The organism is Neochlamydia sp. AcF95 (genome assembly GCF_018342455.1).
Classification (GTDB): Bacteria; Chlamydiota; Chlamydiia; order Chlamydiales; family Parachlamydiaceae; genus Neochlamydia.
The window spans coordinates 1-57671 of the sequence record NZ_JAEMUC010000050.1; the positions used below are offsets into that span (position 1 = coordinate 1).

Genomic DNA, 57671 nt, shown 5'->3' on the forward strand with positions numbered 1-57671 from the left:
AATTTTTGGATTTCTACTTTTTTAGCTTACCATTAAAAGGAAATTTACATTTTTTCTTTTTAAAATTGATGCAATGATGGAGTTTTTTAGGGTAAATCAGGTTGGACTATTTATAGTGGTTTAAATTTCTTATCATTCACCTATACTTAAAAAAAGTAATCAATGGTCGGAGCAAGAGTCGAAGACTTACTTAAGTTTGCTGCTACGATCTTCTTAAAATTAGCCCAAAAGGTTTCAATAGGGTTTAAATCTGGAGAATAAGGCGGTAGAAATAAAATCTCACACTCTGCCTTTTTGATAAGCTCATGAGTGGCTTGCGATTTATGGAAGGTAGCATTATCCATAATCAGAACTTGCCCCACTTTAAGTTCGGGTATCAATATTTTTTCTAGCCAAAAGTTAAACAAAAGAGAATGACAAGTATCTGTATAACAAAAAGGAGCTAAAATTTTAGACTTGCATTTAGCTGCTATAAAGCTTTCTCTAGCAAATGAACGACCTGCTATAGCACCATAAATCTTTTCTCCTATTAGTGATCTTGCGTGTTAGCGCTGTAAGTAAGCATTTATCCCGCTTTCATCTATGTAAACTCTATTTTCTTCCGGAATGTTTTCTAGCTTTTGTCTAAACTCCTCTCGCTTATTCTCCTCTCTTTCCTTGTAGAAGGGTGTCTTTTTTTTAAAGTGATTTTCAGTCTTTTACAGGCATAAAAAACTGCAGCTATTGTCACTCCGAATGCCTCAGCTATTTCCCTAAGATAGGCATCAGGAGTTTGTTTTATATATAATTTTAGCTTTTCACTATCAATTTTACTGGGGCTCTGCCGCCTTTTTTTAGGAGCTAGACAACCTTGTTTTTCCCGCTTAATCCAGTTTGTTAAGGTGCGAACTGTTACGCCAAACACCTCACTAGCTGTGACCATGGAGCCGCCATTCTCTATATAATTCAAAGCTTTTTTTCTTAAATCGTGTGAATATACCATGCTAATCGATTATACATACATCCTAAGAAAAATAGAATTTATATACCTATATATCCTGGCTAATTGCACTTAAATTTTTAAGATTATAAGCTTTAAGAAAAACTATTTTTTTTAAGGCAAATTTTTCTTCATGGCTTTTTATGAAGGATCTGTTTTTTTAAGAGTAAGTGTTAGTATATAGGGCTGCCTATAGCCTTTTAATTAGCTTCTTACACAATCATATTTAATAAAATAGCTCCTTTTTAAGGAAAAAAAGAGCTCGGAGAAAAAGTAATTCCCTTTCTAGGCTCTAGACAAGGATTTTCTTTAAATAACATTAAAAAGCTATTATTTTAAATATTTAATTGTTCTCGCAGCCAAATAGCCATCTCAGCATTTTTTCCTACCCAGTCATCCCTTTGCTTACGTATTTTTGCTAGATGTAATTCAACTGTTTGCGGATTTAATAAAAAACCAGCCTCTAGATCCCTATTTTCTTTCCCATACACACGATCAAGTATAATTTGCCCATACAAAGGGGTAAAGTGAGAGACCTCGAAAAAACGTCTATTAGAGTTACCTATTGATAAATCTTCTTGATTAAAAGCGCAGAAGCCGGAGAAATCGTAGATAGGGTAAATAGCACTTAGCTGGCGTTTCAAATTTTCTAAAGCTTTCCAACAATTACCTTGATAAAGCGCTTCCCAATAGTAAACATGGGCTGGACTAAACACTACTTTCAAATCAATATTGTTTTCCTGACACCTCCGCACAAGCTTTCTAAACATAGCCACTTTTTTATCATCAATTTCATAATTATTGAAGATTAACCTCTTCTCTTCTTTCAAAAATTGCACAGGGTTTTCGACGATTATTGGATTAAGAAGGATGAAATCATTTTCATCAATCTTAACATAATAGCCAGCCACCTCTTCTAGCTTTTTAGGATTTACATTGTGTTTAAAAGTAGACCAACTAAATTTAATAGTTTTTCGTGACAATAAGCACTGGGCCCAGTCAGAAAAAGAGAGAGAAGCCCTTCTCAATCGATCTTCCCTATACTCTGCTACAGGTTCCAGATTGCTTGCAAATGCGAAAAAGTCTAAACAAAGAAAAACTGCTTTCAGATCAGGTTGGTTATGTAAAGCATGTTCAAAATAGCCAAAGATCTCATCAAAGCGAGCTCCTGAGAATGCAGCTTTATAAGCTTGCCCTCCAACTAATTGATTATAATAGGTCAATGGAAAACCTGCACGTACCCGTGAGGATCCTAACATGATTGCTGTGGGCTTTTTAGCTATAATCTTAGCTGCCTTATCAAACCTTTCCTGTGTACTCTCTAATTTTTTATCATTAAATCCAACAATTAGAGGAGACTTAAAGTAATCAAAAGGGTCTATTAAATAGTTAAAGGAGACAATAGAAACAAGAGCAAATAGGCTAGAAATAAAAAAAGTAATAATAAAGAGACAAGGATTTTTATCAGACATATTAAAATTGATAATAAAGAAATTCTGTGACTGCATTCAAATCTATCAGGCAAATAATAAAAAGCGCACTTAAGCCTAATCCCGCTAAAATAGGATATCTTATAAAACGTTCTTTCCACCACATGCTATTGGGAAGTAATAAGATAGCTAACAGGCAGGCTAAAATTTTTAGCAAATCATAGAGGCGTACATTGGAAAAATGAAGCCTTTCAAAAGCCACTCCATAAGCTTTCAAAAAAGCTAAGCTATATTCATATTTCTCAGGAAGGATTATTCCATTGTAGCCAAACAATCCCTTTAATATCATCCAAGCTCTAGGTAAATCAGGGGAGCGGAAGATAGCAAAAGCCACTACGACGCAAAAAAAAGTAAGCAGCTGTCCTAAAAGAGGTGATAAATTAACATTAAGCTTGCGCCATAAATGATTAATCATAAGAAAAAAACCGTGGCAGAGGCCCCATACTACAAAGGTCCAATTAGCTCCATGCCAAGCCCCACCAAGGAGCATAGTAATTAGCAGATTAGCTAATTTACGGGTTTCTCCATATCTGTTACCTCCTAAAGGTATATATAAATAATCTCTCAAAAAATTAGAGAGCGAGATATGCCACCGGCGCCAAAAATCAATCATTGAGGTGGCTTGATAAGGAGAGTTAAAATTAAGCGGCAATTGAATATTAAAGTAGAGCCCTAATCCAACAGCCATATCTGAATAGCCGGAGAAATCAAAATAAAGCTCTATAGAATAAGCTAAGGCCCCTATCCAGGCTTGTAAAAAAGGGATTAAAGTTTGATTTTGATCAAAAACCGGGGTGACATATCCATACATGGCATCAGCAATGAGGACTTTTTTGGCTAATCCTATGACGAATAAAAATGTTCCTTGGGCAAAATTGTAACTAGACCATTGATAGTTGGCAGGGTTGTCAAATTGTGTAATCATTTCTTTATGGTGTAAGACTGGACCTGCGATTAAATGAGGAAAAACTGTTACGAATAGGCTGTAAGAGCGCCACCCTCCCGGAACGGCCCTCGCTTGATAAACATCTACAAGATAGGCTATTTGAGTAAATGTAAAAAAAGAGATTCCTAGGGGTAGAATGATATCTAATAATTTTACCTCAGAAGATAAAAAATAGTTAGCACTGCTAATAAAAAAATTAAGATATTTAAAATAAAGTAAAAGAGCCAGATTGAATGCTAAGCTTAATAATAGATAAAGCTTTTTTAATTGGCTTGTAGAAGCATTATATATCTGATTGCCTGCTATATAATTAAAAAAAATAGATGCACATAATAAAGGAACAAACCGCACATCCCAGTAAGCATAAAAGATTAAAGAACTGATTAGCAAAAATAGCTGAGCACCTTTTTTGAGGTGAAAATAGCAGCAAACAAAAAATATTGCTACCACGATAGGAAGATAGATAAAGATGAAAAAATAAGAATTAAATAACATTTTCACTCATTTTTATTTTCAATAATCTCTCTAATATTCTGTCTTTTCAAGATCTTCGAAGTGAATTTTTTCATTCTCCCATAATTTCTGCACAAATCGACGATGTACCCAGGACAAAGTCTCATAGTCCTCTATATTGACTTTCTTACGAGAAATGCTCTCATGATGAACTCCTACTGCAAAGGGAGTATATAAACAGTGCAGCCCTTTTGCACGCACTTTAACTGCTAGGGCAGTATCACTAAAAGCTACAGGAAACCATATCTCATCAAATCCGTCCACTTCAAGAAAGGTCTTCTTTTTAATCATGCAGCAAGCAGCTGTAACGGCTGCTGATACTCTTAAAAAATTAGTTTTCCTAAGATGGTGAAATTTTTCAAGCCTCTCTTCATGGTGCCAAGATTTCATAAAAGCGGCTCCTGAGGCTTCAATGATCACACCTCCATGCTGCAATAAGCCATTAGGATAATTTAGACGGCAACCGACTAATCCAATTCCAGGCTGTTCGATCCACCGGCACATCTCTATTAAACCGTCGGCATCTAAGTCTACATCATTGTTAAGGAAAAGGATATTTTCTATATCTTTAGCTATTTTAGTTTCTCTAACCGCCCTATTGTTTAAACGTGAATAATTAAAGGGCTCCTCTATTCGAATAACTTCTACCCCTAACTCCTTCAATCTCTCTGCTATAGAAAAGTCTTGGCTATTATTATCAATGGCAGTCATTTTCACGCGGACATTTTTTTGCTTCATGATATGGCTGACAGCAGATAAGGTGAGACGACAATGATCTTTATAAAGCATGATTACATGCACTTCAGGAATGCTAAGAAGTTGAGGGATGGCCCTTACGCTAGATTTGGAATAGCCGGGCGTCCAATGCCAGTTTAATTTTTTACTTTTTGAATAATTTTCAAAAGATTTAAGAATATTTTTTAACGCAGGCAAAGTTGAATAATGGGTCTCTTGCTTAATTTTATTTTCTTCTCTAATTGCATAGAGAGGCAAAGGCACTTTATGAAATAAAGCCCCGGCTGCATCTAATCTTAAAGGTAAGTCAAAAGTGTATATTCCCTCACTTTCTTTAAGCAATCCTCCAATTTTTTCCCAAAGCTTTTTAGGAATAAGTAAAGTATGTCCTAAATCATCATTAAATATGTAGGGAAAACAAGGCTGTTGCGGCTTAAGTGTACGAGTCTTTGGAAGGGGCATGCAGCGACTATTGATCTGATATTCATCACAAAACAATACAGTAAAATCTTTTGCAGCCATAAAATTAAGAGTTTGCTCATAGCGATAGAGTAGATCAGGCCTCATCCAATCCCCTACCGGCAAGATAAACAAGTAATTGCCCTCAGAGAAGCTAGCTAAAGCATTCATCACATCACTTGCCAGAAGATTTTTTTCAAAATTAAATACCTTTAAGCTGACCAACTCGTTAGGAATAAAATGCTTGAGTAATTTTTCTATTTCGCTCTGCGACTCTTTGGAAATAGCTAATAAAATTTCTTTATAGGGAGCTGTTAGGTCTAAAGCTGCTTTAAGGGTTTGCTTAAGATACTTTTTGGGGCAGTGGGTCGCATCAATTAAGATAGAGTAATAAAATCTGTTATTGTCTGGAAGGAGAGCATGCAAGCCTTGCACAGTTTCTTTTAATCTATTCCATTTAATGGATTGATTATCCTCAAGCTCTATATTTTCCTCTAAATGTTTAGTGAATTTTTCTATATATAAAAAATGCTGCTTAAAATAAGAGAGTAAATAAGAAGAAAAGCATTTTTTTTGAAAACCGCGTAATAAATATCTCGCGGAGACACCTAAGTATTTAGCAGAAATCCTACCCAATCTTTTCACTTTATTCATCATACAAGCTCACAACGACCCTTTTCGTACTGGGAGGGTATTTTTAATATATCACTTACCAATAGAAACATTGAGTAAACAATACCACTTGTTAAAGAAATAAGAAAAGGATTAGTAAACCCAGAGAGAAGCCATACACCAAAAAGACCTAAAAAGGACAGCTTTAATCGATTAAAGGGCGGCGCAAATAGTTTGTAAGCTATAATGCCTACCGGCATCATCAAAATAATAAAGCCTAAGATTCCAAATTGCATCAGAAAAGCAATCCATTGAACTTCATAAGAATGGTGCAAATCACCCCCTCTTACTAACTTTTCCACATATCCTCCAAGACCTTTCCCCAATAAAGGATAAATATCGAGCTCTTCCATTAGGGCGTTAATCTGATCTACGCGCACTTGGTCAGACATCTGGTTATCATAGCTAAAAAAACGCTCATAAATAAGAATTTGTACTTTTTCTATTCCTATCCAGCTTAATCCTAAAATAGCGACTAGAATGGTTAAAATCGTCATTCTGAAAAATCCTTTAAAGCTTAAGGTAAAGGCGTATAAAATTATACTTATTCCCACCACCCCATAGAGGAAGCGTGAAAAGCTAAGAAAAATCGCAGGCAAAGTAATTAGCAGAAATAATCCCTTAAAGCTTTTACTTAATCCTAAGTTTAATCGATGACCTTGTAATACGAAAAGCAGTAAAAAAGGAGTGATAATATCTACTGAGGTTTGCAAACGGGATAAGTTACCTTGAAGCATGGCCATGCTCATATAACGAATCCCTAAAAGTTCTAATAAATGAAACATGTCTATAATTTTCAAAACATGGAGAATGACTATGGCCACTTTAATGGCTGAGTAGGCAAAATTAGAATAGATAATCGCTTTTAAAATTTTTTCTTTAGTAGTTAAATCTTCGTGCACCAGATTCAACGTCATGATGACAGTCGCAATGGTGATGGAAAAAATTTTAAATTGATCGAAGCCGCTATTTAACCATTCATTTTTTTGCCAATGACCAATAAACATCCAAATCAACAAAAAACTTAAGGAAATGCAAGCAAAACAGATGAGGCGCAGTTGATGCATTGTCAAACGCACTCTAAAAAAGCTATAAAAAATCATTAAACAAAAACACCCAAGGAATAACCCACTTTTAGGGGTCATCATTCCATGGTTACCGTCTGAGGGAAACGTTAAGCCTATGACGAGCATGGCAAAATAGGGCCATACCCAAAAAGAAAATTTTAATAAATTGGCATTTGCTAGCATACTTGCTCTCTATAAGCATTGTTTAATGTGAATAAGGTATTTTTAAGGGTGAGAAGCTGCTTTCCCCTATCACCCTAAGAAAAAATCCGCTAGGTTTCGCACCCATCCCTGCTTAAAAAATCCATGACAATAAACTGTTTTTTTTCTCTTCATCCAAGGAAGCTGAGCAAGCTTTGAGAAATCTTTTAGAACCTTTTGCTGCGAAAGGCTTAGCAACTTCTGATAACGCTGATAAAAAATTAAAGCCTGTTGAAATTTTTTTTCATCGGTCTGGCGCCATTTATGCAATTTTTTTTTCATATTATAGAAATTAAAAAATTTTTGCGCACCTAATGTATTTGTGGAATGTTGCCTGTAGTAAAGAGTAGCCTCATTAATGACCCCTATTTGGCCGAATGCCGAGGCGGTTAAAGCTAACCACCAATCATGCATAAAAGCTTCATGAGGGATGGGCCTGGCCATTTCATTCAGGAGACGATTGATCATTATCGTGCACCCAGTCACTACATTTTGAGTTAATAATCTATTTAAGCTAGAAGAATGATGGGACTTAAGATGAGTATAATGCCAAAAAGAGGGGTCCAACAGATGTAAATTTTCATCTACCACAGTGAGGTCACTATGGACTAGCAAAGGAAGTTCCCCATACTGATTTTCCATGGCTAGCATGCAAGAAAGAGATTTTTCAACTTTATTAGGCTTCCATACATCATCTTGGTCAGAAAACATGAGATAAGAAGAGGTTGAAGCTTTCATCAACTGAGAAAAATTAGCTTTCACGCCTTGACGCTTTCTACCTTGGAAAAAGGTTATCCTATCAGGAAACTTGGAAAGATAGCTTTTAATAATTAAGGGGGTATTATCTATAGAAGCATCATCTCGAATTAAAAGATGAATAGCAGGATAGGTTTGATTTAACAAAGACTCTATTTGCTCTGCTAAGTACCTTTCTCCATTATAAGTGGCCAGCAGGATATCAACCTTGCGATGGTTAGAAAAGCTAGGTTTTGATTCCATTATTCCGCCTTACCCACCATCTTTCTATTAAATTCCAAGGATGGCATTTTTGAAGCTGATAATAAAATATTTTGGCAAGATCATAAGCAAAATAATTTTTAAGAGGATTATTCATTAAATGCTCAATAATTTCTTCAAGAGGGACTACAGCTTTTTCCCAGACAAGCTGCTCCCTTAGTTCTTTAAGCTTGCTTTTTATTCTTAGCGTTTCAGCTGAATTATCTATTAGCTGGCTTATCGCTAAAACTAAAGCCTGAATATCTTGTGCAGGTACCACTTTGCCAATTTTATTTTTCAAGACGAGTTCTGCAAAGACATCACCCTCAGTAGTAATCAGGGGCAAGCCTGCCCAAATATAATCTAAGAGCCTGGTGCGAAAGGAATATTGAGTTTCCAAATGCTCAAAATGTGTGGATACCCCAATATCTGCATCCAAAAGAAAATTTTCACGTTCTTCATAAGGTATCCATTGTTCATTAAAGAAAACAAACTGATCTTTAATTTTTAAGTCTTCCGCTAGCTTAATTGCTTTATTAGCCATACTCATGATAGGAATGCTGGCATTAGGATGCCTGATGCCCATAAAAACCAGCTTTATATCGCTTCTTTGCTTAGATAGCTCCTTAACCGCACGAATAAGAGTCAAAGGATCAAACCAGTTCCAAATACCTCCTCCCCATAAGAGAAGCTTATCTGAAGCTTTAATGTTAAATTTTTCGCGAAAACCGCTGTTAGATTGAATAGCAGGGCGGGAAGGAATCCCAAAAGGGGCGATGCCTACTAGTTTATGTAACGTTTCATCTTGATCATAAATGGTAGGGGAAATTTTTCTTAAACTTAATAAAGCACCTATCCATAGATCTCTTTGCCGATGATTGGCGCAAATCACCGCATCAGCCATGCGTAGATTAAAATTAATAGTATGGATAATCGCACGATTAAGATGTTTTCTTACTTTAAGTGCTGAGGGCTTGAAAATTTCTAAATGCTCTAAGGGTTCAGGGTCGTAGGCATCATAGATAAGAGGAATTTTATGACGCTTAGCATGGAGGGCAAGGTTTGGGTCGATAGTTTGAGTGATGATAACATCTATCTTTTTAAACTGGATGGGACCTGTGCTTATCGTAAAGTTGGTAGAGACTTGATCAGTTTGATTAGGAACACGTAGCGTCACTTGATGGCTTTTAGCAAGTGCGTGCGCAAATTCCCAATAACGAATGGCCGGTCCCGCCATTGATTTTCCCAAGGTATCTAAACAATTTAAAAGTATTCTTACCATTTAACTCGTCAGGTTTCCTTGAATTTTTTGTTCATAGGCTTTTATACATCTTTCTATAGAACCGACCTCAATCTGTCGCCCATTCTCTAAATAAATTCCTTTATTACAGATTTCTAACAAAGAATGAATATTATGGCTGACAAAAATAATTGTTCTGCCACTCAATGCCAGCTCACGCATTTTTTTTATACATTTAGCTTGAAAAGGGGCATCGCCTACCGCTAATACTTCATCTAGGACCAATACCTGAGGATCTAAATAAGCGGCTATGGAAAATCCTAAGCGCGTGTACATCCCACTTGAATAGCGCTTGACGGGCGTATCTAAAAATTTTTCAATCTCTGCAAATTCCACAATTTCATCAAATTTTCGAGCAATTTCCCGTTTACTCATTCCTAATATAGCACCATTTAAAAAGACATTTTCTCTTCCTGTCAATTCAGGATGAAAGCCTGTGCCTACTTCCAGTAGGCTGGAGATCTTTCCTCGAAGAAAAATTTCACCGTCAGAAGGCATGATGATGCGTGAGAGCAACTTTAGCAAGGTAGACTTTCCTGCACCATTGCGGCCAATAATTCCAAATCGGTCACCTTCTTCTATGGCTAGTGAAATATCTCTCAAGGCCCAAAATTCTTCTGTTTGCTTTTCTTCTGCAGCTGCTGCTCGGCATTTATGGCCCCTCATTCTCTTCCAAAAACGACGTCCGTGCGTAGCCAATGTTTCTACCAGTGTCGTTTGCCCTAAGGGGGGTTGATCATGAAATATCGTATACTTTTTCGAAACATTTTTTACTTCAACGATATTTAAATTACCCATTTACAACCTATCCACAAAAGAGCGTTCCATTTTACGAAAATAAAGAAAACCGGTAATTACTAAAATAAGCGTAACAACAGCAGAAGTAGCGATGGAATAAACCAAATGAGGGTAGGTAAAGCCAAAAAGAGACCACCTGAACCCATCTATAATTCCTACCATAGGATTCAAGCAGTATAGCCAGATCCATTGGCTAGAAATCTCGCTGCTGCTATAACCTACAGGAGAAATAAACATGCCAATTTGGACAACAAAAGGAATTAAAAACCTACAATCTTTAAATTTTACTGTCAAAGCGGAAAGCCAAAGAGATCCTCCTTCACTTAATAGCAAAGCAAGCATAATAAAGATAGGTAAACCCATCAATGTGGCAAAATTTAAAGGCTGAACAATAAAACAAAAAAAGAATAACAAAATCATGCCTATGAGAAAGTCTGCAAAATGTACAGCAATTTGTGCGGTAGGTATGATGATACGAGGAAAATAAATTTTAGAGATTAGATTGGCATGATGGAGAATACTCGTTGAGCCCTCTACTAGAGCATTAGAACATAATTGCCAAGGAAGCAAACCGGCTAAGACAAAAGAAGCATAGTTGATATTTCCCGAGGAGAGATGGGCGATTTTCCCAAACACCAGCGCAAAAATTCCCATATTGATGAGAGGGCGAATGACTGCCCAAGCTATTCCAAAAAAAGCTTCCTTGTAGCGCACTAAAATATCGCGCCATGCAAAAAAATATAAAAGTTCCCGATAGTCGATTAAATCTTTAAGATATTGGGTCTGTCTTATATGAGGATTGATTCTCAATAAAAAAGGCTTCGTAGGCTTGTTCATAAATCAAAACGACAATATTAAAAGGCATAAAAAAGGTTATTTTAGACGCTTCGCTTGTTTTAATACAGTACTTTTAACAAGAGCCTCTCTGCTCTTATCTCTCGCTCTAATTCTTTAAAATCCACCGAAGGGCTCTTTGATATCCTGGGATGGTGGGTGGCCTGAAATGGTAACCTGCTAAGCTTCTTCCAGATTAAGAAGTAGTTTTATAAGCAACGCTATTTGCACAAGGTGCTTTAAAAATTTTTATCCTCGCCATTTTTTAGCAAGGATAGAAAATTCTTCTACTGAAAAACTAGACCTATTTATTATCTGAATCTCAATTGAGTTCTCAGTACTTGTACCTTCTCCAAGTTTTTAAATAATTCAAAACATTTTCAAAAACAGGAAAAAAGTCTTCAAGTGACTGATCATGAAAATCTCTAGAATTTTCAGAAACAATGCATATATTTTTCTTCTCAAATTTTCTTCGAGTGATTTTTTCCACCTTTCCTGAGAGGTTGACACGGATCGAAGCAAATTCACTGTTTTTTTGGTAATGGTCTTCTATTTTTTTTAAAAGAGACTTAACAAAATGATTAATAAGAATCTCTTTTTCTTTAGGGGAAAAAGTTAAATTAATATCATAGCCGCACTCGCGCGCCGTAGCTTGAAGCGCTTTTTTTTCAAAAGCAGGTTTAATAAAGTCTTGTTTTATTTCTTCCAGGATTGAATTCATAGTTTATCTTTATTTTATAGACCAAAGATTGATTATATATAAATAGGATTATACATCCATATTAAATTATCTACCTATCAAATAGTTTTTTTCCACCAAATTTTCTATCGGATAAATATAGGCAGGGAAAACAAAAAGGTAGGAAATAGAAGGATTATTATCTTAATAAGCTATCGGCTTAAGTTTTATTCAATAAATTTTATACTTATAAAATCTCTACATTCAGGCGATAAATTTTTTTTGGGGGGGGGGGCGCAAATTAATCTTATTTTTCTAAGAACTTTTTATAATCAAATAAACTCCATTTATTAATTATTGTTTTATATAAAAGATTTATTGTTTTAAATTATTTATATTATTATAATAATATTAACTTTAACTTCACAAAAGAGTTTAATATGAATTCTACCAATGTTGTTTCCTATACAATGGCAGGCATAGCAGGCGTATTATTGTTTTATCCCATTACTCCTACTCTGTATTCTTGTGGAAGGCAAATTTTTAGACGGACAGGGTGTAGCCTCTGGAGTGGAGTGCCAGATTGTGTAAAAGATAAAATTTGGAAGCCCCTTAATGCAGGCATGAATGAGAGTATTGTTGTTTTTGAGAACATAAGCGTTAAAACTATAGATTACGCGTGCCAGCGTTCAAGCTTAAAAACTAAATTCTTTAGCACTGACAAAGGAAAGGAGCTGGTAGGTTGTGTGTTAGTTGCTCCTATTATCGAAGAATTGGTTTTTAGGTGCATGCCTCATCTTATCATACAAGTCGGACTTCCTCACTTCAATCGGTTTTTAGATAAAAAATTTAATGTTATGTTGGATACCCCCCTAACAGAGTTAGTGGGTGTATGTTTTTCCACCTATGCATTTACAATGGCTCACAATGATGCTCAGCTTGCAGCACAATTGAGATTATTAGCAGTGGGAGCGACATGTGGGCTTGTACAATGGAAATGGGGCTTAGGGCCTGCCATCTTTACCCACGCGGTTTATAATGGGTGTACTTATATTTTCAGGCAGCGCAATTAAATAGCTGATACTAAAATCCTAGTTTATTAATCTCCTTGTAAGCAAGGTGGCGAAAAGTATTTTTTCCTTAATTCAACCTTGGCATCTCTATAAAAATTTTCCTCTGTAAGATAGAAGATATCGATGATTTCAAAAAAAGCTTAGCCGAAAACTCAGAGCAAGGGGATGTAATTACTGGAACAGGAGGAATAAGGAAAGCTCACTTGAAATCAACTCCTAAAGGAAAAAAGGGTGGATTTAGAGTAGGCTATTTAAATATAGAAGATCGAGTGATTCTTTTCTCATTGTTCATTTATTCAAAAAATGAGCAAGAAAATTTATCTCAAGAAGAGAAAGTGGAGTTAAAACAAATAGCTAAAGCAATCAAAAAAAGAATAAAAATGAGTAAGTTATTTAAAGGGCTTGAAGAAGTTCTAGCACTCATACTAAGAAAGGTTACGCTTAAAGTCGGGGCTTATCGAAATCCCTGAGCCTCCAAATAAATATAAAACTATCGATATTAAGAGAATCAGAGAGAAAAATCCTTATTCCCAAGGAATTTTTGCAAAAGCCTTAAATGTAAACGTAAAGACAGTTCAATCTTGGGAATCTAGAACCCATGTTCCAAGCCCTGCAGCGCTGCGACTTTTAGAAACTGTAGACAAAGGTTTTTATGCTCCTCAAATTTTTAAGCCTCTATACTTGTAATAGTTTCATGGTCGTTTTTCCCATTAAAAGCCGAGCCTGCTTTCCAGAATGCCTAGATTAACCAAGTAGGTTTTTGAAAATCCTCGGTTTCCTCCAACATTGAGATGTTCGGGTAGACTATATTAATTAGCGAAAATTTTTCTATTACTTAAATTGGCTCTATGGTTATCTAAATTTTATTTTTCTGAGGATACTATGATCAAGCGGCATGACATCCCTCCATGATTTAAGAAAAAAAGCTTTAAATTATATAGAGAATGGCGGCTCAATGGCTACAGCTCGTGAGGTGTTTGGCGTAACAGCTCGCCCATTAACAAACTGGATTAATAGGAGAAAAAAATTTATAGTGCTATAGAGCAGGTCGCCCTCTTGCTAAAGAAAGCTCTATAGCAGCTAAATCCAAGTCTCAAATTTTAGCTACTTTTTGTTATACAGGTACTTGTAATTCCCTTTCATTTCACTTTTGGCTAGGAAAATATTGATGCCAGAGCTTAAAGCAGGTCAGCTTGTAATTAATGAATACTTGCCCACATTTTCTCTAAGCCTTCTTTTAACTCTATTTTTGGATGCCAGTTAAGAGTTTGACTAATTAGCTTTGGAGATAAAACGCTAAAAGTAGGCTCACAGCTATTATTGCACAAGTTAACCTTAATTTTTCTTTTAGAGATTGCTTCTATAGTGTCTAAAACTTCTTTTAAAGAAGTTCCTTGGCCGGAGCCCACATTAAAGACTTGCATCAAAGCTTTTTCAGGAGGATTTTTAATGATTAAATGAAAAGCGTGAGAAAGATCATCTAGATGAATGTAATCTCTTATGCTATAAAGAGAATCAATAATATTTAAAGTGGAATTATCTATTAATTTGGAAAAAATGACCCCAATGAGCCCATTTGTACGCGTAGAAGGAAGAAGAGCACCATAAGGGTTACTTATCCGCAATACAGTCCCCCGAATTCCATACTTTCTGCAAAATAAAGCTAAATAATTTTCTACCGCTAGTTTATTAATACTATAGCTACTCCAAGGATAGGGAGGATCTGACTCCTGATGAGAAACTAAAGAGCTCTTTTGATACATATTTCCTCCACTACTTGCAAAAATAATATGACCCTGGGGATTAGCTTGGGCATAGGCTTCAAAAAGGGTAAGAGAAGATAAAAGATTATGAGAAATATCAGAAAAAATATCTTTATCAGAGGTCCATGGATTGTTTACCCAAGCTAAATGGATCAAAACGTCGGCCTGTTGGACAAAATTATTGATATCTACAGGATTGTTTAGATTTCCTATAAACTGCTGCGGGGAAGGGATGGTAGAAATAGATTGACGAACAAAGCGTTTATGAGGGAGAGGAAGAAACTTGCAGAGATAATTTCCTATAAAACCTGTACTGCCCGTAATTGCAATCATAGGCGCTCATTTAAAATAATTGATTTTATAGGTCGTTCATTAAAGATTTATCTTTTAACGATAGTTCTTCTTTAATTTTCGAGATAGTCATTTCTAATGAAAATTTCTCATTAAAGGTTCTGTGGGCATTGAGCGCTAATTGACGTGTTCGCAAAGGATGATTAATAGCTTCCACTAAAGCCTTTTCTAAAGCTTGGGCACTAAAAGAGCGACATAAGTAGCCGGAATAATTATGTACAATAGCTTCCGAACATCCATTCACATCGGTAGAAATAATAGGAACACCTAAAGACATAGCCTGTAAAAGAGATAAGGGCAAACACTCTACCGCAGAAGATTGAACAAATAGGTCTGCTTTCTTGTAAAAGGAATCCAATTGGTGGATCTCGATACAAGAGATAAGATGAATGCGTTCTTGTAGATTAGCGCTAAGAATCTTTAAAATGATGTCTTGATTATAGCTATCTAAAGAGGAGGGTAAGCCTACTAGGGTCAGAATCACATCCTGGGGTATTAACTCTTTTTTTATACAGGCAATAAAGGCATCGACAAGTAAATGAAAACCCTTCCTAGGAGTGCTAAAGCCTATAGAAAGAAGATTTTTGATAGGTTTATGAGAAGCTAAAGATACACTGCTCTCTTTCACCCCACTCCAATATAACACTTTTCCTGAAACATCTAAAATACTGTTCCAAATATTTTTCGTGCTTTCCGATCCAAACCAAAAATTGAATCTTTTTTTATGATTAACCCTCTTTAATAAGTGAAAAGCTAGGTTGGTTTTAAGATAAATAGTAGGAGAAAAAGATTCATGGATATACCAATGAATCTTTTTAAAAGGAGCAAACAGTAAAAGGGGTAACACAAGAACAGAGCTGGCTGCACTGTTAACAATAACAGTGGAGGAAGCCCTTAGGTTTAAATAAAGAGTGACCCAAATGAGTGCCCCCAGACGCTTCCATTTTCCGATAGGTTCATCCCACTTTAAGCAGCCTGCAGGAGCTATATAAAGAGGAATATTTAATTTTTTATATTCATTTTTCAAAGAACCTTCATGCATGGAGATGACAGAAACTTTGTAGCCTTGGCCTTTAAGAGAGGTAGCAAGATCTAAAACTAACTTAGATCCCCCTCCCCCCGGCGCTAAATCATGGGTAATAAGGGTAAACTTTTCAGATTTTCCAACATAATGAGAAGAATTGCTTTTAAAATCTACCGACGGGCTATCAGAGCTGGCGATTTTAGGAGTATAAATAAACTGAGCCAAAATGCTTCCCAAATTTATCGCATTTTTGGCTTTGAGAAATGCTTTAGATCCATTATAAGGCGAAGGAGCATTTTTATTTAAAGGAGCGACACGGCTTACACCCACAAAATAATTGAGATAAAGCTCTTCGCGCTCTTTATGGCTAAGCTCGATCTCCTCCTGGGATACTTTCTCCTCTATATAACGGTAATAATAAAGATTTTCATTTAAAAAGCTGATCTCATAATTTATAAGAGAGCGAACAATATAATCCAAACTGCCTTGATATTTATAATCTCTATAAGCACCTAAGCGTGTGTGAAGTTCACGTGAAAAAAACATATTGCCATAGGTCATGGCAAGATTAAAAGTCATAAAAGCTTCTTCAATATGTTCAAGGTGGATAATTTCAAACATTTTTTCTTCGTAAATTCTTTTTTGAGAAGCATCAAAGCAATGTCGCCGGCTATCTTGATCTACTAGATCTACGCGCGTAAAGATAAAATGCGTTTGAGAAGCGATAGCTTTGTCTACCAGCCTTTCTATCCTATTAGGCGCAAAATAGTCTTGAGGAGAGAGAAAAGTTAAATAATCTCCTTGAGCAATTCCTAAACCTCTGTTGATAGCTTCAGCAAGAGTTTGAAAATTTTCTTGAAGGTAAATGCATTTATATTTTGTAGATTTTATAAAATCTTGAATGATAAAAGAGGAAGGAAGAGTAAAATGGGTGTCTAGAAGAATAACCTCCAGAGAAGCATACGTCTGTTCAGCTACAGAGTTTAAGGCAGCCTCTAAGTAGTCGCAATGGCTGCAAATAGGCATAATTAAAGACACCAAAGGAGCTTTCATAGAGTCAATTTATTTAAACTTTACAATGTATTCATCCCGGACAAGCATCTGTTTTATCAGCTTGCCATGTTCGTGTCAACGGGTGACGCTATTTTCTCCTTCTCCTGTTGCGAATAATTTTTTAAAGCCTTCCCTTATTTGGATCCTCTTTAGTTATAACCCATATTCATCCCATTTTTTTATAAGCCTTTGGATATGAATAATTTATAAATTTTAAATTTAAAAATTAACTTTTATAATTCCTTAGCAATCAGTAACTTAAATTTCAAGTGAGGCATGAGGATTATAATTATTAAAATTTTTAATTAAGTCATCATGCTCTAGATTATATCCTTTTTCTATCTCCAACACAGATTCTATAGGCTGGCCCCACTTTAGCCGACGAGCAAGCTTAGTGTTGATTAAAAAGCTTTTATCTCGACACCAATAATGATTAATTCTAAAAATGTTAACACTGTTTTTTGCTGTAAAAGCTCCATGAACAAGCTCTTTGTTTTCATTCACAGCAAATTTATTGGCAGAGTAGATAAAACTATGAGGATCCATGATATCTACCACATAGGCAGGCTTAACAATAGATTTAACATGCAAATCACCATCTACCGCTCCTCTAAAAGTCAATAGATCGGTCAATTTTTGCCCTTCTGGAATATAATCTACGTTACTTGTTCCATACATTACCCAATTGACTACCACACCTGCAAATTCTTCATAATTTTTTAAAGCTTTTCTCAAATTTTTGTAAGGCAGTGTAAAAAGGAATTCATCGGTATCAATGATGGCACACCATTTAGATTCCTTGGTGATTTTTTTCAAGCAATGCATGTAAGCTTGAGTTTGAATGCTATTCCATTCGATAACGTTTTGGCTACCATAATTCCATTCTATTACCTCAACAAAGCCTTCCTTTTCATATTTATCTAGATAAGTTTTCCATACCTTGATAGGTCCATTATTGTATAAATAAAAATGTTGGATACCTTGATGCTTATGAAATTCGATCCATTCAGGCATATAAGGAAGATCATCTTCCATAAAAATTGCACAACTGGATAATTCATATTTGTAGCCGGCATTTAAAGTCTGTAAGATGAAGAACAACCCACAGAGAATTAAAAAACGCTTCATAAGTTTCTGATTTCCTCGCCTTTTCTTACTACTACTGTAAATCCATTGCCTACTTTATCATCGATGTCTTGGACAGCTACTACCTCCCAGCCATAATGCTTGCATATGTCTAGCATATCTTGAGTTATCCAAACTGACCAATGATGATGATCATCATTTTCAGGAGCAGTTAAATGTTCATGACGATAGATAATTTCCTCTAAGGAAGTGCGCGGTCTATTTTTATCGAAGGTCCGCTCTTTATGAGGAATAATCATATAGATATATCCTCCTGGCTTTACCACGCGCAGCCATTCCTTGATAGCTTTTATAGGATCAAAAAAATGCTCAATAACATGAGAATTGATCACAAAGTCAAACACATTATCCTTAAAAGGAAGATTATCTCCACTAGCCACTATATCGACTTTCAAAGCATGCCCTGCTGCCTTTTCCTCTGCTCTTTTGAAGGGTGTAGAAAGCTCATCACTATAATCGACATTAAGAGTTTTCAATCCGAAAGGATTATGGGCAGAACCTCCAATTTCAATCCCTCTTAGTCCATCTAGTAATTTGTGAGCTAAAGCGCTTTCTTGGAAAGCATTTCTTCTATGAAAGATATGATTGAATCCACCAGCTCTTACAATTTCTTTAGAAGGAAGCACAAGTAAAGATCGAACAGTATTAGATCTAAAGCCTATGAATAAGGTAACCCAACAGACAGCCACTAAAAATACTATCCATTTCACATGCTGCATAATTATTTCCTTTATGAGTACAAGTTATAAGGGTTAAAGCACTTTATATTTTCTATAAAAAACTTGTCTACTGAATTTCTTAAGTTTAAAAACCCTAATTTCTTGGCAGGATAAAAAAATCTATAGATATCTAAGAGAGGGGTGTTTTTGATTTGCTGGAAAGTTGTGCTTACTTATATTTTCAAGTTTTAACTTTTGTCAGCTATAAGCATTTGGCTAGCTTCTAACCATCGAGGATTTTACCTTCTTTAGTTGTACCTCATAAAAACACAAAAAGAAGGCTGCTTAAACCGAAGAGCTGTACTCCTACTTGGTATCCTATCGCTTTAAGCATTATTAGGTAACGTAAAAGCAAGCCTTAGAACATCTCTGGCAGGGAATATAGCAAGCTATAAAAAATTGACTATGAAAAGTTTTAAGATGCTTGGCATATTAAAGATTAAATATCTAATCCTTTAGAGTAATGACTAGTAAAAGAGTGACAATCGCTCTATTAAAAAAGTCGTTTGAAGGATTTTTTATGACTTTTACATTTTATAACTTCGATTGTTTGTAATAAGCCCACCTGCCAGGATATTTTAATAAAATCAAGAAAAGTATAATCATTCAGCAATTCCCTCTTTCATCTTAGGGGAAGCCTCTTTTCCTCATGCTAGCTTTTCACAATTTTATCGGCTAACTTGCTACCTTAAAAAAGAAATTAAGTTTAGATATATAGTTGAAAAGAAAAGAATTTATCTAAAAAAAATATAGCGCTATTTCCTTGACGAAATAAAGAAAGCTCATTTAAAAGTCTAAGTTTGTTTTTCTAATAAAACTATTTGTGATTTACCCCTCTCTTTTAAGGAATAAAATTATCCAAATTTCCTCCCCTATAGACTATGATTGTTCCCGCCCATCATTCACTGCAATGCTTCTTTAAATCAGGTGAGCAGCGAGATGGCAAGAATTGAAAGGGAAGTCTATCACTTAAGAGGACTCATAGGAGCTTTTGATGAGACGATGCAGGAAAGTGCTGCTCTGACAACGGTTGTGATGGATGCCTATTTACAAGAGCTAAAGAGATTAGAGCCCAACTCCTTTTAAATTTTTCTACCTAAGTATTAATAGTAGTTATAAAGCAATCAAAAATTTAGAGAATTTATATGCAAGCAATTCCCAGCTTAGGCCTGGCGCCTCATATTTTTTATCAAGCGCCCCCACTAAAAACAGAAGGTAGTGTGAGCGTGTTATCTGCTTCTCCAGCTATCGAGGAAGGCAAAGACTGTCATTCTTCATCTCCTTTTAATACCTCTATATTCTCAACCAAAGGCACGCCTGAGGAAAAGCTTTTAATGCAGCGCCTGACAGCCTATTTAGGTAGAGAAAAAGATTTGTTAGGAGAAACTCTAGCTTACCTTCAAGCTGAAAGTTCTCTTTATACTTCCGAGGAAAAAAGTAAACTAGCTAAGCTTTTGCCTACTCTGAAGCTACCTTGGTTTATAGTCACAGAAGAGCAAAGAAAGGAAATAGTAGCACAAGGGATAAGCGTAGCTTCATATCCACGTTTACAACCTTTTCATAAAGTCTTAGCTGCTATTGTAGATACTATAGCCTCAATTACAACCTCCTCCTGTAAAGATAAGCTAAAAATCTTAGAGACCTATTATACTAACTTTATAACTCAGCTCCTTGAGGCTTCTAGCTTAAAAGAGCGAGAAGCTTTGCTAGCCTTGAAAGCCCAAGTCTGTGGGGATTCCGTGGGTTTTCTTCTCCTTGATATAAACAAAGCGCGCGCTATGCTTTCTATCGATGAGTTAGGCCTGCCTTACCGCACCAATACCCATGGCAGGCATGCTGTCGCTTCTTTAGAAGGCTTACACTGTAAAGCTAATCCTACTGCTGCTGTGGTCTCTGATTATCTAAACCCTGCTTGGGAATATGCGGCTACTTCTTTAACTCAAGCTTTTTCTCCCACCTCTTTAATTGCCGCCCCTACCTCTTTCCTTAAAATCTCCAACGTCTTAACCTTCAACTGGCAAGCCTCTTTGGATCAGGAGGCCAAAAAAGCTTTTAAACAGCAATTATGGCAGGGCAAAACCTCTCAGCAAATCTTCAAAGATCAGCCTGAGCTTAAAGAAAAGTTATGTAAGGTTGCTTATCTGGAAGCCCGTACAGTACAGGTAGGCTATACCATTGGGCATGCTAATGAAAGTACACGCCCTCAAGCTATTTTGTTAGCTGACCTTATTAGCGTTTTAGAAATGTTTGATTTATTGTGTGATGAACGCTTACTGACGGCAGAAGAGGTTATTGAAAGCTGGCCCTTTCTTTTAAAAGAAGTGCATAAGTCTTATCCTTCTAATCCTCACGAGCTTTTCCGCGCGTATAAAAACTGGATGGAGCAGCTGCCTGAAGAGCAGCTTTTAAGCGAATTTTCTTCTAAGGGAGAGTTTAGCCTAAAATCTGAAGAGCAAGGCTTACGTGCTTTTCATGAAGATTATTTGAAAAGTAAAGAAGAAAATAACTTTTGGCAGCTTTTAGCCCTGTTAAAGTTACATCCTAAGCTAGCTTCAAAAGCTTCTTTAGCCTCTTTAATTGATCTACCCTTAGCTTTGCGCTGGATCACTAAGCTTTTTCCAGGAAAGTCTATAGGAGAGCTTTTTTGCCTTATCCCTCCTTTACTAAGAAAAATTGATAAAGAAGCGTTTAGCAGTCTAGTCATCGCTAGCCTTCTTATTCTCCCTAATGATGGTAAGGCCGATAACTACATTATAGAGCTTATTTGGAAAGATCAAGAGATAGAAAGCTTAAGGCTGGCCTGCATTGATAATGACCGCGCTTTTGAGCCTGCTATTATTCCAGCAAAACAAGGACATGGCATTCATTTAAAATGCCTGCCTTTATTGCTTAAAGGATGCATGAGCCAACCGATCGCTAATTCAGTTAAAGAATTCATTTTGAATTTAAACCCCCGTGATTTTCTGCTACAATGGATCCAACAATTAGACCAAAGAAACCAGCAGTACCAAAGGCTTATTCATCAAAAAAATTTAACTCAAGAAGACTTTCTAGATGAAGCAGCCGATCAAAAGCTAGATATTCCCCTTTCACTGCCTAAAGGATTATTGTCTACGTTTTTTACAAAATTGCAACTCCTACAGGATAAGCTTAAACAAGATCATGTGAATCACTATGACCTTTTTCAAGCTTTAGAGCCAACTGCTTTTGCCTGCTATCAAGTATTAATGCAAAGACATGCTAATCCTTTAGATGCGCTGCTAGCCCTACATCGTCAACGCACAAGCGTAGAAGCTCTTTTAGAGCCTATCACTTTAACTGCAACGGATGCTCTCCCCTTTTTGGTGCCATTAGAAGAAGAAGCTAGCAACTTTCTAGCAGCCCTTAACTGGTCAGCCCCTATTCCTACCTTGCTTGATCCCCTGAAGATAGTCAGTGCTCTCTCCTTCTGCCCTTCTCTTCCTCTTTCTTTGATGCAAAAGCAGAATTTTTTGCTAATTGCTATTCAACTAGGCAAAGCCTCATTAGTTAAGTTGGCCCTGCAATTAGGAGCTAAAGCTAACTATGCCGATGAAGCTGGACAAACAGCTTTGCATAAACTGATGCGCATCTATGATTCACCTCACTTAGATGAAAAGCAAGTATTTTCCATTGCTGATCTTTTGCTAGCCCAGGAAGATACTGACCCTAATGCTGTCGATGATCAGCATTCTCCCCCTCTTTTTCCCCTCATTAATCGTGCTATCCATGCCCCCACCCGCTTTTCTTTTTTATTAGCCAAGCTGGTTAGCAAGGGAGCAAATTTAGAATACCCTGATCACTTTCATCAAGGAAGGACGCCCTTAGAAAAAGCCATTGCCGATAACAACTTATTGGTATTTATCGAGCTAGCTAAAAAAGGAGCAGGCGTTAAAACGCATCCGGCTAGAATTTTAGAATTTGCCAAAATGCATGCGCAAAACTCTGAGCTTGGAAAGGCTTTGCATCTTTTAGAAGCTCAATTGCCAGCCTTTGCTTACCTGCGCTCTCTTGCACTATTTACCCTACCACGTACTGGCCAAGGCTTTGAATGGGAAGGAGTAGACTCAGGCCGAGCCAAATTACACCCCCTAGTCATGCAACAGCTCCCATTAAATGCAGCCTTAGATTTTATTAAGCTTCCTCGCACCCATGGACGCAGTGCAGTCGTAGCAGTAAGTTATCTACATCGCAAATTGCATTTTAAACCTCACCCTGAGATGGCAGGTAGGGAATATGCAGTAGGAAGTCTACACCGTGTTCTCATTGGACATGGCACGCCGGAAACCGAACTATTTAAATGCTATAATGCCCGTCGTAACGCTTACCCTCTATTGGTTTCGGAAACAAGTGAAGGACAAAACTTAGATGACGCCTTAAAAGCAGGCAATACGTTAGCTAATTTAGACTTACATCGTGTGCATAATATGATGCTCCTAGCTATGCTAGTTAACCCAGAAGATGGCAAGCCTGACAACTACATATTGCAATCTTTTATCAATCATCAAGGTGAGCAAAAAGAACAGCTAGTTTGTGTCGATAATGATCACGCTTTGATTCCTTCTTTTTCAACAGAAGGAAAGTTGCAAGTCAAATGCATCCTATTTTGCTTAAACCAAATGCAAGAAGCTCTTCATCCTAAAACGAGAGAACGCTTTTTGCAAATTGATCCATTAGAAATATTACGCACTTGGTTAGCAAACTTGGACATCCAACAGCAGCGCTATACTAAACTCTTTACCGAAGAAGAGCGCGAATTTGCCTATGCTTACCATAAGCAAAACCCTGTAATTTCTATTCTCTTGCCACCTAGGACGGTAGCCAAAATTTATCAAAAGCTTGCCCGCCTGCAAAGGGCTTTAAATAATAATCTTGATTTGACTCCTTTAGAGCTTTTAATCCGCTTAGACCCTCCTTTAGGAAAATATTACGAGCATCTTTTACAAGATACCAGCGTCCCCATCTATAGCCGTTTTTTAAAAGGGCCCGGGCAATTTTACGAAAAAAGCCTGTATGGCTTAGTAACCTCAAGTACCAGTCACTCGCTTTTAAAATCCAGTAATATGCCTACTAAAGATCTCGTTAAGCATGAAGAACGCTATATCCCTAAAGAAGCATTAAAAGAGCTGCAGACTTTAATGAGTCAAAGCCATCCTAGCTATCTCCGTGCCGTTGCTGCATCCATACAAAAAGGAAATATTGCACCTTTTCACGAGCTTTTGACTGACGACTTGCGTGAAAATGCCCTTGCCTTTATAGATATTTCTCAGCAAAAGCAAGAACTTGCTCTACTAAAAGCCATGGCCTCCTGCTCTTTTGAAACTTTATCCTTAAATCACTGCCAATCTTTAACGGAGGCCCTATTAAAACACCTAATCGTAGCTTCTGCTGCCCTTAATAAGCTAGATGCTAGCCATTGCTCCTCTTTAAAGTCTTTTTCTTTCCCCGAATTATCTTGTTTAACTCATCTTAACCTCTCTAGCTGCCCTCATTTTTATAAGCTTAGCTTAAAAGCCCCTAAGCTACGTTTTCTTATTTTAAAAAATAATCAAGCTTTGACCTCGCTACAGTTAGACGCCCCTCTTTTGGAGGAACTTGAGCTAGAAGGATGCTTACGCCTTTCGGCAAAGCAAATTCAAGCTTTAGTTAAAAGCTGTCCCAATCTCAAGCGGATAACTTTGGCTGGCTGTGATCTTTCTTCTTTGCCTTATGCTGAGCTTATCTTCCAGCAGCCTTTACTTATTCGCTATAACTTAGAAAATTTCTCTTCTCAAGTCATGGAGCAGCTTCAAGGCCTACTTAATAATTCTCTTAATAAATGGTGTTCTAAAAGACAAAGACTACTATACGAGGAGCTTAAGGCTTTACTAGATGGGCTTAAAATAAATAAATCCCTAGGGCACCTAAGTCTTAAAGGAGGGGCAATAGATAATGAAGGCAGTATCGCTTTAGCTAAAGCCTTAAAAGCTAATACTTCGCTTACTAAACTACGCCTTTCAGGCGATCAGATAAGGAAGGAAGGTGCTAGCGCTTTAGGGAAAGTCCTCAAAACAAATACATCGCTCACTGTATTAAACCTTAAGGGTAATGAGCTAGGATTTGAAGGGGTTAGTGCTTTAGCTAAAGCCCTTGAAACCAATCATTCGCTTACGACACTAGATCTTTACCATGATGAGATAGCCTATGAAGTTGCTAGCCCTTTAGCTAGAGCCGAAGCCGATAGGGCTTTAGCTAAAGCCGAAGGCGCTAGCGCTTTAGCTAAAGCCCTGGAAACCAATACTTCGCTTACTACACTTAATCTTTACAACCATGAGATAGGCAATGAAGGCGCTAGCGCTTTAGCTAAAGCCCTTGAAACGAATACCTCGCTCACTCAGTTAAACCTTAGATCTAATAGGATAGGCTATGATGGCTTTAGCGCTTTAGCTAAAGCCCTTGAAACGAATACCTCGCTCACTGAACTAAATCTAGGCGGGAAGAATTTCATAAATTATGAAGCTATTAGGGCTTTAGCTAAAGCCTTAGAAACCAATACTTCGCTTACTTCTCTGGGCATATCTTTGAATATTGAGAGCAAAAGCCCTCATATAACTTTTATCCTTGAATCATTAAAAAAAAATCAAACGCAACGACAACTATTGGAAGAGCAAAAATCTCAAGCAGCTTCTTTGGCAAAAAAATTGAATTCTAGCCACGAGAAGAAAGCTCTTAAGCCCGAGGTAAATTATTTACCTCAAGCTAATCATACTCTTTCTATAGAGAATTTCCTACCAGATGAAAAAAGGGTTTTGACTCCTCTTTCTGCTGATTCTATTATCCTGCTTGCTTCGCAGCTATGGAATGTGCTCAACAGCTATTTTGCATCAAACGACTTTCAAGAAGCAGATGAGGAAATCAAGCGAACGACAGCTCATTTTCAAATTCAGTTATTAGATCTTCAGCATTGCGATTATTCTCTATTTAGCCAACAAAAGCTTCAGCAAGCTCAAAGTTATTTGATCAATATTTCCTCTTACCTAGCTCATAAAAAGATAATTTCACCCGCTTATTTGCTTACGGGAGAAGAAGAAAATGAGGAAAGAGAAGCCTCATTCTAATCGAGACAAAGTCCATTTAACAAAAACACCTTTTTTGTACCTTAAATAAGCTGTTTAAAACCTTTAAGCAATAGAAGCAACGAAATCATCAGCTAAAAAAGACTTAAAAAAGATAATTTTAGAAGTATATTGATAATTTTTATAACCTCAAAGTAAGGAAAAACTTCTTGAATTAATCAAGTTGATTATAACTTTTTAAGCTTAGCATATTTAGCGACAATGCTTCTTTCGCGATTATCTTTAGAAAAAAAGATTTTGTAGGTAAGCCCTAGAGAACTTTGATAAACCTCACGGATGATCCCTATCCCAAACTCTTGATGAAAGATAGCAGCTCCTACTTCATAGTGATCAAACGGCTGATCCGCGCCTTCATTTATGCTTGGTTCGCGCTTTTCTTCCGGATAGTCTTTAGGTCTAAAAGTTGGAAGTGGCGATTGATGAATACGTTCTAAGTATTCTCTGGGCACCTCACGCATAAAACGACTAGGGAGCTGGTGCCGGGCCATGCCCCACATATATCTATATTGGGAGTGTGTTAAATATAAACATTCTTTGGCACGCGTCATTCCTACATAAAAAAGACGTCGTTCTTCTTCTAAAGCCTCAAGCTTATCTTTAGAATTAACATGGGGAAATAAATCCTCTTCTATTCCCACTAAAAAAACGACTTTAAATTCCAATCCTTTTCCATTGTGAATGGTCATTAAGCTGACGCGATCTTTCTTGGTATCGGCCTCGTCTAGGCTAGACTTTAAGGTAAGCTCTTCTAAGAAAGCCCTTAAAGTCGCATCGACAGCGGTTTGTTCCCATTCAATTGCTTTGGTAATCAAAGCATCTAAATTCCCTTTACGATCTTCGAAGGACTCAGGATCCTCAGCTAAATATTGAAGATAGTCGGTCTCATCTATGGCAGCCCGCACTAATTCTTGTAAGGAAGCTGATTTAGCCACTTGGCGCAAGTGATGGATAATCCCTAAATATTGCTTTAAAGCTTCTTTTTGCTTAGCAGCTAACTTAATAGGATGCTGTAAAACTTTATCTTCAGCAATGGCTTCGCAATAAGCTAAAATTGATAATTGCTCTTTCGAGGCTGCCAGGCGAATTTTTTCTAAAGTAGCTGCTCCTATTCCTCGGCGAGGTATATTGAGGCTCCTTAAAAAGGAGATGTAATCGGTCCCTGAATAAACCATACGCAGGAAAGATAAAATATCTTTAATTTCGCGTCTTTGATAAAAAGATAGCCCCCCTACAATTACGTAAGGGATCTGGCGATATAGAAAATAATCTTCAAAAGCCCGTGATTGATTATTGGTGCGATAAAACACTACTATTTCATTATAGGGAATGCCTTGCTCACGATGCTGGCGAATTTTATCGGCTACAAAATCCGCTTCATCACGCTCAGTATCGCTAGCATAAAACTTTATTTTTTCTCCTTTACCTAAATCACTCCACAGCTGTTTTTCATAGCGATTGGCGTTATGAGCAATTACAGCATTCGCCGCTTCTAAAATATTGCTATGACTACGATAGTTTTGTTGTAGGCGAAAGATCTGAGCGCCAGGATAATCTTTTTCAAAATTTAAAATATTATTAATATTGGCTCCCCGCCAGGAATAGATAGATTGATCCGGGTCCCCTACTACAAATAAATTACCATGCTTTTGCACTAAATAATTTAAAATTTTATATTGAGCTTCATTGGTATCTTGATACTCATCAATAGATAAAAATGTCCATCGCTCCTGGTACTGTTCACGCTTATCAGGATGTTCTTGAAAAAGCCTTACTACCAAAAAAAGAAGATCATCAAAATCTACGGCGTTGTAATGTTTTAACTTAGTTTGATAGAGAGAATAAACACGAGCAAGATATTCCTCGGCCGGTGAAGACATATAACTGACTTTAATATCTTCAGGCTTTTGCAAAGCATTTTTAGCTTTTGAAATCATTCCTCGAAAGATCTTAGTATCCATCTTTTTATCTTTGATTTCCAATTCTGCTAAACAGGCTTGAAGCACTTTATGGATGTCTTCTTCATCATAAATGGTAAAATCACGCTCATATCCTAAAGCTTGGATAGATTCACGTAAAATTCTGGCTCCTAAGCTATGAAAAGTACATAGAAGAGGAGCTTGCCTTCCTACTAAGATGCGAATACGCTCGCGCATTTCTTCAGCAGCTTTATTAGTAAAAGTTAAACCTAGGATTTGAGAAGTGGGGACTCCCATTTCAATTAAAGACGCTATACGCGAAGTAACAACCCGTGTTTTTCCCGAGCCTGCTCCTGCTAATACCAGGATAGGGCCTTCGATAGCATTCACTGCCCCAAGTTGCTCTTCATTTAGCTGAGATAATAAAGTCATAAGAAGTTAAGTCTTAAACAAGGTAAAGAATAGGAATTTTATAAGTATAAATCATTTATTTCTAGAGATCATCTTAAAATTTGCTTTTTAAGCAAAAATTTTCAAGATTTTTTTTAGTCGTATGATTTTTTTGCTCATAATATTTTTTAATTTTTTTCTCCTCCTTAAGTTTTTTTGCAGATATCTTGAAATAGAAGCGCTAGTGATGTAAATATAGCGGGTAACCAAAGGCTTTCTACATATGCAACGTCGCGAATGCAATGGAATATCATGGCTTGAATTTGAACTTTTAGCACCTTTTAAAAATCTTACTCATGGCGTTCTTTTACGCCATGGGGGATATAGTGCAGATTTGTTTGCAAGTTTAAATATGGGCTTTAGTTTGCAAAGCATTTCCGAAAATAAAAATGTTAAGCTTAATCGCGAAAAAGTAAAAAAGGTTTTTGCTTTTAAAAACCTTTACGATTGCCAATTGGAACACGCCGATAAAATTGTAGAAATTACTCATAAAAATAAAGTTTTAAGGCCTACCTGTGACGCTTTATCAACTGTATTGCATGATACAGTGTTGATGATTACCCATGCAGATTGCCAAGCTACAATTTTTTACGATCCTGTTCAACAAGCTATCGCCAATGTCCATGCGGGTTGGAAGGGAAATGTACAAAATATTTATGGCAAAACTGTAAATTTCATGAAGCACCATTATGGATCCTTCCCAGATAATTTACATGTCTGTATTTCTCCTAGCTTAGGGCCTTACGATGCTGAATTTATTCATTATCGTCAGGAATTGCCTCCCCCCTTTTGGGAGTTTCAAATAAGTCCCTGCTATTTTGATCTATGGACGATTGCTAAAAATCAACTTTTGCAAGCAGGCGTCTTAGAGCATCATATCCAGATTGCACAAATAAGTAACTTTTCTCATCCGGAAGATTATTTTTCTTATCGTCGTGAGAAGATTACAGGCCGCCATGGAACGTTTGTAGCCATAAAGTCCTCCTAGGCTTTTAAAATTAAGATGAATGGTAGCTAGGGATTGAGTAGCAGGATATGTTTATTTAATTTGATACTCAGCCATCTTATTTCTTATCTTGGGCGGCCTTGCAATGTCTGTCGCCGGCAGTTCTCTGTCTAAGAAATTATACCTTCTAAAGAAAATACGTCTACATAGCCAAAAAAAATTAACCTTTTTCCAAGCCGACTCTCTCCCTAAACACAAGCTTTTTATTAAGTGTATGACTACATAGAGAGTTGCTCAAAAGCGTATTATAAAATTCCCCAAAAAATATCTTTAGCTCGTAGGCAAGTTACCTCTCTTATTCCATTATCCCTAAGTAAGCGTATCCAGTAAGAAGAGAAGCATGATTAAAGCCTTCTTTAGCTTTTTGGATAAGATTATGAAAATAGAAGGTCTTAATGTTTAAAAAATTATAAGATTAGCTGCAGTTTTTCTCACAAAATTTTTGGGGCTCTAATTCCACTGTTTCTATCAATAGGGCCGAGGTAACAATAGGCCATAACCTGCCAAAAGTTTTGTGGTTTTTATATAAAGCTAGCAAAGATTTTTTTATACTCTTTAAAAGTCTGGATTTATCGATGCCCTCATGCTCAAAATGGTGATAAACGGCTTGATAGCAATCTTCCTTTAAACTTAGAGCCTTTTGCTGAAGTTCTCGTGCTCTTGTTTTTACTCGTTTATTCTTTAAACCATATTTCCGTGCTAAGCTTTCGATAGGCACAGGACATTTGCTAAAAATAGTGCGTATAGATTGACGAAAAAAGATTAAAACTTTTCTATTTTGGCTAGCTTGAAGTAAAGGTTCAATGATATGCTGATAAACAGGAAGGTTTCCTTGGGCAGCTATAAAGACTATTTCTTCTAATCCTATTGAATCTAAATACCCAGAAGGGATGCAATCCTTAGTGGATTTTAATCTTCCTTTTGCATCGAATTTAAAATATTCGACATTCAGATAGCGAGGAGTATTTTTTTCTTCTACGAAAAAACGAATGAGCAAACGCAAAGGTTCTGCATATGCTCTATTTATCCTCGACAACTTGCTTTTCCTATGGGTATGCCAGACAATGTTTTCTAAAGAAGTAGCAAGATTTTCTATGATTGCATATCTTCCTTTAGGATCTATATACTTAAATTTGGGAGTGGCAAGAACCCAGAAAAATTCTTCCGACCTTAAAAGCTTGCTATATTCGAAACATAGCCTATTAGGACCTACTACAAAAAGAACTTTTTCATATTTTTGAGAAGTATGGGGTTTAAAGATTTCGAAAACTTTATAAAGATTAGGTAATTGAGTGGTTTCATGACCTTTAAGGGAGTTCCCTAGTTCAAATAAATGTTCCTGGTTTTTCTTATCCATAAAATAAAAAGGTTGATTAGCTTTGATAAGCTTACAGCCTTGCTGCAGCTCTTCACGCCATTGCACATGCTTTAAATCAAACCTTTCTAAAAGAAAGCAACCCTCTTTAATTAAAGTCTTCTCTAATAAAACTAAATCAGCTTCTATATTTTCCTTTTGATAATGAGGAAGGCTGAGGATAAGACTTTTCAGGCCCCCATGAAACAATTCAATCCCAAATTTTCCCTGTACTTTTGCTTGATGGATTCTCTTTATAAATTTTAACAGCAATTTTTGCTCTTCAGCTGCAAGTTGCGGGGTTTGCGGGCTTGGCTCTTTGCAAATTACCTTTTGAAAAATGTGAAAAGGAAGCTCTCCTCCCGTCATTCCTTCTAATGCAATAATTTTCACAGATCTTTTTAAAGATTTAAAAGAAGATTTATCATAAAAAGGCTTACCTTTTTTATCATAAATCTCAGAAAAATTAGCCTGAAGAAAGATATTTAATTTCTGGCTTTTTTCTGAACGCACCAATTTTATTAAAGGATAAGTAGCTTGGTAAAATAGCTGGATTTGCTCTCTTGCATTATTGACTAAAGAAAGATCAGCATGGTTTTTGCTATTCGCAAAGCGAGCCTTTAAATACTCTTGATAAGTGCTATCAAGGAGGCGGTAGCGAAATTTTTCAAGCTCTTGATAAATGGTATGAGTAGCTCTTATAGACGCACCAAGCCTTTTTTCAAAAAAAGCATTACCCACTAAAATGTTGGCAAAAAAATAGATCAAGCGAAGAATCCTACCTCTCCAGCCTGCAGAAGGACAGTAAAGCTTATTTCCCCATAAAGAAGGTACTAGATTAATAATTTCTTGATTAGAATGCGCAGCTGCATAAATATTTTGAAAGTTATGGGAAATTAACTCTAACGACTGTTCCGGTAATTTAGGTGCGCTCACACAAATTATTTCCATCTTTTAAAACGGCATCAATAAGGTTGCTTCTGTTTTTAAAAAGCACGCCCCTATTCATGAATAAATGAGAATTTGATCCTATTCATTGAGGTATTCAAAAACGCGCTTAGGAGCAGAGAGGCTATCTTTGTACTCTTTTTCGGCTTCTTTCTCTATAAGAGCAATTTCTTTGCTTTTATTATAAGTTTCTATACGATTGCACCACTGATCATTCTGTTTATCTTTAACATCGAAGTCATAATAATAAACCATCCCATTTTCAAGTGCCATCCAACCTACATATTTTGGATCTCCGTATATTCCCCAAAAACTTTGGAAGTCCACACGAATCAAAAGATTTTCAGCAGAAAAATTAGGCGCTAGACGAGAAGAAGTTTGGGGATTGGATTTTAGATTCTGTAAAAGCTCTTCTACCACATCCACGAGTTGAGCTCGTGCTTGGTAGAGCTCTAAAATATTTTGGGTACGAAAATTTAAGCAAAGGCGATGAACACTGTCGGTGCTGTTATAATAAGCCCAGGCATCATCTAAATACCAGCGATGCTGATGGGCTAAACGGGTTGCTTGACGTATGGCTGCCCGCGTAAAAGCATCTGAACTATAATCTTTACTTATAGGTGACTGAGCTTGCGAGCGTTGAGGACCTTTACAAGCAGCTAGAGCAGTTAATAAAAGGCAGAGGGTCAAAAAAATTCTCATAAATAAACCAAGCTAATTTCTTAAAATACGCATATTATTTGTTTAAAAGATATTTGAAAAGAAAAACATGCTGTTCATCTTGCATCTTCTCTTAAGTTGCCTCAATAGATAGTTTAATATAATTTATTTACTTACCTTACTGCTTCTAAGCCGTTTTTGTGGCCCAATAATTTAGATACCATTTCACGAACTGAGGAATTCCTTCCTCAAGCGTGGTTTTAGGCAAAAATCCTAATATCTGTTGGCTCACCTGTATATCAGCATAAGTTTCTAAGACATCCCCAGGCTGCATAGGTACAAATATCTTTTCAGCTTTTTTGCCTACACTTTCCTCAATGATTTCTACCATTTTTAAAAGATCTACCGGCTGATGATTACCTAGATTAAAAATTTCATTTTTGCCCTTCCGATCTATCGAAGATTCAATACCTTGTACAATATCATCTATATAGGTAAAGTCTCTTCTCATCTTGCCATGGTTAAAAATGTGGATAGGTTTTCCCTCAAGGATAGACTTAGTGAATTGGAAGTAAGCCATATCGGGGCGCCCCCAAGGGCCATATACAGTAAAAAAGCGTAATCCTGTAATAGGGATTTGATATAAATGGTAATAAGTAGAAGCCATGAGTTCGTTAGCTTTTTTTGTTACCCCATATAGGCTAGCCTGATGATCCGTTCGATCCTCTATAGAGAAGGGTATCTTTTGGTTTAATCCATAAACTGAAGAAGAGGAAGCATATACTAATTGAAGGCCTGGAAATTGACGGCAAGTTTCTAAAACATTTAGGAAGCCTTCAATGTTTGCCTTCACATAAGCTTGAGGATTCTCTAAAGAGTAACGCACTCCTGCTTGTGCCGCTAAATGAACAAGATGGCTAATTTGATGGTGGGCAATTAGCTCGTATAAAAAGTTAGCATCAGTGATGTCCCCTTCAAGCAAAGCAATCCCCTGTTTTTCTACCTCCTTAGCCCGTGCTCTTTTGAGCAAGGGGTCATAATAATCATTAAAATTATCTACACCAATAACATGATCTCCGCGCTTTTTCAACGCTTTAGCCAAGTGAAAGCCTATGAAGCCAGCAGCGCCAGTAATTAAAACATGTTTCATCAAAATCTCTTGTTAGATCATAATTAGAAAAGAGCAAATAGCGAATAAAATTTTTGCAATCCCCGCATTTTATAGCAGATCCCAATTGTATGGCAAATCCTTCCCCTTCTATCATCGCAGCCTTCGACTTCGACGGAACTTTAACATACCGCGATTCTTTTTTACCCTTTTTAAATTTTGTAGTCGGTTCGACGCTTAAAAGGAAAAACCTTTGTTTAGAAAGCTTTCATTTTTTCCAATATCTTTTAGGATATCTCTCTCGTCAACAGCTTAAAGAAGCTTTGCTTACTCGTTTTTTAAAGGGAAAAGGACGCCGGGAGATGAAGATGTATGCCGAGAGATATGCTAAAGAATTTTTACCTACACTCCTTCGTCCTCAGGCTATAGATAGAATCCGTTGGCATAAAAATCAAGGACATCGTTGTGTTTTAATAAGTGCTAATCTCGATATTTACTTAAAACCCTGGGGGCAAGCGGTAGGCTTTGATAATATCATTGCTTCGCGTGTAGCTTTTTCACCTCAAGGTTATCTCACAGGATGCTTACAAGGGTTAAATTGCCGAGGAGCAGAAAAGGTTCGCCGTTTAATAGAGGAAGAAGGGCCTACGAAAAACTATATTTTGTATGCTTATGGTGACAGCCAGGGAGATCGGGAGCTATTACAGTGCGCTAACTTTTCTTTTTATCGTCGATTAAATTAAATTTTGTAAGATGACAATGGCAAATTCTTCTAATAAAGATCTGATGGAAAGTAATTTTGAAGGCTTAATTCCCGGGCCTGCTGAAAGTGATCAATCCTTTGCTAAGAGGGTAGCCTACTGCTTGAATTTAAACAGCCAGATTACCCACGGGCTGCCTCAAGAATTCCCCTTTACGGTAGAAGAATCTTGCTTTTCCGCCGATATTTTAAAAGAAGGGTGCCAAGAAATCCAGAAGCTCTATGATATATTTCCTACGTGGGTGCCTCTTTTCTTTAGTAATTACAAATTATTTCCCTGGCATGGCGGATGCGCATGGATTTTTCAACAGAAAGATGATGATCCGGCTCATCCTCTTCTGCAGCTAAGAAAGAATTTACAAAATTCTACCCATTATGGGAAATTTTATACCCGTAAAGAATTAATAGCTCATGAATTGTCGCACGTAGGGCGGATGATGTTCGAAGAGCCTATCTTCGAAGAAATTTTAGCTTACCGCTCTGCCCCATCACGCTTTAGAAGGTTTTTTGGGCCCATCATTCAAACCTCCCGCGAAAGCCTAATTTTTGTTTTTCTTCTTATTTTAGTGGTTGCTTTAGATATCGTAGCCCTTGAACAGGAAAGTAAAACTTTCTTCTATCTTTTTAAATTAGGGCAATTATCCATTATAAGCTCGATTCTATATGCTTTAATACGTTTATGTTTTCGGCAGTACCAATTTAAAGTAGCCCTTAAAAAGTTGCGACAGCTAGCCTTAAATAAAAACGCTGCCGATGCTATTATTTATCGACTTACCGATGCAGAAATTATTCATTTTAGCCGTTTATCTCCCCAAGAAATTTATGCTTATGCTTTTGAAAGAAAAGGTAACTCGCTACGTTGGAAACTTATCTACAAAGCTTATCTAAGCAAACACCGCCTTTCTGATCATTATGATGGCTGTATTTATCACAATACCCCTCCCACTCAGCGCTCTTTTAAAGATTTTATTCACTGGATGTGGAAAAGTAAGCCTAGAAGATGGCCTGAAAGCATTCCTTTAGACCAGCTTGCCAAACCTCTTACCCAGCTCAATGATGATCAGCTTAAGCTTACCTTTGTTAATCATGCTACTATACTGATTCAGTGGGGAAATATCAATATACTTACCGATCCAATTTGGTCTAAACGTTGCAGTCCATTCTCGTGGGTAGGACCTAAAAGAGCGCACTCACCGGGTATACGCTTTGAAGATTTACCTCCCATTCATCTCGTGCTTCTAAGTCATAATCACTACGATCACATGGATATACCTACTCTGCGCCGAATACAAGCCCAGCATCATCCTAAATTTATCACCGGACTAGGTAATAAGAATTATCTCAAGAAAAAAGGCTTGAAAGAGATCTATGAACTTGATTGGTGGGAAACAATCGAAGCAAACAGCCTTGAGATTATCTTTACCCCTGCTAGACATTTTAGCATGCGAAATCCCTTTAATAAAAATAAGACGCTCTGGGGAGGCTTTATCATAAGGAAAAATCTAGAGTTAATTTATTTTGCAGGAGATACAGGCTATGCCCAGGTTTTTGAGAAAATTAAAGCTAGATTTGGCTCTCCTCGGATTTCTTTATTGCCTATTGGAGCCTATAAACCTCGTTGGTTTATGGAGCCTTTTCATATGTCTCCTTCTGATGCCGTCAAAGCGCATATAGATTTAGCCTCTAAAAAAAGTATGGCTATACATTTTGGAACCTTTCGGCTTTCCGATGAAGCCATTGATGATCCGGAGAAACAGCTTAAATTGGCCTTAAAATTTTATCGTCTTGCTGAAGAAGACTTTCTCGTGCTCAAGCCTGGCAAAACCTATCAAGGATAAATATGTATCATTCCCCTATCGGCATCCTTCTTGTCAATTTAGGTACCCCTGATTCTCCTCAACCCAAAGATGTGTATAAATATTTGGTTGAATTTCTAACCGATGAGAGGGTAATAGACCTTCCGTGGCTAAAACGGCAGCTACTTGTAAGAGGCCTCATCATTCCTGCACGCTACAAACAATCGGCTAAATCCTATCAAAACATTTGGACAGCTGAGGGATCACCTTTGATGGTATATGGAAAAAGAGTAAGAGATGCCTTACAAAAAGCTTTAGGTAATATATTTTATGTAGAGCTGGCGATGCGCTATCGAAATCCTTCCTTAGAAAAAGGACTTTTGCTGCTTTTAAACAAAGGAATTAAACAGCTGATTATCCTCCCTCTATTTCCTCAATATGCTTCAGCATCTACGGGATCGGTTTATCAAAAGTGCATGGAAATTTTGAAAAACCAGATATCTTTACCTAAAATTACATTTATTAACTCCTTTGCTGACCACCCTGCTGTCATCCAGGCCTTTTGCCATGTTGCCCTTAAGAATAACTTGGAAGAATACGATCATTTCTTATTCAGTTTTCATGGTCTTCCTCAGAGGCAAGTGATAAAAGCTGATAAAAATAATTACTGTTTAAAGTCGCAAAGCTGCTGCCAACAGGCTTGCCAAGAAAATGCTGATTGTTACTCGGCCCAATGTCATCTTACGGCCCATGCAATCATAAAACAACTCCATCTGCCTACTGAAAAGACTAGCTTAGCCTTTCAGTCACGCCTAGGCAAAGATCCATGGTTAGAACCTTTTACCCCTCATGTGATCAAGCAGCTTGCAAGGCAAAATAAAAAGAAAATTTTGGTATTTTGTCCCTCATTTGTGTGTGATTGCCTAGAAACAACCTTTGAAATTGGTGTGGAATATGCGGAAGAATTTAAGAAAATGGGAGGGGAACGCTTAGATATTGTTCAAGGGCTTAATGATGAAACTATATGGATAAAAGCTCTTGAAAAAATTGTAAGGGAAAACAGCTCGCCATTTTAAAATACTTTTCCATGATAAACCTTGCTGGGGTAAGAAGCCATGCTTACTTTTTTTGCAACAAAGCGATGAGCGCGGAGGCTGTGAGAGCAACTATTAAATGCAACTCTCTAGAAAATTAAAAAATAGGAGTTTTAAAGCTATAGTTAATAAAGGTTAATAATTTTTCAATGCTAGGTACTTTGGAAAACTTTGCCTATCCTTTAAAAAAAGCCAATCTCTCACAGCTATCCTTGCTAGTTAATAAGTATGGCTTTTTAAATACATGATTGCGCAACAACAAAAGCCTATCGAAGCAGCATGCTATTCTTCTTTTTTTCTTCTTTTTAACGTAGATAATGGAGAAGATTCTGCTGGATAGAGAATCTCTTTTTCCTCTTTTGGGCTTTTATCACTCCTCGACTTTCTTTTCTTAGACTCTAAGTGGGTAGTTTCTTCCATTGAAATCTCAGGCGTTGCTTGCCTTTTTTCTTCTTTTATTTCTTCCACTGCGCCATTAGCAATTAATTCTCCTTCAATATCAAAGAAATCAATCACTGTATTACCAATCAGCAATTGCCGTCCGTTAGGAGAAAAATTTAAATTGTCATTACAAGGCAGAGATATAAAATAGAGAGGGGTCTCTTTCCGCCCTATCCTCTCCCTGTTACCCCTCCAGAGAGCGCACCATTCAGAATTGCCAGCGACTATCCACCGTCCATCTGGAGAATAAGCTATTTTATTAAAACTTTCCCCTATCTCTTCCGCCTCATATTTATACACCTTGTCGGTAGGTAAGTGATAAACATCAAAGCCAGGTTTTTGCGAAGGTTCTTCCGCAAAGCTTATGGCAAGTGATTCTCCATCCGGAGAATATGCTAAGCAGAGGATCGGCTTGGGTGGAATTGTTAAGATCCTCTGGTTTTCCTCAAGTTCGTCAAGTTCGCATATGCCAAGCTGACCAAGCTCCAACAAAAAAGCCCCTGTTTTTTTATCAGGAGATAAAGCAAAGGGGCCAATAAAGTTAAAGGAGGAGTCATGACCGCATGCTGCATAATGCCGCGTAACTGCTGCGGCTGATGTGTCCAGACTCCAAAAATAAGCCCTATTTACGCCCGGCTCCATGACAACCATCGAATTATCACCGTTAGGCAAAAAACCTATCTTCTTAGCAGGAGTCCTAACTCTACCCATAAAAGTGGTGAGATATTTTCCCGTATTCATATCCCATAGGCGGATATCACAATCCAACGATCCTGTAGCCACTAACCAGCCATGATCATCCTGCAACCGAAAGAAGAAAGCTGCGCTGCAAACTTCTTTAAGGTGACCCTTCAAGGAAGATTTACATAGCCACTTGTTTGATTCCAGTTTCCATAAGCGAGCTGTACAGTCAGCAGAAGTAGTAGCTAGCCAATTTCCATCCTCAGAAAAAGTTATACTGGTAATAAGACCTGTATGGCCCTCAAGGATTTGGTGGCGCTTTCCATTAAAAGCATTCCATACATGAGCGGTATTGTCCTTAGCGCTACTTACAATCCATTGGCTATCAGGAGAAAATACCGCTTTTCCACTCCCTTCTACATCATCAAATTCGATAAATTTCACAAAACGCTTACCTTCTACATTTACGTGATAAGCAGCTTGGTTCCCATACATGGAATGCGTATATTTACCATGGGACAAAGGCGGCAAAAAAAGAAATTTTTTAAGAACCAAGGGATGCCATAATAAGGGATCGGAGGCTAATTGCCTCCATTGTCTGGACACTTGCCGGCTAAATGCTAAATCTTTAACAGGTAAGTAAGAAAAGATTTCTATCCATACTTCGTCAGGTATCTTAGAAATAGCCCAAGAGTCTACATGGTGCAAAAATTCTCCAGTAGGTGGAGAAAGGAGTGAAGAGATATTATTAACCATAATAAAAACCTTTGAGTAAAAATTAAACTTTATGATAAATTTTAATTATATTATAAACAATAAAAAACATTTTCTCTTTATTTTTATTTAAATTCAATCTTTATTTAAAAAACAACTAAGAACTAAAAAAACGTTTTTTTGCTTTTTGAGGGCCCGGGGGGCGTTGTTGCGTAAATGCTAAGAAGAGTAGGCAATAAGATTGCTCTTTAACAGCTAAGAGCTATAAAATTTAATTTGCTAAAGCAAAACTACAGGCAAGCTATGAAAAAAAGCTTAACTACCGCATACGTAATGGGTCCGAGTATAACAAAGCTTTAGAACAAAGAGGAAGCATAACTTTATGGTTTTCGGATGAAACCATTAAAGGATGGAGAGAAAATAAAAGCACGGGTAAGAAAGGACCCCCAAGAATTTACTCTGCTGACGCTGTCCTATGCATGTTGATGATTAGAGCTGTTTATCATCTATCCTTCCTAACCTATTCTAAGGATTTCTTTTGTCTTTGATTACTTTGCTGGCTTTGGGATTGCCTGTTCCTTGCTATACCCGCATCTGTAGACGCGCTAAAGAGCTTGGACAAGAGCTTAAAAATTTAAGCCTTAAAGCGTCCAACAGACATAGCCTTTGACTTCAGGGGTAAAGGTCTATAGCGAAGGAGAGTAGAAAGTGCGCCAGCATGGCAACGCAAAGCGGAGGGCGAAGATTTGGAGGAGATTTTCGCTCTAGAAAACTGCCCTATCAGCGAGCGGAATTATATGCTAAATTTTTGGCGATGAATAAGATGACAGCACTTGGAATGCCCCAAGGGCAGTGGGCGCTAGCTTCTAGATAAAGGCTGCGCCTTAAACAGACAGCTATTAGTTCATTTACGCAACAAGGCCGTCTGAATAGTTACCATTCAACATTCTTAGCTATTTATTTTGGATTGAAAAGCTCCCTTAAAATACCAGCGTCTTGCTGAAGAAACTGGATTTTTAAATCAATTTAGAAAAATTAATCCGTTATTTTTATTTAAAAGTTTTAAATTCTTTTAAAGAGATAGTAAGAATATATAAAGCTGGTAATACGACTAAGGTTAACAAAGTGGAACTAATAAGACCCCCAATGACCACAGTGGCCAAAGGTTTCTGCACTTCAGCTCCTGCCCCTTGTGCTAATGCCATAGGCAAAAATCCTAATGCTGCTACTAGGGCTGTCACGACAACTGGACGAAAGCGTGCTATGGAGCCCTTCACGATTGCTTCCTTAGCTGAAGCTTCCTTTAAGATCCGTTGATTGATGCAATTTATAAGAACTAAACTGTTTAATATGGCAATACCCGAAAGGGCAATAAATCCGATCGCTGCTGAAATGGAAAAGAGTATGCCTTGCCACCATAAAGCTACGATGCCGCCAGTAAAAGCTAGGGGAATAGCACTAAAAACTAAAAAGGCTTGCCGAATCGAATGGAAGGCTACATAAAGCAGGATAAAAATTAAAAGAAAGGCTGCTGGTACCACTATCAATAAACGCTCTTTAGCAGCTATTAAATTTTCAAATTGTCCTCCCCAGGCTATCCAATAGCCAGCAGGGATTTTAACTTCTTCACCCATCTTCTTTTTGGCTAACTTTACAAAAGTAGACATATCAGCGCCCCTTATATTAGCCTGAATTATTACTACCCTTTTTCCATTTTCTCTTCTAATTTGGTTTAAACCTGTCGTTACGTCTAAATTAGCCACTTCACCTAAGGGAATATAAGGAAAATCAATTTTTTTATTCGCTTTACGGGTAGCAAGCGGCAAACGTATCGGCAGCCTTGATAAGGCTAGCAAGTCATTTCTTAGCTTTTCAGGCAATCTAACAATAATATCATACCGCCGATCTCCTTCAAAAAGAGTTCCTGCTTTTCCACCCCCAATTGCCACTCCCACCATTTCTACAACCTCTTTTATATTCAGATGATAACGGCTTAAAATATTTCTATTTATATTAATTTCTAAAGTAGGTAGCCCATCAGTTTTATCTACCGTAACATCGGCCGCTCCTGGTAATTGTTGCATGACTTGAGCAATAGCCTCTGCAGTTTTCTTTAACACCTTATAGTCATCCCCATAGACTTTCACTGCTAAATCACTTCTTACCCCTGCTATTAGCTCATTAAAGCGCATTTCCACAGGTTGTGTAAATTCATAAATATTGCCAGGGAGCTTTTTTAGGCTAGTCTCTATAGCTTTTACAAGATTTTCTTTAGTTCGTTTAGCATCTGGCCATTCATAACGAGGTTTAAGGATAACAAAAGTATCTGAGGCATAGGGAGGCATCGGATCTGATGCCATTTCAGCTGTACCTGTTTTTGAATAAACAAAAGCCACTTCATCAAATTTATTAAGTGCTTTTTCTATTTGTAGCTGCATGGAAGTAGCTTGAGTTAAGGAAGTGCTAGGAATTCTTGAAACCTGAATGGCTAAATCCTGTTCATCTAAAGTGGGAATAAACTCTTGCCCAAGAAAGCTAAACAAAATTAGGGCTGCTGCCACCATAAAGATAGCAACTGTAGCCACTAGGTAAGGAAAACTAAGGATCCTCCAAAGAAGGCACTCATAAACTTTTTTAGCTTTGGAAATAAAGAAATTTTCTCTTTCGCGTATGGTGTTGGTGATCCAAATAGCTACCATAGCAGGTATAAATGTCAAAGATAAAGCAAAAGCGCTTAACAAAGCAAAAAGCACTGTTAAAGCCATAGGATGAAACATCTTTCCCTCTACCCCGGATAAAGTCAGTATAGGAAGATAGACTGCGATAATAATCGCTTGCCCGTAAACAGAGGGTTGTATCATTTCTTTGCTAGCTTGCCTCACTTCTTCTAAACGCTCTTCTATCTGCAAGTTTTTTCCCTGCGCCTTTTGCTTTTCTCCTAAACGCCTTAAACAATTCTCCACAATGATAACAGCTCCATCGATAATCAGCCCAAAATCAAGTGCGCCTAAGCTCATTAAATTACCGCTAATTTTAGCTTGAACCATTCCTATAGCGGTTATCAACATAGAAATAGGAATCACTAAGGCAGTGATCAAAGCTGCACGAAAATTTCCTAGAAAAACGAATAATATGACGATAACTAAAAGAGCACCTTCTATCAAATTCCTAGCTACAGTCTGAATAGTTGTATCTATTAATTTACTTCTATTTAATACAGGCTGGGCAATAATCCCGAGAGGTAAGGTTGTATTGATCCATTGTAATTTTTCCTTTACCGCTTCTGCTACGCTACGGCTATTTTCGCCGATTAGCATCAGTGCTGTGCCGATCACTACTTCTTTACCATCTTTACTAGCACTACCACTACGTAGCTCTTTTCCTATGCTTATCTCTGCCACATCATGAATGAAAATCGGCATGTTTTCACGCATGGCAACCACGATATTTCCAATATTTTCTTGATTTTCTATTCTTCCATCAGCTTTAACAATCAAGGATTCTCCCCCGCGTTCAATGTAACCAGCTCCTCCATTAAGGTTGTTTTCTTCAATAGCGGTAAGTAAATCTTGTAAGCTGATATTAAAAGCCATCATTTTCTCAGGACTTGGCTCCACATGATATTGGCGAATGAAGCCGCCTTGTGCATCAACACCGGCTATCCCTTCAACAGCCTTAATTTGAGGGGTGATTATCCAATCTTGAACAGTACGCAAGTAAGAAGCTAATTCCACATCAGTTTTAAGTACTTGCCCCTCAGGCGTTAAATAACTTCCATCTGCATGCCACCCTAGGCCTGCCTCCGGCTGCTTAGATAGTCTCATTTCAGGACTGTAATCCACTGACCACATAAATATTTCACTCAAACCTGTGGAGATAGGTCCCATTTTAGATTCAGCCTCAGCTGGTAAAATATTCCGAACATCCATTAGCTTTTCATTGATTTGCTGCCTAGCAAAGTAGATATTTACCTGATCGTTGAATATAGCTGTTATCTGAGAAAATCCATTGCGTGAAAGAGAGCGTGTACTCTCAAGTCCTGGAATACCGCTTAGAGCAGCTTCTATAGGAAAAGTCACTCTTTTTTCTACCTCCATAGGTGTCAGCCCTATAGCCAGGGTATTAATTTGCACCTGATTGTTGGTAATATCGGGTACAGCATCCATAGGAAGATTTTTTAAAGCAGATATACCCAAAAGCATGGCGCAAGCAGTAGCTGCGAGGATGAGATAACGATAAGTAATAGAAAAATTTAGGATTTTTTCAATCATTTTTAATAGCCTTCTTTCCATCTTCTGCTTTTAAAATAAAAGCATGCGTAGCTGCATAGGGAGTGCCTTGCTTTATTCCTGAAAGAATTTCTACATAAGTGTGATCAGCTCTTCCTATCTCTACTTCGCATTTTTCAAATCCTTGGGAATGGGCGATAAAAAGAAATGTTTTTCCTTCAATAACTTGAACAGCTTCTTTAAGCACAGCTATAGGCACTTCCACCTCTTCGGCTATAACTTCTACTCGAACATAAGAGCCTGGATACCATTTTCTAGATGGATTAGCTAGCAAAGCTATAGCTGTTCCACTACGGGTCTGTTTATCAAGGATAGGGCTAAGATAGATAATTTCTGCTACATCAGAAAATTTTTCTTCATTTAGAAGAGCCACCTGCACTTTATCCCCTAGCTTAAGGTAAGGAAGATCTTGCGCATATACTCCTATCTGTACCCATACAGTGTCTAGATCAGCAATTTTAAAAGCTTCTTGATCTGCATTTAGCAATGAACCTATATTGATAATTTTGCTAGTTATCACGCCATTTAAGGAAGACTTAATCTGATAGCTGAATAAGTCATAGTTCTCTTCTTGGGTCAGTTGTTTTACATCTTTTTTGCTCATTCCTAAGAGATAGAGTTGCTGCTCTGCCAGCTCTTGTTTAATGCTAGCCTCTTCAGCGATTAAAAGTGCTTGAAGATAGGCTTGTTCAGATGTTACTTTCTTTTCTTTAAGAATAGCTTCAGCCTCAAAAGTTTGTTGCGCTAAGGAAGAACGCTTCAGCAAGGTAAGATAAGCAGCTTTAAAAGCCGCCATTGGCCGGCTTTGTAATACAGCTAATGTTTCTCCTTTGCTTACATAATCTCCAACATTTTTGCTTATATCGCTCACTACCCCCGAAACTCTAGCTACAATGATGGCTTGCTGTTGCTCATTGATGACAATCTGAGCTGGCGCCCCAAAGGTTTTTTGCAATATGCTAGGAGAAGCTTTTAATGTCTCGATTTGTGCTTCTATAATCTGTTCATTACTTAAAAAGATAAAGTTGGAAGATTCAGGTTTAAATTCCTGGCTTGCTGCCAAATAGTGTTGAAAAGCTAATCCTATATATAAAAAAATTTTTTTCTTCATTTACGTCTCCTTAAGTCAGACCTTTTAGCGCCCCTGCGTATCTGCATAGCCCACCCTTACCAATCGATAGAGCTCTATTTTTCTTTGATGATAATCCACTAAAGCATGCATATACTTGTCATGCACATCAAGAAGAGTACGCTGGGCCTCTAGAAGTTCAAGGTAATCATTTTTTCCTTGCAAGTATTCCTGTTTGGCACCTTCAAAAGTCGCTAAAGCTATAGGCAAAACATCATTATTATATAATAGGCCCTCTTGGTAAGCAGTGAGAAGTTGTGCATACTCAGCTTCTAATTGCAGGCGCGCTTGCAAGTTGTCTTTATTTCTTTTGTTATAAAGCTGCTTTAATAAATGCTTGGCTTTAGAAATGTTGCCCTGATTTCTATCCCATATCGGAATAGCCATGGAAAATCCAAGCAATAGTCCTTCTCCGTCCTCAGCAGAGCTGACATATCCTGCGGTAACTACAAGGTTAGGAATACGTTGCGCTTTTTCACTCGCAATCAGGAGGTCAGCATTTGCTATCTGTAGATCCCATTGCTTCGTTGCAATATTATCATTTTGCTCAGCAATGAAGGCAGCAAGATCCTCGACTAAAGTAATTTCTAAAAGATTATAATCAACAGAAGTAAAGTCTGGACGGCTATCTCCCCAAATCAGAGCAAGCTTTTTTTTAGAATTTTCAAAATTATTGCGAGCTTTTTCTAAAGCTAGATGAGCGGTTAATACCGATAACTTAGCTTTCTTTCCTTTTAAGGAAGATATTTTTCCTCCTTCAACTTTTGCCGAAGTGGAAAAAAAAACCTCTTGGGCACTTAGTTGGAGTTCTTGAGCAAAGCGCAAATACTCTTGCGCAGCAGCCACTTCAATAAAAGCTTTCTTTACCTGGCAACTTACCTCTAACCTTGTAACTTCTATTTCTTTGAAGGCTAATGAGGTTTGGAGCCCAGCAGTCTGTTTTCGAAGATGTCTTTTACCCCCTAATTCAATGGATTGGGATAAATTGCAAGAAAATCCTCGATCTCTCGCTCTTTTTTTCTCTTTCCCAATTAAATTAGCTTTATCAATTTCTACGGAAGCTAAGGGATTTGGTAGAAAGCTTGCCTGATATTCCTCCGATTGCCTAACTTTCCATGCGGTCTCAACGATGGCTACGGCAGGAGAATAAATTAAAGCTCGCTGGGTAGCCTCATCTAAAGTTAGTAATCTTGCTTCCATTAGCCAAGGCCAGAGGTAAAAGTAAAGCGCTAAACTTAATTTTGGGAACTTAGACAATCTCATAGGGATTTACAAGAGTATGTGTTAATATTTTCCGCTGACGTGATTACCTGCTATAGGATTTTTGAAGAAAACCTTCAAGTAAAAAATAAGACTAATTTTTTTGTTTTAAATAAAACTGACAGAAATAATTCTTTTATTATTTACTACAATTAATATAAAATATCTAATTGTTAGAAAAATAAATAACTTAATTATGGATAATAACATAGAAATGAATATTCCTAACTATCATTCTAAAAATCCTTTAATGGCTCAAGAAGCCGTAGCCCCTAAAATTTATAGTAGTATTTCTTCTTCTTGCTCATCTAAAACCCATGAGTGCGCCCTAGCATCTTTTAAAATGCGTATTTCATCTTTCATTAAAGTATTAAAAAGAAATATTACCCTTGGAGGGGAAGTTTTTGTATCAATCCTAAAAGAAGGTCTTACTAAACTCTTACAGTTAATATCTGACCTAGCTCACCGCCTTCTGCATATAAGGCGACGATCCTATCATGGACTTTTAGAAAGCGTAGCAACCATAGAGAATTCACAAACAGATTGGAGTCTTAACCTAGCGCTGCTGAAGGATTCCTATAAAAAAACACAGGATCCCCAGTTAAAGAAACAAATTGAGTTCATGGCGACCAATTATTTGGAAAAATCTGCCCCTATTTATCTTAACATGATGAAATTATTGCAAAGAAAAATTGGAATATTATTCCAGGTGGGACCCTATACGAATTATCATTACCATCGCATGGGATTTCGGCAAAATACAGAATTAGGAGCTGAAATTAATAAAAATTTAGCATTTACTCGTAAGAGCCCTCTCATTCTTACCGATACTACCGAGGTTACTCAATTTTTTCCTTTAAACTTCTATGTGATTGATAATGCAATGCCCGAAGCTAAATGGGAAAACACAATTACTCAAGCCCTACATGCACATTTTTCAAAGTTTGCCAAGGAACCACGCAAAGCTTTTTCCCAAACGATGAATGTTAGCTTACTAGTGGATTTAACTCCTTCTTTGGAAGACTTAGCCAAAACTAATGGAGAAAGAGAAAAGGAAAAAGCTTTTGAAAAGCAATTGAATTTACTACGTACAAGCCTTAATCGCTCATTTGATAGGTCAATTGAAGAATTTAGAAAGCAGCATCCTGAATTTAGTAAAATTTCTACAGGTAAATTTAAAAAATTGTTGAAAAAAAATAGCACCTGCATTTGCAGGTTAAAGCTTGACGAAATTGCAGGCATCAAAGTTTTACCTCTCTTTTCTAGCTTACAAGGTAAAAAAATTCTTCAAAAGCACCCTGCCTTTTTAGATTTTATTGAGCAAACCGGCTTGTATATCGGCGCTATTAACATGCGTGCACATATTCTTAATGGCTTTAATATTAGACCGGATATTAAATACCCTATTAAAGGTCCTGATGCTAAAGGTTTTCCTAGCAAAGATGTTTATTTTCCTGATAGGCTTGATTTCACTAAGCTAGCACTCTTTGAAAGATTCTTAGAAAAAATTTCCTCTCCAAAAATGCATGCCCACTCTCCTCATCTAGCTATTTTAGGCGAATCTACCTTACATCTTTTAAGGGGTCTACTTAATGAAATCAGGGACAAGCAATGGAAAGAGTTGCAAAAACATCCAATAAAACGTGAAATCATTCAAACCTCCTTGTTTAAAATAAAAGAACATCTGGCCACAGCAGAACTTTTTATGAACGATTATAGGAAGTATGCACAGGAAATTGAGCTGATTCATTGCGAAATTGCTAACCTTTTAACGCTTACAGCTCCTTTTGAAGAAAAGGCATTCCCTACTATTTTGCCAAAGCAGTTAGCAAACATTCCAGAAGAACTGCGTCCCTTGATAAAGGCAGGCTTAGGTAAGACGGCAGTCAACGTATTCGCTGGAATCAATGCGGCCTTATCAAAACTGAACCCTCACCCTACCCGAGTATTTAGTACAGGCTTTTATTATGAGCAAGCAAGCTTTATAGGCAACGACCAGCGTATTGAGAACGCTTTACAAGATACAAGCTTAAAGCAAATTGATCTATACGCTTGTCAATTTAATCCTAATATTGAAATTGATGCCAAACATACCCACTATGCGGTAAGGGATATCAAAGCAGATATCCGACAAATACTAGCGCAAAAAAACGAAAATAAGCAACTTACGGTAGCGGTCGATTGCACAATCGATTATATCAATTCTCCTAAAGCCCGCGATTTGCTTACCACCTTCCAGGAGGAAATAAAAGAGGGTAAGTTAAACTTTGTCTTTTTCCGTAGTGGGCAGAAATTTGATATGTTTGGAATGGATAACTACTATGGGTCCCCATTTTACATGGTTAATAATGGAAAAGCTCCCTGGGATGCCTTTGATTCCTTAACTGAAGACATTGCCCATAAAACCGATAAACTAAGTCTTCAATGGTTCTCTCTTGCTTATAAGTATACTACTGAGCAAATGGATAGTTATCGAGCGGCTATTTTTAAGAATACTAGGGAAATCCTTGATCATGTTCCCCCGCTTCTTCAGCCCTTAAGCAAGAAAAGTAGCCAGAAGATACGCATTAGCACCGCAGATCCAGAGATGGAATGTTCCTTTATCGATATAAAACTTATAGGGAAAGGTCATGCCATAAAAAGTAGGGCTATTATGGGGCTTTTCTATAAAAAATGCCTAAAGAAAGGGATAAAGGTACATTCTCGAGCTAGCTTTGGATTTTATCACCCTAATTGCATCATTATCGCCGTTAATGCAGAAGAAGGCTCTAGTACTATAAGAATAAATCCAGGATTAAATCCCGAAGAAAACCAAATAATTATAGGATTTATTAAAGAGCTGGTCAATGATGCTCGCCTTTAAAGTTTATCGCTAGCCACTCTCCTTATAAAGTTGCCAGCCTCATATGAAGAGGTGCATTTATAGTGCTTAAGAAAAGCTAAGTCTGCACACTCAAGCTCTAAAAACTGCGTTTTTAGTTAAAGAGAGACTTTGCTAGGCTAAGCGATTGCATAAGGAGTAGCTAAGGAGTCTATTACTTCTACCTGTTTTTGAGGAAAAATAACACACACACCCTCTATGCAATGCACAAGAAAATTAAAAGCCTTAAGCAGAATGCTTAGAAAGAGGCAAAAAGAGAAGAAATTGCTAAAACAGCTTTTCCTCCTTTAGTAGGGAGGATTTACCAGTAGGTAATCATGGCTTTTATTCTGTAAATAGCTGCCTGTATAATGATTGCATACTATTCAACATATGATTAAGTAAACACAAACTCTAAAAATTGTTTTATTTATCGCGAATCAATTGATAATTCGCGTGACCGCTTACGTTTTTTATAATCACAGGTAAAATGATTTAAAACGCCTTATAAGATTATTACTTAAATAGGGAGGCTAAAACACTGCTTCAATTCAAGAGGGAATGCTCTCCAGCAGGTTTCCATCCAGGTTAAGATCTATTCCTGCGGGCAACTGCTTTAAACTTGCAGGCAAAACAGCTAGCTGGTTGTTGCTTAGGCAAAGTAGCCGCAGCTGCGAAAGAAGTCCTATCGTAGGAGGAAGGATAGCCAGTTTGTTGCAACCTAAGAAAAGCTCTTTTAGCTGAGAGAGGTTTCCTATTTCCTCAGGAAGCATGGTAAGCTGGTTATCGTTTAAGTACAGCTCTTGCAGCTTAGAAAGTTGCCCGATTGTTGAGGGAAGAGTAGTTAGTTTGTTGCCGCCTAAGAAAAGCTCTTGCAGCTGAGAGAGGTTTCCTATTTCCGCGGGAAGAATGGTAAGTTGATTATCGTTTAAATACAACCCTCGCAGCTTAGAAAGTTGCCCGATGGCTGCAGGAAGGGTAATTAGCTTGTTACCGCCTAAGAAAAGTTCTTGGAGCTCAGAGAGCTGGCCTATCTTTGCAGGAAGTGAGGTGAGATGGTTGCCGTTCAAGCAAAGCTCTTTTAGATTAAAAAGCTCTCCTATTTTTGCCGTAAGGGTAAATAAGCGATTATCGTTTAATTTAAGCTGATGTAGCTTAGACAATCGGCCTATCTCGGAAGGCAAAGAAGTCAATTCGCTTCCTGTTAGCTCAAATTTCTTAATATTTTTGCCATACCTTTTAATCCAACCTGCTAAAAGCTTTTCTTTCTTTTTTAAGGGCAGATTTTTGATGTCTGGTCGGTTTAAATATTTTTTATAGCCCGGCAATCTAGACTCTATTAAAAGACGATTAATGTTTAAAAGAAGTAAAGTATAATTAGCCAGGGTAAAATATTTTCTTTCTTCGATTTGGCCTCTAAATTCCGCTGGAGCAAGAGATTTAGCTAGAGCGAAGGTTTGCCTAAAAATTTCATTTACCTTTGCTTGTATAGAAAGCCCAGCTGGGAGCTTGTAAAGTTTATCTAAAAGGTTAGCCTGCTCGGTAGCTTTTCGTTGAGGAAAGTGCATTTTACCTATTTGCTTATAAAGAGAGGGTATAACTTCATTAGCTAGCAGGTGTTGCCATCTTGTACAAACGCCAAATAAGGAAGGGCTAGCGCAATCTTTTAAAATGTGGACTTGTATTTCATCAGGGAGAAGTTCGAGAGTCATAGAAATTGGGCTCATAGGGGGTCCTATTATTAAATTGCATATCTATTTTTGTGCTTTTTATGAGATTAAACATATCTATATAGAAGCAAAAAAGCAAACAAATTTTAGAAACAGGACGGGCAAGAAAAGCTCCCCAATTTAGGTAAATATTCTCATTAGCAATTGTTACAACTACATCTATCCAGAGAGAAAAAATGGTCCTGCTCTTTCCTCACCTTCTTCTCTTTTATATCCTAGTATAGGCCTTCTAATAAAACAACTCAAGAGCCATTAGGGCAATTAAAAAGAGATAATAAGGCTCTGTTTGTTAGCTAAAGGTATGTTGCAGGCAACCGAATGCCGATCAACCCAAATAAAAAGAAAGAAAAATCTACTGAATTTTAAAATTTTTAGCCAAGAGGAAGCTAGATAATCAGCTATCCAGCCATTTTGGAGAGTAACAAGAACTTTTAACGAATAGAGGATTTAAAAAATCAATCACCTGATATTTTAGTTTCCAGAAAATTTATTTATGGCTTTTAGTTTGTTGATGACTAAGCTAGGAGTCAATAACTGAGGAAAAATAAAAGGCTCTTGCCCCTGCTGATAAAGCACATACAAGGGTACACTATGGCGTCCGAATTTTTGCAGCTCTTCCGTGATGGCGGCATCTTTTTTTGTCCAGTCCGCTTTCATTCGTACTACGCCCTGCTCGCTAAATTGATTATGAACGTCCGCCCCTCCCAATATCATATGATTAGCTTGGCATATTAAACACCACTTAGCTGTAAAATCAACAAAAACAGGAATACCTTGGGAGGTTAACTCTGCAAGCCGGTGGGGAGAAAACTCTTCCCATATAGCCTCTTGCTCAACTATAGCAGGAGAAGAAGAGGTAGAGTGGGAGGCAACCTTAGAAGCATAAAGTAAAGCGTATAGAGCAGCCAGCAGCCATAAAAGAGCGAGGGTTACAGCAATCCTGTAGCTTAATTTGGAATGAAGAGGGGTCGCCCAGCGCCCGTAAATCCAACAAGCTATACTTACCATAAAAAAGGCCCCTAAGAGCAGGATAAGAGCTAATGCATTTGTTTGAGCTGCAAAGACCCACATTAACCATAACACGGAAGCAAGCATGATAAAACCCATGCATTGTTTAAAGGTTTCCATCCATTTTCCCGGCTTAGGTAAAAAACGCAGAAAAGAGGGGTAAGCAGATAGGATAAGATAAGGAGACGCCATTCCCATTCCTAAGGAAGTGAAAATCAAAAAAGACAGGTAGAAAGGTAAAGTCATGGCAAAACCCACTGCTGTACCTAAAAAGGGGCCCGTGCAAGGGGTAGCTATGAGCGTGGCTAGTACCCCGCTTAAAAAGGAAGCGCCCCTTCCCTTTTTTATCCCTTGATGCTGCAACTGCCCCGCAAAAGAGCCCACTTTAGTTCCCATTTCAAACACACCAAATAAGCTTAAACCAAAAATGAATAGGACCGCTGACAACAAAGCGACAAAAGCAGGTTCCTGCAGCTGAAATCCCCAGCCTACAGCATGGCCATAAGCCTTTAAAATCAAAAGAGCTGCAGACAATATCCAAAAGGAAACTAGAACGCCTGCACTAAACATCAAACCATGCTGCAAGGTCAACTGGCGGCTTTGTCCGGACATTTTAACGAAGCTTAAAATTTTAAAAGAGATTACCGGTAAAACGCAAGGCATTAAATTTAAAAGCATTCCACCCAAAAAAGCTAATATCAAAGCCATGCCCAATCCCCCTTCATAATCGCTAGGTGTGGAGGGCAACGTAATATCTAAGGGGCGAGGAAAAGTCTCCTTAAAAGCCCACGCAGAATTTTTTTTATTGAAGTCTTGGATAGGTACGGCTACCTCGATAGCTTCCGTCACAATTCTTTCGGCCTGCTGAATGGTTAAGACTAAAACACCTTTAAGGAAAGTTGTAGGCAACGATGAATCTTTCTCTTTAAACACAAGGGAGTAAGAAGAAAAAGAAGGCTTTTGCAAGGATACAGAAGGCTCTAAATGGTAGTCTATGCTTTGTCCTTCTTCGGGAAAGAAATAAATATTTATAATTTTCTCTCCATGCTTTAAAGGAGATGGCAGGGTGAGCTCTATCAAATCATTGACACGCTTGGCCGTAAAATTCCCATTAGTTTTGGGCAACAAACGGCGCGCTTGTTCGAAAACAGCAGTTAAAGACTTATCGATGACTGGGGAAAAAGAAGTAGGGGTAAGGTTCATCTGCACGTTAGTTTCTCCTGGCAAACAGGCAGAGTCTGAACAAGCTAAGTATTTAATAGTCGCTTTAAACTTATAAATCTCAGAATGGCTTAGGTGCTCAGGAGGGAAAATTCGACACAAAAAGTGCACCTCATTTTCATAACCAAAACCAATGAATGAGGGGGATTCAAAACGTTGCGGATAAGGCCACTGCAGCTCATCTGCTTTAAATCCAGGTGGCAGCTCCCAAATAATGGAAACAGGCATGCCTGTATCTCCCGGATTTTTCCAGTAAATATTCCAAGAGGGGGCTATGGTAAGGCTGACTTTTATCCAAAAGGGCTCGGCGGCCCTGAAATTTATCGTTTCGGAATGCACATAAGCTTTAATAGGTAAAGAAGAGTCATTCGCTGGGGGCTCGATCAAGCCCAGATTAGATGGAAATGAATGAAGTTGATTGACTTGAGAAGGATTTTCACTGTATAAGAGAGGGATGAAAATGATCAAAAAGCCGAGTAACCCATAGGCCATATGTTGAAACTTGGCTGCCAATGTAAACCCCTTCTTTTTTAATTAAAGGCTATATTTTAAAGGATTTATGAATGAATGTAAACATTTTTGTAGCTACTAATCCCTTCTATGAAGCCTATGTGCATTCTGATTTTTTAGGCAAATTGATCTTTATTGGCCTCATTTTCCTTTCTATAATGACCTGGATCATTTTACTCCATAAGATCTGGCATACCTACCAGGCAAGGAAACAAGCAGCCCGTTTCTATGATATCTTTCAACTGCAAAAGCAAAATCCTTTGAATTTAGATTGCGAAGCTGCCACTAGAGTATATTATAGCAACCCTTACATGGATCTTTACTCTCTTCTTAAAAAACAGACTCTGGAAGTCCTTAATAAAAATAAATTTTTTATACCTAAAAATAAGGAAACTGAGCAAGATGCAGTTTTTCTTTCTCTTACAGATATCGATTTTCTACAAGGCTCCTTAGCTACCCAGGTTGCTCATCAAATTAAAAATTTAGAAAAAAATCTTTTTATTCTATCTACGGTGGTAAGTCTAGCCCCTTTTTTAGGATTACTCGGCACTGTATGGGGCATATTGACAAGCTTTTCCGACTTTCAGGTACAAGCAGCAGGCAATACACCCCAAATGGTACTAGGTGGGCTCTCTCTTGCCTTGGCAACAACAGTTTTAGGACTCATAGACGCCATCCCTGCTTTGATTGGTTACAATTATTTAAAGCATGCTATTCGCGACTTTGAGATTGAAATGGAAAGCTTTGCAAGCGAAATTTTGGGTTGTGTAGAGATGCAATATAGAAAAGTGGACTTCTCATGAGCAGGCGATTCATTAAGAATTCTATCCATAAAAATATCGAAGAGCCTATTGTTAATCTAACTCCTCTAATCGATGTGGTCTTTGTCATTTTAATTATATTTATATTGATAGCACCTCTGCTGGAGCTTGATAATGTTGAACTTGCTCAAGCATCTTCTGGCCTGCGCGAAAGCAGCCCAAACTTTGTTCAAGCTAGCAGCCCTATCTCTATTCATGTGCGCAAAGATAATACTATTTGGTTTAATAAACACATGGTGACTATAGAACAATTATTTACCTTGTTAAAAGAGGCCAAAAAGCGTTATCCTGATGCCCAGCCTCAGCTATATCATGACCGCACGGCCCACTTCGGAACCTATCAAGCCGTTAAGAATACAGCTGAAAAAGCAGGATTTACTCAATTAGATGTGATTCTTAAACCTGCCTAGTCTCTAAGTAATTATGAGTAGTATCTACCTCCGCGATAAGATGTTATGGCAAATCACTCTCTTGGTCCTCATAATCCATGGAGGAATGATTTTAAGCATGATCTCGCTTCCTTTTTCCAAACAAGCCCCTCGCCAATATAACGAACGTCTAGTCGTGCATACAATTCAGCTTACTCCTCCAGGAGTGCAAGCAAAATCTCCTCTTGCGCCTAGTGAGAACAAAGAAAAATTGGTTTCAAATTCTAATATTCTACCCAGCTCTAAACCTTCAAAAGAAATTGCCGCTGAACTTATTACCTCTCCTCCACCTCTTCCTCTTAACGTAGAAGAGATGAAACCTAGCAACACTTCTTTGGCTTCTGCACAACCTAATAAAAAAATTGCCCCCCCTCCCTCGCCAGATAAAAAAAGTATAAAAACTTTAAGTCCTACAGCCTCTAAAAAAACGCCTAATAAAAAAGCAGCTATAAAAAAAGAGAATGCAATTCATGAATCCACCCATTCAACAACCGGCAAACCATCTCTTAAAAAAAATAATATTAAAAAAAGCGTTAGTCCTGCATCTACTGCAGCCAAGGCGGCTGAGAAGAAACCTATGAAAGCTCTTTTAGAAAAGTCTTCCCCAGAGCCTCAACCTAAAGGCTTTAATTCACAAGCAAGCCTTGAAGTACAAGAAAAAAAGAAAAAACTTCTAGCTACTGCCCAGGCCAGCATTGCCAAGCTTGAGCAGAACCGAGCTCATCAAAATGCTTCTTTTTCTCAAGCAAGCCAGACGGCACTCGCCTCAGCTAATGCTATCCCTACATTGCAAATAGATAATCTGCCTATAGCTCAGACTCTTCCTTCCCCCGCAATAGAGAGAAGCTATAGAGATGAGCTAGCTAGCCGCCTTAAACTTTTATTAAAACTACCCGAACATGGGGAAGTTCAACTGAAATTAACTGTCGATCGCTTAGGCCGAGCCATTAGAGTGAATGTCATTAAATCTCCCAGCCATTTAAATCGCCTCTATGTAGAAAAAAACTTGCCTATGTTAAAATTTCCTCCTCTAGGAAGGGAGTTTGCCGGCATACCAGAATATACTTTTATCATTCAATTAAGTAATGAATTATGAATCACCTAAAATATTATCTAATAATTTTTCTTCTTTTTTTAGTTTTTAAACACAATTTATCAGCTATAGCAAGCGAAGACAATCAGAAAATTGTAGTTAGATTAGCCACGGAAAATAAGCTAATACCTCTTTATCTAGCTCCTTTTTATCAGGAAAGCTCTGCCTTTACTATCTCTTACATTCGGCAGCTAGAACAAGTTTTACAGTTTGACTTAAATCACAATGGCATGACCTTTACAATAAAAAATGAATCTAACACACCTGTTGGTGATTTTATTGATTCCATTAATAGCTCTACCTGGAAAAGCCTGAATGCTTACTATGTATTGAAAATATTGATCAAAGGCAATCAAATGTCAGCAAAGATGCTTTCCATGAATAGTGAGCATGAAAAATCAGTCAATAATATTTCTTTAAGCGGAGACCTTAATCAAGATCGCCGGCACATACATCGTTTAGCCGATAGCCTCCATAAAAGCTTATTTGGCAGCGAAGGCATAGCCAGCACGCGAATCATTTACACGTGTAAAATCTCGCAGGGTCTTAAGTCTATCGCAGAAGTATGGGAAGCTGATTACGATGGCGCTAACGCCAGACAAATTACCCATGAAAACAGTCTTATTGTGACCCCTACCTATATTCCTCCTCAAGAAGGCCATACGAGCGGAAGCATTATGTATGTTTCTTATCGAGCGGGGCAGTCAAAAATCTATATAGCTTCCTTAAAAGATGGTGTAGGCAGGCGTTTCAGCTTGCTTAAAGGTAATCAATTGATGCCTGCTATTGCCAAACAAAGGGATAAGGTAGCTTTCATTTGCGATTATACCGGCAACCCTGATCTTTTCCTGCAAGCATTTAATCCTGAAAAAGGCGCTTTAGGTAAACCTCAACAAATTTTTTCTACCCATCTAGCCACGCAAGGAACCCCTACCTTTAGCCCAGATGGTACTAAGGTTGCCTTTGTTTCTAACAAAGATGGATCGCCCCGCATTTATGTCATAGACATTCCGCAACCCGGAGCAAGCCTTAAAAACATTAAAGCTCTCTTGATTAGCAAATCAAATCGAGAGAACACAGCTCCTGCCTGGTCCCCCGATGGCAGTAAGCTAGCTTATTGTGCAAAAAGCCAGGATATCCGCCAAATTTGGGTTTATGATTTTGACAAAAAGCAAGAAAGGCAAATTACTAAAGGAGGGGGTCACAAAGAAAATCCTACCTGGGCTCCTAATAGCTTGCATCTTATTTTTAACTCTGCGGGCGATAATAGCAGCGAACTCTATTTGATCAATATGCATCAAACAGAAGCAGTAAAAATTTCCTCAGGAAAAGGCCTGAAACGCTTTCCTGCATGGGAGCCTAAGTTTAGCAAATAGCTCATTGCCTTATAGTGTCAGTCAAGCTTTAAGTCTCTTGATGGCTCTTTTCTCCCATGAGCTACTTACGCTTGAGCCTCAAAGCCTTTGCTTCGAGCATGCCTAGGATTAAAATGCTGCCCTAAATCCTATTAGCTCCTCTTAAGTAAGAGTAAAAAAACTAAGACCCATAAAAAAGCTTTTTTAGAGCTTTTCTAGGCTCATACACTTAAAACAAGTTAAAACGCAAGTTGCTTAAAATTAAAGAGATAAAACCCTAAAAACCTCTCAAGGAAGATAGAGTCTTATTCTTATCTTTCTTTTGTAAAACAAGCTAATTAAAAAAGCTCTTTTAGAATATTTCCCCTTTTATGTTACTATCTTATTTTTGTAATTATTTATAGCCACAAAGCCTGAGGATTTTATGAAATTAACTCCCTATTGCCTGCTTTTGAATATACTTCTTATTAGCTTATCCTTTACAAGCTGCAGGCGCACGAGCGATGATGTATGGGAAGATACGAAAACCGCTGGGCGTCATATTGGAAGAGGTGTTAAATCTCTTGGCGGTAAACATGGCGATTCGCGCCAAGTCTATTCTCCTGATGAATTTTATACCCTGGGTAAACCAAGCAATTCTGCAAATATTTATGCTCACGAAGACTTTATACCCTTACAAGATCAGCCCAACGTTGCCGAGTTAGCCATGGCAGAATCTGTTAGCCCACAGCCGAGAGAAAATCCAGGTGATCCAGGCAGTACTCTCCCCGACATTCAATTTTTCAAAGATCCTAGTACTATTCAAGGCCTTTCGGGTATTTTCCAAAGCATCAAATTTGATTATAATAGCAATTTGATCAAAGGCCAGGAAAACATGAGTATTTTACGCAAGGTAGTAGACTATCTGCAAAGAAATCCTAACACCTATATTTTTATTGAAGGACATACCGACGAAAGAGGAGCAGAAGCTTATAACCTAGCTTTAGGCTCACGGCGTGCTAACGCTGTTCGTAATGCTCTGATTGCCGAAGGCGCCAGCCCTGATAATATTTTTACGATCTCTTATGGTAAAGAACGTCCTGCCGTGATGGAAAGCCACGAAGAGGCC

General features: G+C 37.6%; 42 protein-coding genes (1 of these 42 running past the window's edge). 17 read left to right on the forward strand and 25 right to left on the reverse strand.

Translation table 11 applies throughout. From position 1 onward, the window contains the following. Window positions 1-146: 146 nt before the first annotated feature. The 11 genes from NEOC95_RS06200 to NEOC95_RS06250 form a co-directional block, all read right to left on the reverse strand. Window positions 147-530 (reverse strand): transposase, encoded by a 384-nt coding sequence (locus NEOC95_RS06200; protein ID WP_166157582.1) that lies wholly within the window; start codon window positions 528-530, stop codon window positions 147-149. 83 nt (window positions 531-613) lie between these two features. Further along, window positions 614-982, reverse strand: a complete 369-nt coding sequence (locus NEOC95_RS06205) for an IS630 transposase-related protein (RefSeq protein ID WP_166157576.1) — start codon at window positions 980-982, stop codon at window positions 614-616. A gap of 332 nt (window positions 983-1314) precedes the next feature. Continuing rightward, window positions 1315-2487, reverse strand: coding sequence for a hypothetical protein (locus tag NEOC95_RS06210; protein ID WP_166157573.1), 1173 nt, complete (start codon window positions 2485-2487; stop codon window positions 1315-1317). Then, entirely contained in the window at window positions 2453-3910 is a 1458-nt protein-coding gene (locus NEOC95_RS06215; protein WP_166157570.1) for an MBOAT family O-acyltransferase, read from the reverse strand. Before NEOC95_RS06215 ends, NEOC95_RS06210 begins: the two co-directional genes overlap by 35 nt. Before the next feature lie 30 nt (window positions 3911-3940). Beyond that, window positions 3941-5779: a glycosyltransferase family protein gene (locus tag NEOC95_RS06220; RefSeq protein ID WP_166157567.1), complete on the reverse strand. Its 1839-nt coding sequence runs from the start codon at window positions 5777-5779 to the stop codon at window positions 3941-3943. After that, window positions 5776-7044: an O-antigen ligase family protein gene (locus tag NEOC95_RS06225; RefSeq protein WP_213152181.1), complete on the reverse strand. Its 1269-nt coding sequence runs from the start codon at window positions 7042-7044 to the stop codon at window positions 5776-5778. Before NEOC95_RS06225 ends, NEOC95_RS06220 begins: the two co-directional genes overlap by 4 nt. A gap of 69 nt (window positions 7045-7113) precedes the next feature. Beyond that, a complete protein-coding gene (locus NEOC95_RS06230) occupies window positions 7114-8061 on the reverse strand; it encodes a glycosyltransferase family 2 protein (RefSeq protein WP_213152182.1) in 948 nt (315 codons plus the stop codon). Further along, window positions 8045-9340 carry a glycosyltransferase gene (locus tag NEOC95_RS06235; protein WP_213152183.1) on the reverse strand — a complete coding sequence of 432 codons (1296 nt, stop codon included), beginning with the start codon at window positions 9338-9340 and terminating at the stop codon, window positions 8045-8047. Before NEOC95_RS06235 ends, NEOC95_RS06230 begins: the two co-directional genes overlap by 17 nt. After that, complete coding sequence (locus NEOC95_RS06240) at window positions 9341-10156, reverse strand: ABC transporter ATP-binding protein (RefSeq protein ID WP_166157555.1); 816 nt, start codon at window positions 10154-10156, stop codon at window positions 9341-9343. Continuing rightward, complete coding sequence (locus NEOC95_RS06245) at window positions 10157-10993, reverse strand: ABC transporter permease (RefSeq protein WP_166157552.1); 837 nt, start codon at window positions 10991-10993, stop codon at window positions 10157-10159. A 331-nt stretch (window positions 10994-11324) separates the two neighbouring features. Further along, the gene (locus tag NEOC95_RS06250; RefSeq protein WP_166157549.1) at window positions 11325-11711 is read right to left on the reverse strand and encodes a hypothetical protein; all 387 of its coding nucleotides are present in this window, start codon (window positions 11709-11711) and stop codon (window positions 11325-11327) included. Between the two features lie 398 nt (window positions 11712-12109). Here NEOC95_RS06250 and NEOC95_RS06255 point away from each other — a divergent pair, with 398 nt between their 5' ends. The 3 genes from NEOC95_RS06255 (at window position 12110) to NEOC95_RS09860 (ending at window position 13784) form a co-directional block, all read left to right on the forward strand. Next, a complete protein-coding gene (locus NEOC95_RS06255) occupies window positions 12110-12742 on the forward strand; it encodes a CPBP family intramembrane glutamic endopeptidase (protein ID WP_166157546.1) in 633 nt (210 codons plus the stop codon). A gap of 188 nt (window positions 12743-12930) precedes the next feature. Next, a complete protein-coding gene (locus NEOC95_RS06260; protein WP_502710276.1) occupies window positions 12931-13212 on the forward strand; it encodes a type II toxin-antitoxin system RelE/ParE family toxin in 282 nt (93 codons plus the stop codon). A 425-nt stretch (window positions 13213-13637) separates the two neighbouring features. Next, window positions 13638-13784 carry an IS630 transposase-related protein gene (locus tag NEOC95_RS09860; protein WP_166157543.1) on the forward strand — a complete coding sequence of 49 codons (147 nt, stop codon included), beginning with the start codon at window positions 13638-13640 and terminating at the stop codon, window positions 13782-13784. A 157-nt stretch (window positions 13785-13941) separates the two neighbouring features. Here NEOC95_RS09860 and NEOC95_RS06270 read toward each other — a convergent pair whose 3' ends face one another. From NEOC95_RS06270 to NEOC95_RS06285, 4 genes are all read right to left on the reverse strand, one after another. Further along, a complete protein-coding gene (locus NEOC95_RS06270; RefSeq protein WP_166157540.1) occupies window positions 13942-14838 on the reverse strand; it encodes an NAD-dependent epimerase/dehydratase family protein in 897 nt (298 codons plus the stop codon). 25 nt (window positions 14839-14863) lie between these two features. Further along, window positions 14864-16918 (reverse strand): glycosyltransferase, encoded by a 2055-nt coding sequence (locus NEOC95_RS06275; protein ID WP_213152184.1) that lies wholly within the window; start codon window positions 16916-16918, stop codon window positions 14864-14866. Window positions 16919-17191: 273 nt separating this feature from the next. After that, the gene (locus NEOC95_RS06280) at window positions 17192-18061 is read right to left on the reverse strand and encodes a glycosyltransferase family 92 protein (protein ID WP_166157534.1); all 870 of its coding nucleotides are present in this window, start codon (window positions 18059-18061) and stop codon (window positions 17192-17194) included. Continuing rightward, complete coding sequence (locus tag NEOC95_RS06285) at window positions 18058-18798, reverse strand: class I SAM-dependent methyltransferase (RefSeq protein ID WP_166157531.1); 741 nt, start codon at window positions 18796-18798, stop codon at window positions 18058-18060. The genes NEOC95_RS06280 and NEOC95_RS06285 overlap by 4 nt, the downstream gene beginning before the upstream one ends. Window positions 18799-19737: 939 nt before the next feature. On the opposite strand from NEOC95_RS06285, the gene NEOC95_RS06290 reads away from it, so the two are divergent. Then, entirely contained in the window at window positions 19738-19884 is a 147-nt protein-coding gene (locus NEOC95_RS06290) for a hypothetical protein (RefSeq protein WP_166157528.1), read from the forward strand. Window positions 19885-19943: 59 nt separating this feature from the next. Beyond that, window positions 19944-25913: a hypothetical protein gene (locus NEOC95_RS06295; protein ID WP_213152185.1), complete on the forward strand. Its 5970-nt coding sequence runs from the start codon at window positions 19944-19946 to the stop codon at window positions 25911-25913. A 185-nt stretch (window positions 25914-26098) separates the two neighbouring features. Here NEOC95_RS06295 and NEOC95_RS06300 read toward each other — a convergent pair whose 3' ends face one another. Continuing rightward, window positions 26099-28279: an ATP-dependent helicase gene (locus tag NEOC95_RS06300; RefSeq protein WP_213152186.1), complete on the reverse strand. Its 2181-nt coding sequence runs from the start codon at window positions 28277-28279 to the stop codon at window positions 26099-26101. A 241-nt stretch (window positions 28280-28520) separates the two neighbouring features. On the opposite strand from NEOC95_RS06300, the gene NEOC95_RS06305 reads away from it, so the two are divergent. Then, window positions 28521-29285 (forward strand): purine nucleoside phosphorylase YfiH/LACC1 family protein, encoded by a 765-nt coding sequence (locus NEOC95_RS06305; RefSeq protein WP_213152187.1) that lies wholly within the window; start codon window positions 28521-28523, stop codon window positions 29283-29285. A 433-nt stretch (window positions 29286-29718) separates the two neighbouring features. Here NEOC95_RS06305 and NEOC95_RS06310 read toward each other — a convergent pair whose 3' ends face one another. The 3 genes from NEOC95_RS06310 to NEOC95_RS06320 form a co-directional block, all read right to left on the reverse strand. Further along, window positions 29719-31593: a hypothetical protein gene (locus NEOC95_RS06310; RefSeq protein WP_213152188.1), complete on the reverse strand. Its 1875-nt coding sequence runs from the start codon at window positions 31591-31593 to the stop codon at window positions 29719-29721. Window positions 31594-31686: 93 nt separating this feature from the next. Further along, window positions 31687-32307, reverse strand: coding sequence for a hypothetical protein (locus NEOC95_RS06315; protein WP_213152189.1), 621 nt, complete (start codon window positions 32305-32307; stop codon window positions 31687-31689). A 145-nt stretch (window positions 32308-32452) separates the two neighbouring features. Then, a complete protein-coding gene (locus NEOC95_RS06320; RefSeq protein WP_249270194.1) occupies window positions 32453-33415 on the reverse strand; it encodes an SDR family NAD(P)-dependent oxidoreductase in 963 nt (320 codons plus the stop codon). 89 nt (window positions 33416-33504) lie between these two features. On the opposite strand from NEOC95_RS06320, the gene NEOC95_RS06325 reads away from it, so the two are divergent. The 3 genes from NEOC95_RS06325 to hemH are packed head-to-tail and all read left to right on the forward strand — an operon-like array spanning window position 33505 to window position 37005. Continuing rightward, window positions 33505-34116, forward strand: coding sequence for an HAD-IB family hydrolase (locus tag NEOC95_RS06325; RefSeq protein WP_166155431.1), 612 nt, complete (start codon window positions 33505-33507; stop codon window positions 34114-34116). A gap of 16 nt (window positions 34117-34132) precedes the next feature. Beyond that, window positions 34133-35971 (forward strand): MBL fold metallo-hydrolase, encoded by a 1839-nt coding sequence (locus tag NEOC95_RS06330; RefSeq protein ID WP_213152190.1) that lies wholly within the window; start codon window positions 34133-34135, stop codon window positions 35969-35971. 2 nt (window positions 35972-35973) lie between these two features. Then, window positions 35974-37005: a ferrochelatase gene (gene hemH, locus NEOC95_RS06335; protein WP_166155427.1), complete on the forward strand. Its 1032-nt coding sequence runs from the start codon at window positions 35974-35976 to the stop codon at window positions 37003-37005. A gap of 300 nt (window positions 37006-37305) precedes the next feature. Here the strand turns inward: hemH and NEOC95_RS06340 are convergent, their stop codons facing one another. Continuing rightward, window positions 37306-38901, reverse strand: coding sequence for an F-box/WD repeat-containing protein (locus tag NEOC95_RS06340; protein WP_213152191.1), 1596 nt, complete (start codon window positions 38899-38901; stop codon window positions 37306-37308). A gap of 332 nt (window positions 38902-39233) precedes the next feature. On the opposite strand from NEOC95_RS06340, the gene NEOC95_RS09865 reads away from it, so the two are divergent. Further along, complete coding sequence (locus tag NEOC95_RS09865) at window positions 39234-39407, forward strand: transposase (RefSeq protein WP_502710277.1); 174 nt, start codon at window positions 39234-39236, stop codon at window positions 39405-39407. A 170-nt stretch (window positions 39408-39577) separates the two neighbouring features. Continuing rightward, a complete protein-coding gene (locus NEOC95_RS06350; protein WP_213152192.1) occupies window positions 39578-39733 on the forward strand; it encodes a hypothetical protein in 156 nt (51 codons plus the stop codon). A 175-nt stretch (window positions 39734-39908) separates the two neighbouring features. On the opposite strand, the gene NEOC95_RS06355 is transcribed toward NEOC95_RS06350, so the two are convergent. The 3 genes from NEOC95_RS06355 to NEOC95_RS06365 are packed head-to-tail and all read right to left on the reverse strand — an operon-like array spanning window position 39909 to window position 45477. After that, window positions 39909-43130 (reverse strand): efflux RND transporter permease subunit, encoded by a 3222-nt coding sequence (locus NEOC95_RS06355; RefSeq protein WP_213152193.1) that lies wholly within the window; start codon window positions 43128-43130, stop codon window positions 39909-39911. Further along, window positions 43123-44259 carry an efflux RND transporter periplasmic adaptor subunit gene (locus NEOC95_RS06360; protein WP_213152194.1) on the reverse strand — a complete coding sequence of 379 codons (1137 nt, stop codon included), beginning with the start codon at window positions 44257-44259 and terminating at the stop codon, window positions 43123-43125. Before NEOC95_RS06360 ends, NEOC95_RS06355 begins: the two co-directional genes overlap by 8 nt. A gap of 24 nt (window positions 44260-44283) precedes the next feature. Next, window positions 44284-45477 (reverse strand): TolC family protein, encoded by a 1194-nt coding sequence (locus NEOC95_RS06365; protein WP_166154151.1) that lies wholly within the window; start codon window positions 45475-45477, stop codon window positions 44284-44286. Window positions 45478-45733: 256 nt separating this feature from the next. Between NEOC95_RS06365 and NEOC95_RS06370 the strand changes: the two genes are divergently transcribed. After that, window positions 45734-48400, forward strand: a complete 2667-nt coding sequence (locus tag NEOC95_RS06370; protein WP_213152195.1) for a hypothetical protein — start codon at window positions 45734-45736, stop codon at window positions 48398-48400. Between the two features lie 548 nt (window positions 48401-48948). On the opposite strand, the gene NEOC95_RS06375 is transcribed toward NEOC95_RS06370, so the two are convergent. Together NEOC95_RS06375 and NEOC95_RS06380 are read right to left on the reverse strand one after the other, a co-directional pair. Beyond that, window positions 48949-50124 (reverse strand): leucine-rich repeat domain-containing protein, encoded by a 1176-nt coding sequence (locus tag NEOC95_RS06375; protein ID WP_166154147.1) that lies wholly within the window; start codon window positions 50122-50124, stop codon window positions 48949-48951. Window positions 50125-50598: 474 nt separating this feature from the next. Then, window positions 50599-52869, reverse strand: coding sequence for a protein-disulfide reductase DsbD family protein (locus NEOC95_RS06380; protein WP_213152196.1), 2271 nt, complete (start codon window positions 52867-52869; stop codon window positions 50599-50601). Between the two features lie 50 nt (window positions 52870-52919). Between NEOC95_RS06380 and NEOC95_RS06385 the strand changes: the two genes are divergently transcribed. The 5 genes from NEOC95_RS06385 to NEOC95_RS06405 all read left to right on the forward strand — a co-directional run. Then, a complete protein-coding gene (locus tag NEOC95_RS06385) occupies window positions 52920-53669 on the forward strand; it encodes a MotA/TolQ/ExbB proton channel family protein (protein WP_166154143.1) in 750 nt (249 codons plus the stop codon). Then, a complete protein-coding gene (locus NEOC95_RS06390) occupies window positions 53666-54097 on the forward strand; it encodes an ExbD/TolR family protein (RefSeq protein ID WP_213152197.1) in 432 nt (143 codons plus the stop codon). Before NEOC95_RS06385 ends, NEOC95_RS06390 begins: the two co-directional genes overlap by 4 nt. Window positions 54098-54110: 13 nt before the next feature. Continuing rightward, on the forward strand, window positions 54111-55211 hold the full coding sequence (locus NEOC95_RS06395) for a hypothetical protein (protein ID WP_213152198.1): 1101 nt from the start codon (window positions 54111-54113) through the stop codon (window positions 55209-55211). Then, a complete protein-coding gene (gene tolB / locus NEOC95_RS06400) occupies window positions 55208-56584 on the forward strand; it encodes a Tol-Pal system protein TolB (RefSeq protein ID WP_213152199.1) in 1377 nt (458 codons plus the stop codon). The genes NEOC95_RS06395 and tolB overlap by 4 nt, the downstream gene beginning before the upstream one ends. A 403-nt stretch (window positions 56585-56987) precedes the next feature. After that, a protein-coding gene (locus NEOC95_RS06405) for an OmpA family protein (protein ID WP_166154135.1) crosses the window boundary here: on the forward strand, window positions 56988-57671 show its 5' portion. The gene runs 45 nt beyond the window's last position; only the first 684 of its 729 coding nucleotides appear in the window; it begins with the start codon at window positions 56988-56990; its stop codon lies beyond the right edge, outside the window.

What these genes read in the sequence shown, in the direction of transcription:
- NEOC95_RS06245 (WP_166157552.1), bottom strand. Translation starts at nt 10,993, where the DNA reads ATGAACAAGCCTACGAAGCCTTTTTTATTGAGAATCAATCCTCATATA.
- NEOC95_RS06360 (WP_213152194.1), bottom strand. Translation starts at nt 44,259, where the DNA reads ATGAAGAAAAAAATTTTTTTATATATAGGATTAGCTTTTCAACACTAT.
- NEOC95_RS06320 (WP_249270194.1), bottom strand. Translation starts at nt 33,415, where the DNA reads ATGAAACATGTTTTAATTACTGGCGCTGCTGGCTTCATAGGCTTTCAC.
- NEOC95_RS06315 (WP_213152189.1), bottom strand. Translation starts at nt 32,307, where the DNA reads ATGAGAATTTTTTTGACCCTCTGCCTTTTATTAACTGCTCTAGCTGCT.
- NEOC95_RS06355 (WP_213152193.1), bottom strand. Translation starts at nt 43,130, where the DNA reads ATGATTGAAAAAATCCTAAATTTTTCTATTACTTATCGTTATCTCATC.
- NEOC95_RS09860 (WP_166157543.1), top strand. Translation starts at nt 13,638, where the DNA reads ATGACATCCCTCCATGATTTAAGAAAAAAAGCTTTAAATTATATAGAG.
- NEOC95_RS06270 (WP_166157540.1), bottom strand. Translation starts at nt 14,838, where the DNA reads ATGATTGCAATTACGGGCAGTACAGGTTTTATAGGAAATTATCTCTGC.
- NEOC95_RS06225 (WP_213152181.1), bottom strand. Translation starts at nt 7,044, where the DNA reads ATGCTAGCAAATGCCAATTTATTAAAATTTTCTTTTTGGGTATGGCCC.
- NEOC95_RS06325 (WP_166155431.1), top strand. Translation starts at nt 33,505, where the DNA reads ATGGCAAATCCTTCCCCTTCTATCATCGCAGCCTTCGACTTCGACGGA.
- NEOC95_RS06385 (WP_166154143.1), top strand. Translation starts at nt 52,920, where the DNA reads ATGAATGTAAACATTTTTGTAGCTACTAATCCCTTCTATGAAGCCTAT.
- NEOC95_RS06350 (WP_213152192.1), top strand. Translation starts at nt 39,578, where the DNA reads ATGGCAACGCAAAGCGGAGGGCGAAGATTTGGAGGAGATTTTCGCTCT.
- NEOC95_RS06210 (WP_166157573.1), bottom strand. Translation starts at nt 2,487, where the DNA reads ATGCAGTCACAGAATTTCTTTATTATCAATTTTAATATGTCTGATAAA.
- NEOC95_RS06365 (WP_166154151.1), bottom strand. Translation starts at nt 45,477, where the DNA reads ATGGAAGCAAGATTACTAACTTTAGATGAGGCTACCCAGCGAGCTTTA.
- NEOC95_RS06280 (WP_166157534.1), bottom strand. Translation starts at nt 18,061, where the DNA reads ATGAAGCGTTTTTTAATTCTCTGTGGGTTGTTCTTCATCTTACAGACT.
- NEOC95_RS06240 (WP_166157555.1), bottom strand. Translation starts at nt 10,156, where the DNA reads ATGGGTAATTTAAATATCGTTGAAGTAAAAAATGTTTCGAAAAAGTAT.
- NEOC95_RS06370 (WP_213152195.1), top strand. Translation starts at nt 45,734, where the DNA reads ATGGATAATAACATAGAAATGAATATTCCTAACTATCATTCTAAAAAT.
- hemH (WP_166155427.1), top strand. Translation starts at nt 35,974, where the DNA reads ATGTATCATTCCCCTATCGGCATCCTTCTTGTCAATTTAGGTACCCCT.
- NEOC95_RS06300 (WP_213152186.1), bottom strand. Translation starts at nt 28,279, where the DNA reads ATGACTTTATTATCTCAGCTAAATGAAGAGCAACTTGGGGCAGTGAAT.
- NEOC95_RS06255 (WP_166157546.1), top strand. Translation starts at nt 12,110, where the DNA reads ATGAATTCTACCAATGTTGTTTCCTATACAATGGCAGGCATAGCAGGC.
- NEOC95_RS06375 (WP_166154147.1), bottom strand. Translation starts at nt 50,124, where the DNA reads ATGAGCCCAATTTCTATGACTCTCGAACTTCTCCCTGATGAAATACAA.
- NEOC95_RS06295 (WP_213152185.1), top strand. Translation starts at nt 19,944, where the DNA reads ATGCAAGCAATTCCCAGCTTAGGCCTGGCGCCTCATATTTTTTATCAA.
- NEOC95_RS06285 (WP_166157531.1), bottom strand. Translation starts at nt 18,798, where the DNA reads ATGCAGCATGTGAAATGGATAGTATTTTTAGTGGCTGTCTGTTGGGTT.
- NEOC95_RS06220 (WP_166157567.1), bottom strand. Translation starts at nt 5,779, where the DNA reads ATGATGAATAAAGTGAAAAGATTGGGTAGGATTTCTGCTAAATACTTA.
- NEOC95_RS06290 (WP_166157528.1), top strand. Translation starts at nt 19,738, where the DNA reads ATGGCAAGAATTGAAAGGGAAGTCTATCACTTAAGAGGACTCATAGGA.
- NEOC95_RS06330 (WP_213152190.1), top strand. Translation starts at nt 34,133, where the DNA reads ATGGCAAATTCTTCTAATAAAGATCTGATGGAAAGTAATTTTGAAGGC.
- NEOC95_RS06340 (WP_213152191.1), bottom strand. Translation starts at nt 38,901, where the DNA reads ATGGTTAATAATATCTCTTCACTCCTTTCTCCACCTACTGGAGAATTT.
- NEOC95_RS06230 (WP_213152182.1), bottom strand. Translation starts at nt 8,061, where the DNA reads ATGGAATCAAAACCTAGCTTTTCTAACCATCGCAAGGTTGATATCCTG.
- NEOC95_RS06305 (WP_213152187.1), top strand. Translation starts at nt 28,521, where the DNA reads ATGCAACGTCGCGAATGCAATGGAATATCATGGCTTGAATTTGAACTT.
- NEOC95_RS06215 (WP_166157570.1), bottom strand. Translation starts at nt 3,910, where the DNA reads ATGTTATTTAATTCTTATTTTTTCATCTTTATCTATCTTCCTATCGTG.
- NEOC95_RS06390 (WP_213152197.1), top strand. Translation starts at nt 53,666, where the DNA reads ATGAGCAGGCGATTCATTAAGAATTCTATCCATAAAAATATCGAAGAG.
- NEOC95_RS06395 (WP_213152198.1), top strand. Translation starts at nt 54,111, where the DNA reads ATGAGTAGTATCTACCTCCGCGATAAGATGTTATGGCAAATCACTCTC.
- NEOC95_RS06205 (WP_166157576.1), bottom strand. Translation starts at nt 982, where the DNA reads ATGGTATATTCACACGATTTAAGAAAAAAAGCTTTGAATTATATAGAG.
- NEOC95_RS06250 (WP_166157549.1), bottom strand. Translation starts at nt 11,711, where the DNA reads ATGAATTCAATCCTGGAAGAAATAAAACAAGACTTTATTAAACCTGCT.
- tolB (WP_213152199.1), top strand. Translation starts at nt 55,208, where the DNA reads ATGAATCACCTAAAATATTATCTAATAATTTTTCTTCTTTTTTTAGTT.
- NEOC95_RS06235 (WP_213152183.1), bottom strand. Translation starts at nt 9,340, where the DNA reads ATGGTAAGAATACTTTTAAATTGTTTAGATACCTTGGGAAAATCAATG.